The organism is Stutzerimonas chloritidismutans (assembly GCF_038562055.1).
Lineage (GTDB): Bacteria > Pseudomonadota > Gammaproteobacteria > Pseudomonadales > Pseudomonadaceae > Stutzerimonas > Stutzerimonas chloritidismutans_A.
Genome location: NZ_JBCFXD010000022.1, coordinates 1 through 46,793 on the forward strand (window position 1 = coordinate 1; position 46,793 = coordinate 46,793).

Annotated in this window: 39 protein-coding genes; 14 read left to right on the top strand and 25 right to left on the bottom strand. The window is 60.5% G+C overall.

Features of this window, described 5'->3' with window-relative positions; genetic code table 11:
• The 3 genes from AAGW23_RS20795 to AAGW23_RS20805 all read left to right on the top strand — a co-directional run.
• Positions 1–708, top strand: a 708-nt coding sequence (locus AAGW23_RS20795; RefSeq protein WP_342408166.1) for an FAD-dependent oxidoreductase, incomplete at its 5' end; no start/stop codon positions are given.
• Between the two features lie 228 nt (positions 709–936).
• Entirely contained in the window at positions 937–2,064 is a 1,128-nt protein-coding gene (locus AAGW23_RS20800; RefSeq protein WP_342408167.1) for a DUF3182 family protein, read from the top strand.
• A complete protein-coding gene (locus AAGW23_RS20805; protein WP_342408168.1) occupies positions 2,048–2,821 on the top strand; it encodes an alpha/beta hydrolase family protein in 774 nt (257 codons plus the stop codon). Before AAGW23_RS20800 ends, AAGW23_RS20805 begins: the two co-directional genes overlap by 17 nt.
• Here AAGW23_RS20805 and AAGW23_RS20810 read toward each other — a convergent pair.
• Genes AAGW23_RS20810 through AAGW23_RS20830 form a run of 5 tightly spaced genes read right to left on the bottom strand, consistent with a single transcriptional unit; the run spans position 2,818 to position 8,382 of the window.
• Positions 2,818–3,843 carry an ion transporter gene (locus AAGW23_RS20810; RefSeq protein WP_342408201.1) on the bottom strand — a complete coding sequence of 342 codons (1,026 nt, stop codon included), beginning with the start codon at positions 3,841–3,843 and terminating at the stop codon, positions 2,818–2,820. The two genes, AAGW23_RS20805 and AAGW23_RS20810, sit on opposite strands and share 4 nt — an antisense overlap.
• Positions 3,836–4,426: a cob(I)yrinic acid a,c-diamide adenosyltransferase gene (locus AAGW23_RS20815; RefSeq protein WP_342408169.1), complete on the bottom strand. Its 591-nt coding sequence runs from the start codon at positions 4,424–4,426 to the stop codon at positions 3,836–3,838. The genes AAGW23_RS20810 and AAGW23_RS20815 overlap by 8 nt, the downstream gene beginning before the upstream one ends.
• A 15-nt stretch (positions 4,427–4,441) precedes the next feature.
• Positions 4,442–6,457 (bottom strand): sensor histidine kinase, encoded by a 2,016-nt coding sequence (locus AAGW23_RS20820; RefSeq protein WP_342408170.1) that lies wholly within the window; start codon positions 6,455–6,457, stop codon positions 4,442–4,444.
• A 42-nt stretch (positions 6,458–6,499) separates the two neighbouring features.
• Positions 6,500–7,417, bottom strand: a complete 918-nt coding sequence (locus AAGW23_RS20825; RefSeq protein WP_342408171.1) for a putative 2-dehydropantoate 2-reductase — start codon at positions 7,415–7,417, stop codon at positions 6,500–6,502.
• On the bottom strand, positions 7,414–8,382 hold the full coding sequence (locus AAGW23_RS20830; protein ID WP_342408172.1) for a response regulator: 969 nt from the start codon (positions 8,380–8,382) through the stop codon (positions 7,414–7,416). The genes AAGW23_RS20825 and AAGW23_RS20830 overlap by 4 nt, the downstream gene beginning before the upstream one ends.
• A 142-nt stretch (positions 8,383–8,524) precedes the next feature.
• On the opposite strand from AAGW23_RS20830, the gene AAGW23_RS20835 reads away from it, so the two are divergent.
• Both AAGW23_RS20835 and AAGW23_RS20840 read left to right on the top strand, forming a co-directional pair.
• Positions 8,525–9,004, top strand: a complete 480-nt coding sequence (locus tag AAGW23_RS20835) for a YajQ family cyclic di-GMP-binding protein (protein ID WP_073302618.1) — start codon at positions 8,525–8,527, stop codon at positions 9,002–9,004.
• Between the two features lie 87 nt (positions 9,005–9,091).
• Positions 9,092–9,916, top strand: a complete 825-nt coding sequence (locus tag AAGW23_RS20840) for a mechanosensitive ion channel family protein (RefSeq protein WP_342408173.1) — start codon at positions 9,092–9,094, stop codon at positions 9,914–9,916.
• A gap of 50 nt (positions 9,917–9,966) precedes the next feature.
• On the opposite strand, the gene AAGW23_RS20845 is transcribed toward AAGW23_RS20840, so the two are convergent.
• Positions 9,967–11,667, bottom strand: coding sequence for an AmpG family muropeptide MFS transporter (locus AAGW23_RS20845; RefSeq protein ID WP_342408174.1), 1,701 nt, complete (start codon positions 11,665–11,667; stop codon positions 9,967–9,969).
• 36 nt (positions 11,668–11,703) lie between these two features.
• On the bottom strand, positions 11,704–12,075 hold the full coding sequence (locus AAGW23_RS20850) for an MGMT family protein (RefSeq protein WP_342408175.1): 372 nt from the start codon (positions 12,073–12,075) through the stop codon (positions 11,704–11,706).
• Positions 12,076–12,204: 129 nt separating this feature from the next.
• Here AAGW23_RS20850 and AAGW23_RS20855 point away from each other — a divergent pair, with 129 nt between their 5' ends.
• Complete coding sequence (locus AAGW23_RS20855) at positions 12,205–13,221, top strand: DUF481 domain-containing protein (RefSeq protein WP_342408176.1); 1,017 nt, start codon at positions 12,205–12,207, stop codon at positions 13,219–13,221.
• Positions 13,222–13,277: 56 nt separating this feature from the next.
• Here AAGW23_RS20855 and AAGW23_RS20860 read toward each other — a convergent pair whose 3' ends face one another.
• Positions 13,278–14,036 (bottom strand): SDR family oxidoreductase, encoded by a 759-nt coding sequence (locus AAGW23_RS20860; RefSeq protein ID WP_342408177.1) that lies wholly within the window; start codon positions 14,034–14,036, stop codon positions 13,278–13,280.
• A 100-nt stretch (positions 14,037–14,136) separates the two neighbouring features.
• Between AAGW23_RS20860 and AAGW23_RS20865 the strand changes: the two genes are divergently transcribed.
• The 5 genes from AAGW23_RS20865 to AAGW23_RS20885 all read left to right on the top strand — a co-directional run bounded on the left by AAGW23_RS20865 (position 14,137) and on the right by AAGW23_RS20885 (position 18,113).
• Positions 14,137–14,841 (top strand): HugZ family protein, encoded by a 705-nt coding sequence (locus AAGW23_RS20865; protein WP_342408178.1) that lies wholly within the window; start codon positions 14,137–14,139, stop codon positions 14,839–14,841.
• Positions 14,842–14,967: 126 nt separating this feature from the next.
• Positions 14,968–15,432 (top strand): FxsA family protein, encoded by a 465-nt coding sequence (locus tag AAGW23_RS20870; protein WP_342408179.1) that lies wholly within the window; start codon positions 14,968–14,970, stop codon positions 15,430–15,432.
• A gap of 251 nt (positions 15,433–15,683) precedes the next feature.
• The gene (locus AAGW23_RS20875; RefSeq protein ID WP_019340746.1) at positions 15,684–15,977 is read left to right on the top strand and encodes a co-chaperone GroES; all 294 of its coding nucleotides are present in this window, start codon (positions 15,684–15,686) and stop codon (positions 15,975–15,977) included.
• Positions 15,978–16,034: 57 nt separating this feature from the next.
• Complete coding sequence (gene groL / locus AAGW23_RS20880; protein ID WP_342408180.1) at positions 16,035–17,684, top strand: chaperonin GroEL; 1,650 nt, start codon at positions 16,035–16,037, stop codon at positions 17,682–17,684.
• A 198-nt stretch (positions 17,685–17,882) separates the two neighbouring features.
• A complete protein-coding gene (locus AAGW23_RS20885; RefSeq protein WP_342408181.1) occupies positions 17,883–18,113 on the top strand; it encodes a hypothetical protein in 231 nt (76 codons plus the stop codon).
• Between the two features lie 27 nt (positions 18,114–18,140).
• On the opposite strand, the gene AAGW23_RS20890 is transcribed toward AAGW23_RS20885, so the two are convergent.
• The 7 genes from AAGW23_RS20890 to AAGW23_RS20920 form a co-directional block, all read right to left on the bottom strand.
• Complete coding sequence (locus AAGW23_RS20890) at positions 18,141–21,206, bottom strand: multidrug efflux RND transporter permease subunit (RefSeq protein ID WP_342408182.1); 3,066 nt, start codon at positions 21,204–21,206, stop codon at positions 18,141–18,143.
• 27 nt (positions 21,207–21,233) lie between these two features.
• Entirely contained in the window at positions 21,234–22,376 is a 1,143-nt protein-coding gene (locus AAGW23_RS20895; RefSeq protein WP_342408183.1) for an efflux RND transporter periplasmic adaptor subunit, read from the bottom strand.
• 296 nt (positions 22,377–22,672) lie between these two features.
• Complete coding sequence (locus AAGW23_RS20900) at positions 22,673–24,298, bottom strand: methyl-accepting chemotaxis protein (RefSeq protein ID WP_342408184.1); 1,626 nt, start codon at positions 24,296–24,298, stop codon at positions 22,673–22,675.
• A gap of 117 nt (positions 24,299–24,415) precedes the next feature.
• Entirely contained in the window at positions 24,416–25,510 is a 1,095-nt protein-coding gene (locus AAGW23_RS20905; protein WP_342408185.1) for a DUF1513 domain-containing protein, read from the bottom strand.
• Between the two features lie 2 nt (positions 25,511–25,512).
• Positions 25,513–26,586 (bottom strand): imelysin family protein, encoded by a 1,074-nt coding sequence (locus AAGW23_RS20910; protein WP_342408186.1) that lies wholly within the window; start codon positions 26,584–26,586, stop codon positions 25,513–25,515.
• A 42-nt stretch (positions 26,587–26,628) separates the two neighbouring features.
• Positions 26,629–28,044, bottom strand: coding sequence for a di-heme oxidoredictase family protein (locus AAGW23_RS20915; RefSeq protein WP_342408187.1), 1,416 nt, complete (start codon positions 28,042–28,044; stop codon positions 26,629–26,631).
• A 168-nt stretch (positions 28,045–28,212) separates the two neighbouring features.
• Positions 28,213–29,556, bottom strand: coding sequence for an imelysin family protein (locus AAGW23_RS20920; protein ID WP_342408188.1), 1,344 nt, complete (start codon positions 29,554–29,556; stop codon positions 28,213–28,215).
• A 189-nt stretch (positions 29,557–29,745) separates the two neighbouring features.
• Between AAGW23_RS20920 and AAGW23_RS20925 the strand changes: the two genes are divergently transcribed.
• Positions 29,746–30,318: a LemA family protein gene (locus AAGW23_RS20925; protein WP_342408189.1), complete on the top strand. Its 573-nt coding sequence runs from the start codon at positions 29,746–29,748 to the stop codon at positions 30,316–30,318.
• Entirely contained in the window at positions 30,315–31,202 is an 888-nt protein-coding gene (locus AAGW23_RS20930; RefSeq protein WP_425540846.1) for a GIDE domain-containing protein, read from the top strand. The genes AAGW23_RS20925 and AAGW23_RS20930 overlap by 4 nt, the downstream gene beginning before the upstream one ends.
• Before the next feature lie 36 nt (positions 31,203–31,238).
• Here AAGW23_RS20930 and AAGW23_RS20935 read toward each other — a convergent pair whose 3' ends face one another.
• From AAGW23_RS20935 to AAGW23_RS20950, 4 genes are all read right to left on the bottom strand, one after another.
• A complete protein-coding gene (locus AAGW23_RS20935) occupies positions 31,239–32,624 on the bottom strand; it encodes a diguanylate cyclase domain-containing protein (protein ID WP_342408191.1) in 1,386 nt (461 codons plus the stop codon).
• A 130-nt stretch (positions 32,625–32,754) separates the two neighbouring features.
• On the bottom strand, positions 32,755–33,438 hold the full coding sequence (locus AAGW23_RS20940) for a hypothetical protein (RefSeq protein WP_342408192.1): 684 nt from the start codon (positions 33,436–33,438) through the stop codon (positions 32,755–32,757).
• 62 nt (positions 33,439–33,500) lie between these two features.
• A complete protein-coding gene (locus AAGW23_RS20945; protein WP_342408193.1) occupies positions 33,501–35,561 on the bottom strand; it encodes a putative bifunctional diguanylate cyclase/phosphodiesterase in 2,061 nt (686 codons plus the stop codon).
• 200 nt (positions 35,562–35,761) lie between these two features.
• Complete coding sequence (locus AAGW23_RS20950; protein WP_342408194.1) at positions 35,762–36,385, bottom strand: TetR/AcrR family transcriptional regulator; 624 nt, start codon at positions 36,383–36,385, stop codon at positions 35,762–35,764.
• Between the two features lie 342 nt (positions 36,386–36,727).
• Between AAGW23_RS20950 and AAGW23_RS20955 the strand changes: the two genes are divergently transcribed.
• Complete coding sequence (locus tag AAGW23_RS20955; RefSeq protein WP_342408195.1) at positions 36,728–38,659, top strand: methyl-accepting chemotaxis protein; 1,932 nt, start codon at positions 36,728–36,730, stop codon at positions 38,657–38,659.
• Positions 38,660–38,878: 219 nt separating this feature from the next.
• Here the strand turns inward: AAGW23_RS20955 and AAGW23_RS20960 are convergent, their stop codons facing one another.
• The 6 genes from AAGW23_RS20960 to AAGW23_RS20985 all read right to left on the bottom strand — a co-directional run bounded on the left by AAGW23_RS20960 (position 38,879) and on the right by AAGW23_RS20985 (position 46,677).
• Complete coding sequence (locus AAGW23_RS20960; RefSeq protein ID WP_342408196.1) at positions 38,879–39,700, bottom strand: outer membrane protein OmpK; 822 nt, start codon at positions 39,698–39,700, stop codon at positions 38,879–38,881.
• A gap of 76 nt (positions 39,701–39,776) precedes the next feature.
• Positions 39,777–41,276: a nucleobase:cation symporter-2 family protein gene (locus AAGW23_RS20965; protein WP_102837965.1), complete on the bottom strand. Its 1,500-nt coding sequence runs from the start codon at positions 41,274–41,276 to the stop codon at positions 39,777–39,779.
• Between the two features lie 214 nt (positions 41,277–41,490).
• The gene (locus AAGW23_RS20970; protein ID WP_342408197.1) at positions 41,491–43,041 is read right to left on the bottom strand and encodes a cation:proton antiporter family protein; all 1,551 of its coding nucleotides are present in this window, start codon (positions 43,039–43,041) and stop codon (positions 41,491–41,493) included.
• Between the two features lie 157 nt (positions 43,042–43,198).
• Positions 43,199–44,548, bottom strand: coding sequence for a nucleobase:cation symporter-2 family protein (locus AAGW23_RS20975; RefSeq protein WP_342408198.1), 1,350 nt, complete (start codon positions 44,546–44,548; stop codon positions 43,199–43,201).
• 213 nt (positions 44,549–44,761) lie between these two features.
• The gene (locus tag AAGW23_RS20980; protein ID WP_342408199.1) at positions 44,762–46,015 is read right to left on the bottom strand and encodes a urate hydroxylase PuuD; all 1,254 of its coding nucleotides are present in this window, start codon (positions 46,013–46,015) and stop codon (positions 44,762–44,764) included.
• Between the two features lie 137 nt (positions 46,016–46,152).
• Positions 46,153–46,677, bottom strand: a complete 525-nt coding sequence (locus AAGW23_RS20985) for an ureidoglycolate lyase (RefSeq protein ID WP_342408200.1) — start codon at positions 46,675–46,677, stop codon at positions 46,153–46,155.
• Between the last annotated feature and the right edge of the window lie 116 nt (positions 46,678–46,793).

Below are 46,793 nucleotides of genomic sequence, written 5' to 3' on the forward strand. Positions count from 1 at the left end.
CAGCGTGCTGCGCAGTTGATCCCCGCTTCCAGCGAAGGTGGTCTGCACGAGATCAAACTCGAGAATGGTGGCTCGCTGAAAGCCAAGACGCTGATCCTGGCGACCGGTGCTCGCTGGCGCGAAATGAACGTACCCGGCGAGCAGGAATACCGGGGACGTGGCGTTGCCTACTGCCCGCACTGTGACGGCCCGCTGTTCAAGGGCAAGCGTGTGGCGGTGATCGGTGGCGGCAACTCTGGTGTGGAAGCGGCCATCGACCTCGCGGGCATCGTGTCTCAGGTCACGCTGCTGGAGTTCGACAGCCAGCTGCGTGCCGATGCCGTGCTGCAGAAGAAGCTGCACAGCCTGCCCAACGTCACCGTGGTCACCAGTGCGCTGACCAGCGAAGTGATCGGCAATGGCCAGAAGGTGACTGGCCTGACCTACAAGGATCGTAACTCCAGCGAGTTTCATGAGCTGGAGCTGGAAGGTATCTTCGTGCAGATCGGCCTGCTGCCCAACTCCGATTGGCTGAAGGGTACGGTAGAACTGACCTCCCGCGGCGAGATCATCGTTGATGCGCGTGGCGAGACATCGCTGCCAGGCATCTTCGCGGCAGGTGACGTCACCACGGTGCCGTACAAGCAGATCGTCATTGCCGTTGGCGAGGGCGCCAAGGCCTCGCTGAGTGCCTTCGACCACCTGATTCGCAGCTCAGTCGAAGACTGAGCGTCGGGGTAGAAAATAAAGGGGAGCAAGCTTAGGTTTGCTCCCCTTTTTCGTTCTGACTGTGGACGTTCGACATGCGTCTGCGACCGATTCGAAGGATAGATAGCCGATATCCAGGGTCTACCTCATTACACCGGATCCGCTTTGGCTCGGGTGAAAACGAGCGAAACGGGCGGCTTTTGACCGCTCGCCGTGCATGTACCAGTAGTCCATGGAGCGAGCCCTCAAATGATCAATGCGGATGCGCCGCAAATGCCCCGCGGGGCAGTAGTGACTCTGGCCAACAGAGCCAGAGAACCCAAACATGAACAGGCCGTGCACGAGCATCTCGCCAAGCGTCTTGCGGCACTTAAAGGCCTGACGTTTCTCGGTGAGTACGACCCGGCCATTGATTATCCGCACCTACTGTACTTCGTGCCCTCGGGCACCATCATTGGTACAGATGCAGCTCGTGAGCTGGGCCTTGATGATGAGGAAGATCTGTTCGGTGGCGTAGTGCCTCAGGGGTTCATAGAAACCAAGGCCATCACGCATCCGCTTGTGCGGCCCGACGCGGATGCGCCGAGGGGCTGGTCCCGTGACTTCGCGGCTCGTGTCAGTGGCAGCGTGCTGCCTGGCTATAGCGTCTTTTCACTCGACGATGCTCGCGAAGCAGGACGACGGCTGCTGCACGAAGGTTCTTTGAGGCTCAAGCCGGTGCGTGCCACTGGCGGGCGAGGGCAGGAACGAATCAATACCGAGCATCAGTTGGATGATGCTTTGGAACATGTTGATGCAAACGAGATGGCCCAGTATGGGCTGGTTCTCGAGGCCAATCTTGAGCATGTAACGACCTTCAGCGTTGGGCAGATTCGAGTAGCGGGCAGAACACTCAGCTACTACGGCACTCAGCGGCTGACACCTGACAATTCTGGCGAGACGGTTTACGGCGGATCGGATCTGGTCGTCTCGGGCGGAGATTTTGAGGCGTTGCTGAAGCTCGATTTGCCGGAAAAGGCTCGGCTGGCCGTAATGCAAGCGCAGGTCTATGACGATGCCGCGTCGGCGTGCTTCCGCGGTTTCTTTGCGTCCCGTCGTAATTACGATATTGCCCAGGGAGTGGATGGCCGTGGTCGTGCCTGTTCCGGTGTGCTGGAGCAGTCCTGGCGAATCGGAGGCGCAAGTGGTGCTGAAATCGCTGCACTTGAAACATTCATCCAGGACGAGCGCGGAGCAGTACGGGCATCAACCGTGGAAGTCTATGGTGAGTCGCAAGCCGTTCCGCCTGGAGCGACCGTACTGTTTCGCGACGAAGACGCTGACGTAGGTTTCATTACCAAATACGTAGTGGTGGAGGATTATGGCAACTCAGAGTGAATGCGTAGACATCCTGGTTGATGACGAACACATCGCGGGTACGTTCCTCTCACCGCCCACCAAGTTGCCCGGGGTGCTGTTCGTGCATGGTTGGGGAGGCAGCCAGGAGCGCGACCTGGCGCGTGCCCGCGGCATCGCGGGCCTGGGCTGTATCTGCTTGTCCTTCGACCTGCGGGGGCATGCCTTGACGCTGGCGCAACAGCAGACCGTTACCCGTGAGCAGAATCTGAATGACTTGTTGGCCGCCTACGATCTGCTGGCGCAGCATCCTCATATCGATCCGTCCGCCATCGCTGTGGTAGGGACCAGCTATGGCGGCTACCTGGCGGCGTTGCTGACAGCTATGCGGCCGGTGAAGTGGCTGGCCATGAGGGTTCCGGCGCTGTACGGCGACGATGACTGGATGGTGCCCAAGCGTCAGTTGAATCGCGATCTGCTCAATCAGCTGCGCGGCAGACGTGTCGTGCCTGAAGAAAATCGCGCACTGGCGGCGTGCGCCGAATTTCGCGGCGACGTGCTCATCGTCGAATCCGAGCACGATCATCTGGTCCCGCACAGCACCATCATGAGCTATCGCGCTGCCTTCCATCAGACGCACTCGCTGACGCACCGGATCATTCTCGGCGCTGATCATGCGCTGACAAGCGACTGCTGCCAGAAGGCCTACACCGACATCCTTGTCAATTGGGCGACCGAGATGGTGGTCGGGGCTCGACTCGATCAGCAGGAAGGTCTTGCCGCCGCCAACCGGAACTAGCCTGGCGGCGAAGGTGGCTGAATGGGGCCGACGAACCGGCTCCAGCGGCGATCCAGCACCTGCTGTTTGAGCACCTCGATGACGTCCACAAGCAGCTCTTCTAGTGCCAGGTCGGTGTTTTCGTCCTGGTAAACCCAAGCCTCGAAAAACTCGTCCGCTAGGTTTCGCGCAAGTCGTCGAAATTGCGGGCTCTGGAGTCCTTCGGCAGCGCCTTGAAGGAGTTGCGCGGCAATGTCGGCGAGCGCTTCGTCCAGGGTGTCGGCGACCCGTCCGCCCATGGGCAGGCGACGCAACCGGATCACCTCGGGGTTGTTCAGCAGCGCCTGGTGGATCAGTCCGCCCACATAACCCTCGATGGCGCCGCGATTATCCCGGTAACCGCTCTCCAGCATGCTGTGCATGCGGCGTGAAAGGTCATTGAGCAGTCGCTCTTTGCGCGGCCTGACCACCTCCTGCAGCAGGCGCCGTGACAGGTCGTCACTGGCACCGATTTCCTGTTGCATGCGGCTGAACAGGCGAACCATGACGCGATCGGACAGTTCCTCGAGCAACAGCAGGTAGTAGCGATTGAGCAGGCCAAACACCGCCCAGCGACGCATGTCGATCAGACCCAGCCGTTGCAGGCGGATCAGCAGACTGCCAACGCGTAGCACCCGCAACCAACGGAAGCCGCTCAACGGAATGCAGCCGAGCACGTCATACCAGTGAGCGAAGGGGTAGTAATACCAGCGGGCGTAGCGGCGCTCGAACAACGCAACGGTCCAGCCCAACAGCACGTCGAAGATGAAGATCGCGACGAAGGCGAGGTCGATGTGCTGGAAGTTCTGGTGAATCAGCGTGTCGTAGCGTTGATGCAGGACAGGAGCCCATTCGGCCAGTGCGTCGTTGATCGGCAGCACGATGAACAGGCTATCGAACAGGATCAATCCAAGGTTGATGCACACCAGCAGGACGATCAGGACTTCCCACGCCGCATGCATCCCGTCGATGACGCGCTCGCGCCGCCGCGTTTGCTCAGGCATCGGCATGGGCAGGCGCGTCGGCAGCATGCCAGAGGATTTCCGGGCAACCCTGACGCCGAGCAATCAGCCTGGCGACCACGAAAAAGAGATCCGAGAGACGGTTCAAATAAGCCAGACCGACTGTGCGCAGCGGCTCAGTCGCGTTGAGCTGCTGGCAACGGCGCTCGCTGGTCCGTGCCATGCTCCGGCACAGATGGGCCAGGGCAATCAGGCGTGAGCCACCCGGCATGATGAAATCTTCCAGCGGGCCGAGCTCTTGATTCCAGTGGTCGATTGCAGCTTCCAGGCGCTCTACCTCGGGCTCCGCCAAGGCTTGGTACTCGGGCATCGCCAGCTCGCCACCCAGGTCGAAGAGGCGATGTTGGCATGGGCTTAAAACCTCGATCAGCTCGGCCAGTTGTGGCCAGCGGGCCTGGGCTTCGGCGAGCTCCGCCAACAGCAGGCCCAGTTGGCTATTGAGGGTGTCGATTTCGCCCATCGCCTCGATTCGCGGGTGATCCTTGGGCACTCGGCGGCCATCGGCCAGGCCGGTTTCTCCTGCATCACCGGTGCGGGTATAGATTTTCGAGAGTCGGTTGCCCATCTGGATTCCTTTGCTTCAGTTGTTGGTGGGGTCGCTAGGCGAGACCAGCGGCAGGCGCAGGGTAAAGCAGGTGCCCTGGTCCGGTCTGGATTGCACTTCCATCTGACCCTTGTGATTGTTGGTGACGATGAAGTACGAAACGGAAAGCCCCAGCCCGGTTCCCTGACCCACCTCTTTGGTGGTGAAAAACGGCTCGAAGATCCTCTTGCGGATGTGTTCTGGAATGCCGCTGCCGTTGTCTTCGACCTGGATTTCGGCCCAGGGGGGATTCAGGCGTGTGCGCAAAGTGATCTGCCCGCGGACTCTCTCGGGTTTCTGGTGAATGGCCTGTGCCGCGTTTTTCAGCAGATTCAGCAATACCTGCTCCAACTCGTTACCGATGCAGGGCACCCGGTCAATCTGCGGGTCGAAATCGCGGACAATTTTGATAGCTCGGAAATCAAAGCCTTCGATGAGCGCGAAGTCATTTCCGGCGATTTCCAATGCCTGGTCGATCAGCACCGCCAGCTGACATTCGGCCAGCTGGCGGTTGCTGAGCCGGGTGAAACTGAGCATATGGCTGACGATCTTGGCTGCACGCGAGCCCGCCTGCTGAATGCCGTCAAGCAGCTGGGGTATTTCGCGCCGTTGCAGATACCGGTTCACCGCCTCCAGCAATACACCGGTTTCGTCTGCAGCTTCTCTATTGCGCTCCAGGTCAGGGGAGAGGCGTCGGCGGATATTCTGCGCGTTGTGCAGGATGGCTCCGAGCGGGTTGTTGATCTCGTGCGCCATTCCGGCGGCGAGGCTGCCAACCGAGAGCATTTTTTCCGACTGCACCATGATCTCTTCCATATTGATCCGCTCGGTAATGTCGTCGATGCGAATCACCACGCCGCGCCCGCCACCCCCCATCAAGGGATACAGCGTCAAGGCGTAATGCCGAGGCTCGTCGTTGAATGCCCAGGTGACCCGTTCAATCTTTTCGACCTGATGATGTTCGGATGTCCGGCGGATCTGAGTGAGGAACGGGCGCAGCGGCTCGAAGGCAATGAACACCGGTTGGTTCAGGGCGTCGTCGATCGACGTTCCTGATAGCGCACTGGCCTGCTGGTTCCACTGAGTCACGTAGAGTTGCTCGTCCAGCGCAATGAGCACTGAAGGCATCGAGTCGATGATGCTGTTCAGGTAGTTCTGGAAGCCGGTGAGTTTCTTTTCGATCTTGCTGCGAACCTGTACTTCCAATTCCAGTTTGCGGTTGGAATGGCGGGTTTCCTCAGCCAGGCCCTGGGCATGGTCGAAGGCTTCCTGGGCTTCGTCGCGGGCGCGTTTGAGCTGCTGCTCGCGGGCCTCCATGCGCGACAGCATGGTGTTGAAGGCATCGGCCAGATGACCGATTTCGTCCCTGTTTTTCGGTGTTGCCCTCAGGGAATAGTCCTCGTCCCGCGTCACCTGGCGAGACAGGGCTTCCAGGTCGCGAATCGGGCGGGTGATCAGACGGCGGATCTGCCGGGCCACCAACGCCCATAGCAGCAGGCTGGCAAGGAGGATTGCGAGGCTGGCGGTGAAGGTGCCGGTATAGAACGCACCCGGCAATTCGCTGCTGGCGACCATCAATAAATGGCCAGGTGGCCCTGCTGCCTGTGGCAGTTCGATCAACAGATTGGCGCGCATCTCGGTCTTCTGCCAATCCGGCAGGTCGCCCACCTGTTGCGGCAAGTCCAGCGGATCGCCACGATACAGCTCAGCCAGGCGGCGGCCGGTGCGGTCATAGACAACAGCCGCCCGCAGCGGCGCATATTCGTTCAGCTTGCCTAGCAGCTCATCAGCTGCGGCTTTGGATTCCAGGGCCCGACTACTCAGTTCGGGTGTGGCGAACAGCGCTCCGAGCGTATGCATTGCCTGGGGCGCGACACTCTGGCGTGAAATCCAGTAGGCCGCGCTGATGAAAGTGAGGTTGGACACCAGCAACAAGGTAGCCAACAGCACGAGCAGGGCAATAAGCAGCTTGCGGCCGACCGGAAGATTTTCGAGGCGCTGGCGCAGGGTCATGGCAGGTACGGGCGAAGGGTGTTCCTGCAGGGTAGCGGTGGCTCAGTCGTCGGGCAATCCGTGACGGCGCAGGAGCACTTGGAGCCGATCAAGTAATTCGCACAGCTCGGGTGTCGCCAAACCATGCTGATGTGCGGCGCGACAAGCCTGGCCCAGCAGAAAGCTGACTTCAGTCCGGCGCCGGCTTTGCACGTCCTGATGCATCGATGAGAAGTTCTGCGCGGTCGCCTGGATGATGCGCAGCACTTCGGCTTCGAGCCCATCGGCTGCCTCTGTCTGGGCGCACGCCCGCAGCACTTCGCTGAGCTCCCAACAGAGCTCATGCAGCTTCTCTGAATGATTCAATAGCTCGCCGTTGCGGCAATCATTCAGCACGCTAAGGGGGTTGATGGCGCAATTGATCGCCAGCTTGCGCCAGAGCTTACCCATGATGTCTTCGGCCCAGCTGTATGGAATGTCTGCCAGGTTCAGTTCGGCAAGCCAGGGCGGCGGTTGGGTGTTGACAAGGTCACCTAGCCAGTTCTGTCCCCGACCGGCATGCACGATTCGAAAGCCGGCCTGACGGTAGGCCCCTTCGGTGCTGGAAATGAAGATGCAATGGCTCTCTGGCCACCGTTTCGCAATGGCTTGCTGGCTGCCCAAACCGTTTTGCAGGAGCAGGATCTCCGAATGCTTGGCAAGTCGCGGTGCTACCTCGACGACAGCGGCTTCCGCATCATAGGCTTTGCAGGCGACTAGCAGCCGTTTTATCGGAGTGGTGGCCTCAGGTAGTTCCGCGGGTATCGGATAGAAACGGCTCGTACCGTTCTCGACTAGCTCAAGGCCTCCCGCAGCATGGTACTCGGCAAGCCGTTGTGGATTGCGCAGAATCAAATGCAGCGGTACGCCAGCACGGAACAATCGCGTTGCCCATAGCCCGCCCAGACTGCCTGCGCCGAGCACATGCCAAACCCCTGTCATAACACGGGCTGCTTGTAGCGCTGGGGCACGATACGTCCCGTGGCGTATGCGTCAGGTAATAGCGTTTCAGCCTGCGCGGTCACCCGCTTGGGATCAACCGGCATCGCGGTTGCATCAAGGCTGAGCATCGCGATACCAGCTTTGATCGAGATGAAGCCTTCAGCGGTCTTGAACGCCTTGAGGTTGAGTCCTTCATGGAGTCGCTTGAAACTGCTTGGTGAGCAGCCGCGTAGGTCGTCGATCAAGGTCAGCACGCCGAAATGGCGATCGTCCAGGCGGGTGAGCACGTCGAGCGGACGTACTAGCTGCTGAAGGCGTCGAGCGACACCGCGTAGCAGTTCCTGATGAAAATGCTCACCGTAGCGTTCCCGCTGGCTTGGGATCTCCGGCAAGCCGATCAGCAGATAACACAGCGCACCGCCTCGGCTTTCGATCTGGCGCAGGCTGTCGCCAAGGCGCTGATGGAGGTAACGGCTGTTTCCAAGCCCGGTGATCGGGTCGATCAGGTTTCGCTTCTCCAGGCTGGCGATGTTTTCGGTCAACAGGCGATTTTCCCGCATCAGCCGCTGCAGTGAGCCGCACAGTCGATCAGCGGCATACACCCTGGGCACGAGCTGGTCGTTCATCACCGATTTGCCGATGAAATCATCCACGCCGTGATCGAAGGCCTTGCTTAGCACGTCTTGGCCATCGCGGCCGGTCAGGAGAATGATGTAGGTGTAATGATCGGACATCTCATCCTGCTGGCGGACCTGGGCGGTCAGCTCCAGACCATCCATTTCCGGCATCAGCCAGTCGGCGAGCAGAACGTTCGCGGGGCGTTGTTCGATCAGCTCCAGCGCCGCGCTGGCGCTGTTGGCGAAACGAATATCTTCGTACCCGGCCTTGGTCAGTGCGCGACCTATCATGACGCTGGAAAATTTGGCGTCGTCGACTACCAGGATGCTGAGTTGGGGGTTGGGCATTCAAGGACTCGGAGAAGGAGAGGGCTGGCACTGGGAATGGAGGGGCCAGAGCAGCGCGAACAGTTATAATGATGGCGCATTTGAACCGTCAAGCTAAGCGCGCTGGGTCACACCCCTGCGCCGTTTCCAAAGGAGGAAGCCCATGCCCTCGTTCGACGTGGTGTCCGAACTGGACAAACACGAGGTAACCAACGCGGTAGATAACGCTGTCAAGGAACTCGACCGCCGCTATGACCTGCGTGGCAAAGGCAGTTTCGAATTCAAGGAGCTGACCATCAATCTGACCGCCGACGCGGATTTCCAATTGGAGCAGATGCTGGAAATCCTCAAGTTGAGCCTGGTCAAACGCAAGATCGATATCCAGTGTCTGGAGCTGAAGGATCCCTACCCGTCCGGCAAGACCGTCAAGCAGGAAGTGGTGCTGCGCGAGGGTATCGACAAGGAGCTGGCAAAGAAGATCGTCGCGTACATCAAGGAAGCCAAGCTCAAGGTGCAGGCGGCTATTCAGGGCGAACAGGTGCGTGTGACCGGCAAGAAGCGCGACGACCTGCAGGAAGCAATCGCTCTGCTGCGCGCCAAGGACTTCGGAATGCCGCTGCAATTCAACAACTTCCGCGACTGATCAGCCCGCGCGCGTTTTCGTGCCACTTCCCGCATTAGCCGAGCGCCTCTAACCGGGACGCTCGGTGTCCCATGGAGACCCTTTTCAATGGATTTCAGTGTCGATTACCTGGTCGAGCTTTCCGAGGCCTGGTTGCCTGTTGTCATTCAATACGGCGCGCAAGTCACCCTGGCGCTTTTCACTTTTCTCCTCGGCTGGTGGCTGATCAACAAGCTCGTCGGCAAAGTGGGAGCGGTGTTGAAGCGTCGCCAGGTCGACGCTTCGCTGCATGGCTTCATCGAAAGCCTGGCAAGCATCATTCTGAAGGTACTGCTGCTGATCAGTGTCGCGTCGATGATCGGCGTCGAGACCACATCGTTCATCGCTGTGATCGGTGCAGCCGGTCTGGCGATCGGTCTGGCTTTGCAAGGCAGCCTGGGCAACTTCGCCGGAGGCGTGCTGATCCTGATCTTCCGCCCCATCCGGGTTGGCGAATGGATTGAGGCTCAGGGCGTGTCCGGCACTGTGCATTCGATCCAGATCTTCCACACCGTCCTCAAGTCTGCTGACAACAAAACCATCGTGGTGCCCAACGGCAGCCTCTCGAACGGCCATATCACCAACTATTCCCGCGAGCCGCGACGTCGCGCGGACATCAATATTGGTATCGATTACAGCGCCGATATCAAGCTGGCTCGCAAGATCTTGCTGGAAATCGCCGAGGACGAGCGTGTGCTGCGCGATCCTGAACCGGTGGTTCATGTGGTCGGGCTGGCCGACAGTTCGGTGAATCTGTCGCTGCGGGTATGGGTCGCCACCGGTGACTTCTGGCCAGTGACCTTCGGCTTCACGGAGTTGGTCAAGGAGCGCTTCGACGCCGCAGGGATCGGTATTCCGTTCCCGCAGCGCACGGTGCATCTGGTACAGCGCTGATCTGCGACGCGAGAAGCGAAAAGAAAAGCCGGCTGATGCCGGCTTTTTTATTAGCTGTGCTCGGTCGAGGAAATCGGTTCGGCGCTGCTGGGTTGCTGGCGACTACGCGTCCACTGCCAGACAATCAGGACCAGTGTCGGTATGCCAAGCAACGCAGTCACAAGGAAGAAGTTGCTGTAACCCAGATGCTCAACCATCACGCCGGAGTAGCCGCCCAACAGCCTGGGCAGCAACAGCATCAATGAGCTGAGTAGGGCGTACTGGGTAGCGGAAAATTTCAGATTGGTCAGGCTCGAAAGATAAGCAACGAATGCGGTCGAGGCCAGTCCGCCGCTGAAGTTGTCGCAGGAGATGGTGACGATCAGCATATTGAGGTTGGCGCCCATTTCCACCAGCAACATGAACATCAGGTTGGTCGCCGCCGATGCAGCGCCACCGATGAACAGGATGGGCAGGATGCTGAATCGCACGATCAGCAGGCCGCCAAAGGCAGCGCCTAGCAGTGTCATGATTAGACCGAAAAGCTTGCTGACGCTGGCGATCTGATCCTTGCTGAAGCCCTGGTCGATATAGAACACGTTGGCCATGACCCCCATTACCGTGTCCGACATCCGATAGGTGGCGATCAGCCCCAGCAACAACAGCGCCTGCCAGCGGTAGCGCAGGATGAAGTCGGTGATGGGCGTCAGCACTGGGCCCATCAGAATCCGGCCCGGTCCTGAGAGGCAGCCCCAACAGATCAGCAGATACATGGTGCCGCGTGGCCAGTAGCCGCCCCAGTAGGATTGGAACATGCCCGTGGTCGATACCATGAGGATGATCAGAACAATCACCGAAACGGCCTGATGGACGAAATCGAAGCGTGCCGGGCGCTGGCGTTGGCCGGCCTGCTGGAGCATCTGGCGCACCGGAACCATCAGCGACCGCCCCCAGGGTGACAGCGAACCGATGATGAACAGCAGGTACAGCGTTGCCCGTGGCCAAGCCTGGGCAATCAGTGCGTTGATCATGGCCGGAACGGAAATCAGCAGTACCAGTAGCAGGCCGACGGCTGCCATTTGATGATTGAAACTGAACCTGGACGGCTCGTGTGGCAGGGGCGAGGCGCCTTGGGGCTCGGGGATCAACAAGCTGGTCACGAGGCCTGGAAGGATCAGGAGGGCGAATGCGATATAGGTCGTGGCCCAGGCGGCCTGGTTGTATTCGACGTTGCTGGAGCCCAGCCATTCGGCCAGAAACAGTGCGCCGGCGCTGGCCAGCAGCATGGCGATGCGGTAGCCGGTCATGTAGCTCGCCGCCAGCGTGGCCTGCAACTTGTCCTCGGCGATTTCCAGCCGATAGGCATCGATGGCGATGTCTTGTGTGGCCGAGGCGAAAGCCACTGCCACGGCAAGTGCGATCAGCATCGTCAGGTTCTGCTGCGGGTTGCACATGGCCATGCCGATCAGGCCGATCGCAATCACTGCCTGCGACAGTACCAGCCATGAACGTCGCCGGCCCAGTACGCCAATCCAGGGCAGCCGCCACTGGTCTAGCATTGGCGACCAGACCCATTTGAAGGCATACGCGAGGCTGATCCAGCTAGCAAAACCGATGGTCTCGCGAGACACGCCAGCCTCGCGCAGCCATACAGAGAGCGTGGAAAAAACCAGGATCGCTGGAAGCCCGGCAGCGAAGCCAAGAATCAGCAGAGTCAACGAGGCCGGACTGGCGTAGGCGGCTAGCGCGGCGCGCCAGGTTTCACGGGACATAAAGGCAGATCAAGGGCTGAACATGAAGCGCGCACTCTACCCGCTGTGCTCCGCCGAATGCCAGCCGTGCCGACGTATGTCGACGCGGTCGTTGATCACCTGCACACCTTCGGCGCGAAGTCGGGCACGTTGCTCCTCACCGGAGACGGTGCCGGAGGCCAGGCTCAGGCGACCGCCTGCGGCCATCACCCTGTGCCAGGGCAGGCGCGTATCGTCCGGCAATTGCGACAGGACCCTACCGACCCAGCGCGCCGCGCGACCAAGCCCCGCTACGGCGGCAAGCTCTCCGTAGCTGGTGACCTTGCCTTCGGGGATCTGAGCCAGCGCCAGATACAATGCGGCGCGGCGAGTTTCGGCATCTCCAGTGCGGGGATCGCTGTGTGGTGCATCAGCCGGCTGGCTTGTCATGGAAGAGCTCCATTAGCGATGAGGTTGGCCACGGCTCGAGGCTCCGTTTGGCGGCCAACGCTTGTCGTCTTCGGTCGCATAAGGATAATGCCTGCCTTTCTCATTTACCCCACAGACACCCACTTACCTATGTTCTCCCGACCGCTTTCAAGAACCTTGCTTTGCGTAACCCTTTCTACGTGCTCGCTGCCGACATTTGCCGATACCGTGTGGCTGAAAAACGGTGATCGCCTGACCGGCAAGATCAGTGTGCTCGATGGCGGCAAGCTGCTCATCGAAACCGAGTACGGCGGTTCCATTCCGGTTAAATGGAGCCAGGTTGCGACACTGGAAAGCAACCAGCAGCTGCTGGTCAAGGAAGACGCTGCGTCTGGTGAGGTTGCGAAATCACTACAGGCGGCCAGTGATGGCATGGTCACGCTCAGCAACGGCGGCGCTCCGCGTACGGTCCCGTTGAAGTCGATCACACAGATTATCCATCCGAAGCCAATCATTCAGGACCTGACCTGGAAGGGCAACGTTGATATGGCGCTGGACTACAAGCGCGCCGAAACCGATACCGATGATTACGACATCTCCTTCAAGACCTCGGCGCGCCATGGCCTCTGGCGTCATAACGGTTCCGGCGGCTACAACCGTGAGTACCGCGACGGGGTGACGGCCACCGATAACTGGGAAGCCGAATATGCGCTGGACCGCTTCCTCGACGAGCACTGGTTCTGGCAAGGTCGCCTGGAATACAAGCGTGACAAGATCGAGGACGTACGGCGCCAGCGCACCATCGGTACCGGTCCGGGTTACCAGTTCTGGGACAACGAGCTGGGCGCCTTCTCGCTGGCTTCACTGGCCAACCGCAGCGACTACGAGTTCGCCAGTGGCAACACGGAAGAGTTCTATTCGTTGGCGATGAAGTGGAATTACAACCGTTATCTGGTGGGCAAGACCTTCGAAATTTTCAGCAACGGTGAGATTGGCAAGCCGCTGGAAAACGTCGCCGACTACCAGTTAGACGCTGAAATGGGGCTGCGTTACAAGGTGACCGACTGGGCATCGCTCAATATGAAGGCTGAGAAAGACATCGTCAGCGGAGCAGAGAGCGATCTTGACGAAACCCGTTACAGCATCGGATTCGGTGTGGGCTGGTAAGGCTTATATCGTTGTCGACCGGGCGCCTCAGCGCGCCCGGATTCGTTTCTGGTGTTCTACAGCCGCAAGCCTCCATCGAGCTCCAGAATGCGCCCGGTGTAGTAATCGTTCTCGAATAAGTAAGCCACCGAATGGGCGATCTCCTGGGGTTTGCCCAGACGCTTTAGCGGAATTCCAGCAGTCATCTTCTCCAGCGCTTCGGGTTTCATGCTCGCGACCATTTCGGTTTCGATGAAGCCGGGGGCAACACCGGCGACGCGGATGCCGTAGCGCGCCAGCTCCTTCGCCCACACCACGGTGTCTGCTGCGACGCCCGCCTTGGCGGCCGAGTAGTTCGCCTGGCCCATGTTGCCAGCACGGGATATTGAGGAGATGTTTACGATCGCGCCCTGGCGCTTCAGCTCGATCATTTTCGCCGCCACCTCGCGAGTGCAGAGGAACACGCCGGTGAGGTTGACGTCGATCACCGCCTGCCATTGCGCCAGGCTCATCTTCGACAGTTCGCCGTCCTTGAGTTTGATGGTCAGCCCGTCGCGGAGAATGCCGGCGTTGTTGACCAAGCCGTCCAGACCACCGAAATCGTCGCTGACCTGGCTTACCATGTGACTGACCTGCTCCTCGTTGGCGACGTTGCACAGGTAGGCTCGCGCTTCACCGCCAGCGCTCTTGCAGGCCGCTACCGCTTCGTCCAGTCGCTCCTGGTTGAGGTCGACCAGCGCCAGTCGGGCACCCTTGCTGGCGAGGTATTCGCCCATTGCGCGTCCGAGTCCTTGGCCACCGCCAGTAATGATGATGACCTTGTCTTTCAGCTGCATGCCCATCTCCTATCTATATCTGCCAACGTCGAGAAACGACGTCCGCTGACGAAACCGTTATGCTGATGCCCTGCCGAATCGCCCCTTTTGAGGAACTCCCGTGAGCGTTCAAGCCGCCAAGCATGCCCGACAACTCCTGCTCAAGGAATACCGCGGCGTGCTCTCGACTCACTCCAAGGCCATGCCCGGATTCCCCTTTGGCTCAGCGGTCCCTTACTGCCTGAGCGAGGAGGGCTGGCCGTTGATCCTGATCAGTCGGATCGCCCAGCACACAAAGAATCTACAGGCAGATCCGCGCTGCTCATTGCTGGTCGCCGAACGTGGTGCTGAGGATGTACAGGCAACCGGCCGACTCACCCTGCTGGCCGAAGCGGTGCCTCTCACGGACGACGCAGCGGTCGAGGCCGCAGCCGCGCGCTACTACCGTTATTTCCCTGAATCGCGCGACTACCACAGCGTTCATGACTTCGACTTTTGGGCGTTGCAGCCAGTACGCTGGCGCTATATCGGCGGCTTCGGCGCGATTCATTGGCTCGATCAGGTGGCATTGGCCAACCCGTTTGCACGTACAGGCGGGGGCGAGGTCGACATGCTTGAGCATATGAATCAGGACCACCGCTCGGCGATTGCTCACTACGTGCAGCAGGCAGGCCTGCCATCTGCTCCGGCAGCGCGCATGGTCGGTATCGACAGCGAAGGCTTTCACCTGAGCATCGGTCAGGCCATTTACTGGCTAGCGTTTCCGGAGACCTGTACCAGCCCAGGCGCCGTGCGCCAGGCGTTGGTGGCGATGGCGCGGCACTGATTAATGTCCGCATAAGCGCAGCGGAGAATAATCCGGTTACAGCCTGTTTGGCGGATGGGTTGAATTCACTGCAGCCCGCCGTCATCTACACAAAATCGGAAGCCGTACTTCCGCCAAGGATTATCGATGCGAATTTTCTTACTGCTGTTTCTCCTGTTCCCGCTGGCCGAGCTGGCGTTGCTGATTAAGGTCGGCAGCTCCATCGGTGTGCTGCCGACCATCCTGCTGCTGGTCATCAGCGGCATGGCCGGTATCCTGCTGATGCGCCTGGCCGGTTTTGCCACCGCGTGGCGTGCGCGCGAGCGCATGGCCCGCGGCGAATTGCCGGAACGGGAAATGCTCCAGGGCTTGATGATGGCTGTTGCTGGGGGCTTGTTGTTCTTGCCGGGCTTTCTCAGCGATCTCGTTGCACTGCTGGTGCTCTTTCCGCCGACTCGCAAACTCTTCCTCGGGTTTGTCGGACGTCGTGTAGAAGCTCAGGCCCAGCCGCGACGAGCCTTTGCCGATGACCTGCGTCAGCAGCAGGAAGATCAACGCGGACCGCAACGTCCCAATGTGATCGAAGGCGAGTGGGAGCGTCGCGACAAATAATCACCGCTCCTCTCGCGAAGGCATGTCTCGGCATGCCTTTTTTATTGTCGTCAAATGCAAAAAATCATCGCCGCCGCCCTTGAAATCATTTTCCGCGCCCGCATGTAGCGGTCACCGCAAGGTCGCTGTCGCGATTTGACAGTCCGTCTTCTGCGGCTCGCATTGCGGGCCGCAACCGGCACCGCCGGATTTGCCCAACCCGCCGATGAAATTCATCGGCATGGAAACCACTGTACTAGGAGAGATCGACAATGAAGCTTCGTCCTCTACATGACCGCGTCGTGATCCGTCGCAGCGAAGAAGAAACCAAGACTGCCGGTGGCATCGTGCTGCCGGGCTCCGCTGCTGAGAAGCCTAACCGGGGCGAGATCGTCGCTGTTGGCACTGGTCGCGTTCTGGACAACGGCGAAGTGCGTCAGCTGGCCGTCAAGGTTGGCGACCAGGTCGTATTCGGCCCTTACTCCGGCAGCAACACCGTCAAGGTCGACGGTGAAGACCTGCTGGTGATGAGCGAGAACGAAATCCTCGCCGTCGTAGAAGCCTGATCAGCGCTCGCTTATAGCGAACAGCGTTCCATCAACAGAATTTGAGGAAGAATCAAAATGGCTGCTAAAGAAGTTAAATTCGGCGATTCCGCCCGCAAGAAAATGCTGGCAGGCGTCAACGTCCTGGCTGACGCGGTAAAAGCGACCCTCGGCCCGAAAGGCCGCAACGTGGTTCTGGAAAAGAGCTTCGGCGCTCCGACCATCACCAAGGACGGCGTTTCCGTTGCCAAGGAAATCGAGCTGAAGGACCGTTTCGAAAACATGGGCGCGCAGCTGGTCAAGGACGTAGCGTCCAAGGCCAACGACGAAGCCGGTGACGGCACCACCACTGCAACCGTTCTGGCCCAGGCCATTGTCAACGAAGGCCTGAAGGCCGTTGTGGCTGGCATGAACCCGATGGACCTCAAGCGCGGCATCGACAAGGCGACCATCGCCGTTGTCGCCGAGCTGAAGAACCTGGCCAAGCCGTGCACCGACTTCAAGGCCATCGCCCAGGTCGGCACCATTTCCGCCAACTCCGACAGCTCCATCGGCGCGATCATTGCCGAAGCGATGGAAAAAGTCGGCAAGGAAGGCGTAATCACCGTTGAAGAAGGCTCGGGCCTGGAAAACGAACTGTCCGTCGTTGAAGGCATGCAGTTCGATCGTGGCTACCTGTCTCCATACTTCATCAACAAGCCGGACACGATGGTGGCCGAGCTCGACAGCCCGCTGCTGCTGCTGGTTGACAAGAAGATCTCCAACATCCGTGAGCTGCTGCCGGTTCTCGAAGCCGTTGCAAAGGCCGGCCGTCCGCTGCTGATCGTGGCTGAAGACGTCGAAGGCGAAGCGCTGGCTACCCTGGTCGTCAACAACATGCGTGGCATCGTCAAGGTAGCGGCCGTCAAGGCGCCTGGTTTCGGCGACCGCCGCAAGGCCATGCTGCAGGACATCGCCATCCTGACCGGTGGTACCGTGATTTCCGAAGAGGTCGGCCTGAGCCTGGAAACCGCTACCCTGGAGCACCTGGGTAACGCCAAGCGCGTCGTGCTGAACAAGGAAAACACCACCATCATCGACGGTGCTGGTCAGCAGGTCGATATCGAAGCCCGCGTTGCGCAGATCCGCAAGCAGGTTGAAGACACCACGTCCGATTACGACAAAGAGAAGCTGCAAGAGCGTCTGGCCAAGCTGGCTGGCGGTGTTGCCGTGATCAAGGTCGGTGCCGGCACCGAAGTCGAGATGAAAGAGAAGAAGGCCCGCGTCGAAGACGCCCTGCACGCCACCCGTGCAGCCGTCGAAGAAGGCGTTGTACCTGGCGGCGGTGTTGCCCTGGTACGCGCTCTGCAGGCCATCTCCGAGCTCAAGGGCGAGAACGAAGACCAGAACGTCGGTATCGCGCTGCTGCGTCGTGCCGTTGAAGCACCGCTGCGTCAGATCGTTGCCAACGCCGGTGGCGAGCCGAGCGTCGTGGTCGACAAGGTCAAGCAAGGTGAAGGCAACTACGGCTTCAACGCCGCCTCCGACACCTACGGCGACATGATCGAGATGGGTATTCTCGATCCGGCCAAGGTAACCCGTTCCGCTCTGCAGGCTGCGGCCTCCATTGGCGGTCTGATGGTGACTACCGAAGCCATGGTTGCCGAGAGCATCGACGACAAGGCTGCTCCAGCCATGCCTGATATGGGTGGCATGGGCGGTATGGGTGGCATGGGCGGCATGATGTAAGCCAGCCTGTTCTGCTAAAAAAAGCCCCGCCTAGTGCGGGGTTTTTTTTTGCGGTTCGTGCTGTCGCGGGTCGAAAAGCCGAGGCGCGTATGAGCTCGATTCTCCGCTCAAATCGACCATCGGTCATATTTCTCGGCGCCGGGTCGATTGCTCGACTATGGTGATTTCTCGAATCGCCAAATAACAAAGGCTTGCGCAATGAAACTTGAAATCGCTCGAGGATTGTTTCTTGTCGGTTCACTGGGTGTTGCGTCGCTTTGTGCGGCGGCATGGAGTGAGCCGGACGCCAAGGTGATTGCGAGGAGTGATTTGAGCAGCCATTGCGCGGTGCCGCGTATTGCCCGCGTCTCTGTTCCAGACGCGCGTCCCGATCAGGACTTGCTGTTGTTCATGTACGGGCTTTCCCAAAGCTTGATAGGGCGCAGCTGAGCGACGTTCGCGCATTCCGTTCCCTGCTCAATAGCCTTCTGACGGCCGCGCGCCTGTGGCCGCTTCTGTCCCTTGGTCCGGGTTCGCCAGCACGGTATACACAGCCGGTAGCACGAACAGCGTGAACAATGTGCCCACGGTCATGCCTGTGGCGATTACTAGGCCGATATCGAAGCGACTGACCGCGCCGGCACCGCTGGCCAGGATCAGCGGAACCATGCCGAATACCGTCGCCGCGGTTGTCATCAAGACCGGCCTGAGCCGGATCGCAGCGGCTTCCTCGACTGCTTCCCGGCGGTTCAAACCCTTCTCCCGACGCAGCTGATTGGCGAACTCCACGATCATGATGCCGTGCTTGCTGATCAACCCGATCAGCGTCACCAGCCCCACCTGGGTATAGATATTCATGCTCGACAGCCCAAGGAACAGGGGAACCAGCGCACCGCAGACGGAAAGTGGCACCGTGACCAGGATCACCAGCGGATCGCGGAAACTCTCGAACTGTGCCGCTAGCACCAGAAAGATGACCGCCAACGCGAGCGCAAAGGTCGTGTACAGCGCGTTGCCTTCCTGAATGTACTGGCGCGAGGCGCCTGCGTAATCGAAGGTATAACCCTGCGGCGCCTCCTCCAGTGCAATGCTGCGCAGCGTCTCGATGGCTTCGCCCATGCTGACGATCGGGAAGCCTTGGATGGTCGCTGCGTTAAGCTGCTGGAACTGGGTCAACTGGGTCGGTCGGGCGCGGTCATGAACCGTGATAAGGGTCGACAGCGGCAGCATGTCGCCTTGCTCGTTTTTTACATAGTAGTTGTTCAGCCAGCCAGGGTTATCCCGATAGCTCTGTTCGACCTGAGCGATGACCTTGTAGCTGCGTCCTTCGATGGTGAAGCGGTTGATCTCGCTTTCGCCCAGCAAGGTGGCCAGGGTAAGGCCGAGGTCTTCCATGGTGACGCCCATTTGGGCGGCTTTTTCCCGGTCGATCTCGACGACGATCTCCGGTTTGTCGAACGCCAGGTCTACATCGAGAAACGCGAACTTACCGGAAGCCTGGGCCTTCTCTTTGATTCGCTCGGTGACCTGTAATAGCGACTCGTAGTCGTTAGCAGTGTTGATGACGAATTGGAATGGCAAGCCTTCGCCGGTTCCGGGCAGCGAGGGCAGGTTGAAGCCAAAGACTTGCAGCCCCGGGATCTGATCGATCTTGGCCTGCACCTCGGGCAGAACCTCCATCTGGGTGCGCTCCCGTTCATCCCAGGGCTTCATCAGGAAGCCGCCAATCCCACTCTGTACGCCATTGAAGCCATTGATCTGAAACCAGGAGTAGTACTCGGGGAACGATCTGAATATCTCGAGGAACTGATCGGTGTAGGCGTTCAGATAATCGAGGTTCGCCGTTTGCGGCGCGCTCGCCATCATGAAAATGATGCCCTGGTCCTCCTCTGGCGCCAGTTCGCTTTCGGTGAACTTGAGCAGCAGCGGAATCAGGCCGAGTACGATCAATGCGAATACCAGTAAAACCGGCCGTGTGTTCAGTGTGCCGTGCAGGGCTTGCTGATAACGCCTTTTCAACCGGTCGAAAAGCAGGTCCAACCGATGCGCCAGGCCCGTCGGATTCTCTGCGTGACGTAGCAGGCGCGAGCACATCATCGGCGACAGGGTCAGCGCGACCACGCCGGAAATCAGCACAGCACCGGCCAGGGTCAGGGCGAACTCTTGAAAAAGCGCGCCCGTCAGACCTTGCAGAAAGCCGATCGGCGCATAGACCGCGGCGAGGGTGACGGTCATGGTGACGACCGGCATCGCGATTTCTCTCGCGCCGTCGATCGCTGCCTGAAAGGGCGTTTTGCCGTCCTCGATATGCCGATGGATATTTTCCACCACGACGATGGCGTCATCCACGACCAGGCCGATCGCCAGCACCATCGCCAGCAGCGTCAGCAGGTTGATCGAATACCCCATGGTCTGCATGAAGAAAAGCACACCGATCATCGAGAGCGGGATGGTCACCACCGGGATCAATACCGAGCGCACTGAGCCGAGGAACAGGAAGACCACGACGATGACGATCACAACTGCTTCAGCGAGGGTTTTGACGACCTCATCGATGGAGGCTTGAATGAACCGCGTAGCGTCATAGGCGATGGTCACCTTGAGGCCGGGCGGCAATTGCGATTCGATCTGTGGCATCACCGCTCGTACTTCGCTGATGACATCCAGCGGGTTGGCGCTCGGCGTGCCCTTGACGCCGATATAGACCGAGGGAATCCCGTCGAACGAGCTGATCGCGTTGTAGCTTTCCGCGCCCATCTCGACGCGCGCCACATCACCGAGCAGCACACGACTGTCGCCAAGGGTCTTCAGCGGGATGGCGGCAAACGCCTCGGGGGTCTTCAGTTCAGTATCGGCGTTGATGCTGGTGACAACGTACTGCCCCTTCACCTCACCGGCGGCGGACAGGAAGTTGTACTTGCGCACGGCCTCGTTCACGTCGCCGGCCGAGAGTCCGTAGGCGGCGAGCTTGACCGGATCCAGCCAGAGGCGCATGGCGAACACCTGATTACCCAGAATTTCCGCCTCGGCCATGCCGGGCAGGGTGGCCAGCTTTGGCTGGATGACCCGCGACAGGTAATCGGTAATCTGCGGATTGCTCAGTTGTTCGCTATAGAAACTGATGTACATGAGCGCCGTGGAGTCGGCCGCCTGCTTGTTCAGTACAGGGTCTTCTGCGTTCTGGGGCAACTGGTTCTTGACCGAGTTGGCTTGACTGAGCAACTCGGTATAGAGGCGATCCGTGTCGGCACCTATACGTGCATAGACCGAAATGACGGAGACGTTCTGCTGGCTGACCGACGTCATGTAGTCCACGCCTTCGGCGCTGGCCAGGCTCTGCTGCAGGGGCTGGGTGATATAGCCCTGGATTGTTTCTGCGTTGGCGCCAGGGTAGGCGGTGGTCACCGTGATCAGTGCGCTTTCCATCTGCGGGTACTGGCGGATCACCAGGCTGTTGAAGGCCTGGAAGCCAAGCAACACCAGCAGCAAGCTGATCACGCTGGCCAGCACCGGGCGGCGAATGAATGGATCAGTAAAAGCCATGGGGTCTATGTCCCTTCAATAGGCGTCTCAGCGGGCCTTGGGCTTGAGCTCGAGGGTGCGCTTTTCGGCAATGGCGACGTGGGCGCCGCTGTCCAGCTTGAGCTGCCCCGCAATGACCACCTGCTCTCCCGCTTCGAGGCCCTCTAGAACTACTACGCGACCGTCGCGTCGCTCTCCGGTTTTGACGAAGCGGCGCTCAACAACCAGGTAGGGTTCGTCTCTCTCGGTCGCCGCGGTGCCTTCCTCGAGTTCGGGAGGCTGACCCTCCTTCACCACCAGTACCGAATTGCCATACAGGGTGTAGGTGATCGCGGTTTCCGGTACCACGATCCTGGATTGCTCGCTGGGCAGCAGCACCTGCAGATTGGCGAACATGCCGGGCAGCAGGCGCTCGCCAGGGTTGGCGAGCTCCGCGCGAACCTGCACATTGCGGGTGGTGACCTCAACCTTGGGGTTCAGGGCGACGATACGGCCCTCGAACTGTTCACCGGGGAAAGCGGCTACCTGCACCCGCACGGGTTGATCGATGGCGAGCAGAGGCACTTGCTGTTCAGCCAGGTAGAAATCGACAAACAGCGTCGACAGGTCCTGCAGCGTGGCAATCGGTGTTCCGGTAGCGACGAAGTCTCCGACATCTACCTGACGGATCCCGATGGTTCCGGAGAAGGGGGCGAGAATGCGCTTTTTCGCCAGGCTGGCCTTCAGCTGGGCGACGGTGGCGTCGGCTTTTTGCGACTGGGCGTTGAGCCGATCGAACTCGCTGCGAGAAATGGCCTTTCCCTCGATCAGGCTGCGTGCTCGTTGGAATTCCACCTTTGCCAGATGCAGGTCCGCTTCCGCGGCTGCCAGGCTCGCCTGCTCGATCTCGCTGTCGAGCAGAACGATGGGCTGACCCTTCTGCACTTTTTCACCCGAGCGGAACTGCACGTCGCTGATGGTGCCGGCGATCTCTACCGAAAGTTCGATGCCCTGCGAGGCGGTGAGCGTGCCAACCGCCGGAAGCCGGCTTTGCCATGGCTCCTGACTGGAGGCGACAACCTCCACGTTGATCGGCGGCTTCGGTGCCTTGAATTGCTGAATCTGTGTGTAGATCGAGTTGAACTTGAGGGCGGCAAGGATCAATACCACGACGATCACCGCGCCAAGCATCAGCAGCATGCGGCGCAACATTTTTTCCGTATTCCTTGGAGTAATGAGGCGGCTGACCACGGCTATGGAACGACGCAGCCGTATCGAATGCGCAAGCCACGACCAGCGCAGTTATGCACCAACCATGGCGTCGTGATGCAGCCCTGTAGGAGAGGGAGAATGGACGTTAGCTGCGAACCGAGTGCAAGTAAAGCGGGATATCAGGCGCTGCCTGAGGATCAGGAAGAGGGGCGTCAACAGCGCGCTTCGCGCGCCAGGCCGCTGTGTCGAATGCGCTTACGGCCCCGCGTGGGCAGGGCCTTGCATTTGATTTGAGGTCAGCCCGCCAGGCGGTGAGTGACTTCGCTGAGCTGAGCGGACAGCCCGTGCAGATTGTGACTGGCCTTCTCGGTGCGCTCTACATTGTCCTGATTGGTTGTGGCGATGGCGGTAATCTCGATCAGGTTGCGTGAGATGTCCTCTGCAACAGATGTCTGTTCTTCCGCGGCGGTCGCGATCTGGCGGTTCATGTCACGAATGGCTTCTACTTCCAGAGTGATGCGCTGGAGCATGCCGCCCGCTTCCGTGACCTGCTCGACGCCGACGTCGCTACGGGCCTGGCCGTTTTCAATGGCCCGTACCGCATCCACCGCCCCCGTCTGTACCGTGTCGATAATCTGATGGATTTCTGCCGTGGAATCCGCAGTACGTTTGGCCAGCGTGCGCACCTCGTCCGCTACCACGGCAAAGCCACGTCCGGCGTCGCCTGCACGGGCGGCTTCGATCGCAGCATTCAGTGCGAGCAGGTTGGTCTGGTCGGCAATGCCGCGGATCACCTCCAGCACCTTGCCAATACGGCCGCTGTCGGCCTCCAGTTGGCGGATCACGCTGGCGGTGTTACTGATCTCGCCGCGCATGTGGGTAATCGTTTCGATCGTCGAGCGCATCATGGCCTCGCCTTGTTGCGCCGATTGGTCGGCGGCGTCTGCTGCGTGCGCAGCGTCCGCTGCATGACGGGCGACTTCTTGCGCGGTGGCGGACATCTCGTGCATCGCCGTGGCCACCTGATCGGTTCGCGAGAACTGATCACGGGTACCCTGTCCCATCAACGCTGCAATGGCGTTGAGCTCGCCGCTGGCGGTGTCGAGGTCAGAGGTGCTGCGCTGCAGGCGCGTAAACGTATCAGCGAGGAAATCACGCAGCACATTGGCGGCTACCGCAAGGCGGCCCAGCTCGTCGGCGCGGCTGGTATCGACACGCTCTCTGAAATTGCCCTGGCTGAGATTCGCAACATGGTCTATCAGGTGGCGGATCGGGTTGATCAGGTTGCGGTTGACCAGCCAGGCACTGAGCAGGCCAATTAACACGCCAGCGGCAAGCATGATCAGCGAGCCGACGATAATGGTTCGGTCTGCGGCCTGGCTGATGGTCGCCGAATCGGCAAGCGCGGACTCGCGTAGCTGCACCACCAGGGCGCTGAGCTGCTCACTGGTGGCGCGGTCGATGCCTTTGACGGCCGCGTCACCGACAACCGGGTCACCGCCAGCCGCGATGAATGCGTCGCGGCCCACTCGGTAGGCCGTGCCGAGCTTCAGGTGTTCGTCACGCAAACTTGTAATTTGACCGGCCAGCGCAGGGTCGCCCTGGCTGGCCTGGATGAGCGTGCCCAACAACGCCTGCACTTCGCGCTCCTGCTCTTCGAAGCTCTGCCAGTATTTGGTCAGACTCTCCTGAGATTTACCGCGCAGCAATACGTTCTTCCACTCCTGGACCTGGACCTTGAATTCGAGGTTGGACTGGTCGATGAGGCGCGAAGCTTCGATCGGTCCCTTGAGAAGACGCTGGTAGGCCGTGATTTCATCGGAGAGAAACGAAAAACTGGCTAGCGCGATGGTAAGCATCAACAGCAAGCTGCCGCCTATCAGCGCGAGCAACTGTGCACGTAAGGACTTTTTCAGGAACATCTGAGCGTTCTCGTATCGAAGGGTGCGGCTTGCGTGACCCGCAAGTGAGGACGAGCAGTCAGGGAAACTGTTCGCTTAACCGCTTTTTCGGCCACGGTATTCGATACTTGAACGCTTTCAGACCAAGCGTAGATGATTGTCCCAGAGCCCAGCGGGTAGCTCCAGTGGAGTGCTGACGACTTCCTTTTTGGTGCAGTCGACGAGGCGGCATCGACCCTGGCCAGAGCTGACGACGAAGCCTTCTTTGACTGCCGCGACGCCGGCACAATCCGGCAGGTGGACTTCCTCGCGCAAGGCCGTTGTGTCCAGGTCCCAGATGAAGACCTTATTGCCGCGTGGAGCCGTCACGGCCAGCAGGCGAAGGGCATCGTTGATCGCCAGGCTGGCGGTGTACTGGTTCATCGTCTGGCGCTGTGCTTCGCCCAGGGGGAAGGCCTGGAAGGCCTGGCCGGGCCGTTTGATGGCCAGCAAAGGCACCTGATCCATCGGGTCACCTTCGTACTGCTGGCCCGACACCACCGTGCCGTCAGCCGCCACCGCCAGATGACGCACGCTGTTCATCTGTTCGGGCAGCTGCTCCTTGCTGAGCAGCGTGCCGTCACGGCGCAGCAGCACCAGGCTGGGTTCCATGGCATGGAGATTCATCATCTCTCGGCTGTCGGCCTCGGTGCGGATGCCGCCATTGGCGATCACCAGTGTCTCGCCATCCGGCATCCACAATAGCTGATGCGGGCCAATGCCGTGGGTCGAATGCTCACCACTGCGCACCAGCTGACGTCCCTCGACACGGTAGACACCGAGTACGCCGCGGCCGGCCTCGGCGGTGTCGTTCTCGGTGGTGTAGAACCAGTCGCCACTGGCGTGAAAGACGCCGTGCCCATAGAAGTGGCGGTCCGGCGGCGAAGCCAGTACTTGCAGCAGCGTTCCGTCACGGCTGTCGATCAGATAGCTTTCACGGCTCGGGCGGCGTCCGACGAACACGGCGAGCGGCAGGTGCGGGTGCGCATAGACATCGTGACAGCGCTCGGCGACGGGCGTGGCGAAAACCTGGCTGCCGTCGAGACGGTAACCAACCGCATAGTGGCGTCCATCGGCATCGTTACGTGCCGACAGTAGCAAGGGTTGTTCGGTGTGATGCGTCAACGTCCAGCCGCCGACGGCTGAAGCGGCCACCAGTGCGCTGCCCAGGCCCAGGAAAGCACGACGTTTCATGATCAGTCTCCATCATGGGCGTTGAAGCCGATCTGTACCCCAAGAGCGCGCGCCACTTCGGTCTGGTGCAGACGGTGCAAGGCGTCAATGTCCTGATAAAGCGCATCAAGACGTGTTCGGCCGGCTTCGTCAGCGATCAGTTCGCTGAACGGCAGCATGATGTCCACCAGATGCTGACGTGCGGTTTCGTAGGCAACGTCGATGCGCTTGGCCAGATCAGCCTGTTCGGCCGGGACCAGTGCCTTCAATCCGTTTCCATCGGTGCCAAGCCAGAGCCGCTGGGCGCCGGCGAGTGTGGCATCGATACTGGGAAGCGTAGCGTCGCTGCGCCAGGCTTCGGCTTGGAAGGGCTGAGGATAGCCCTTACTCTGGCGGCCGAGCGGTGCGCCAAGCTTTTTCTTCAGACCGTCCAGGGCGGTGACCTGAACGCGAAGCAAATCGGCGATCGCTTCGGTCGATTCGGCGTAGCGCTCGTTGGGGAACTCGCTCAGCTGGGCGGCCATGCCGTCCTTTGCCTTCCAGGCTTGCAGCATGTCGGCTGCGAGCTTTTGCTGATGCTCGCCGATTGCTATCAATAGCGGGCAATAACGCGCTTTGGTCGCACTTTCGCTGAGGTCGACGGCTTTGTCATAGAGCACGTATTCATAAGCAGACAGGCCCTGCAGGACGACGCTGCCATTCTCCAGATCGGCCTGAGTCAGCTGTGGCTTCTTTTTCAGCAGTGCAGTGACCTGCCTACCGACAAGATTTTTCTTGTCAGGCCAGAACTGTACTTGCCAGGCCCGGTTGCCTTCCCCCATCGGCCCGATCAGCAAGGGCTGCAATCCCGTCCAGGCAAACTGCGCCTGCAGGAACGCCTGGCGCGCATCGTTCAGTTCTTCATTGCCTGCACAGAACGCGATGCCGCTGGCCGCCATACGGCGGTTGGCTTCAGCCCAGTCGGTATAGGCCGGTAGCAGGACCTCGTCGGTCAGTGCCTGGGTTGTTTCCTGATACGGATCGGATGGCGTACAGGCGCCTAAAAGCAAACCCAGTGCGGTGGCCGTGACGGCGCGAAAAATCTGGTTGCGGTACATGTTGCTCCTCAGGGCAGGGCAAGGGTGCGTATGGTTGGGCATTCAAAGGGACCCGAGAAAGGCCAGCAGGGCGCTGCGCTCGTTACTGCCAAAGCCAAGCACCGCCTGCTTGGCGCGCTCCGCTTCGCCGCCGTGCCACAGTATGGCTTCGAGTGGGTTGCGGGCGCGACCGTCATGCAGCAGCTGGGTGTGGCCGCTGACAGCCTCGGTCATGCCGAGGCCCCAGAGCGGCGGAGTACGCCACTCACGCCCGCTGGCCTCGAACTCCGGCCGGTGATCGGCAAGCCCTTCGCCCATGTCATGCAGCAGCAGGTCGGTGTAGGGGCGGATCACCTGGTTCGCGAGTTCCGGTTCGGCGGCCTCGCCGGTGGTGAATTTCGGGATGTGACAGCTCTGGCACCCTGCGCGATAGAACAGCGTCTTGCCGGCCAGGACCTGTGGATCGTCCACGTTGCGTCGAGCCGGCACGCCCAAGTTGCGCGAATAGAACAGCACCAGAGACACGATATGGTCGCTGACTTCGGGCTCGCCGCCGTCGGGCATCGCCAGGCACTCGGTCTGCGCTTGCGTGCAGCTGCTGCCGGACAGCAGGCTGGTCGTCAGGCCCATGTCGTTGAAAAAAGCGTCAGCGTTCTGCTGGTTCAGGTTCGGCTGGCCGGCTTTCCAGCCGAAGCGGCCCAAGGAGGTTTCGCGTGTAACCTGATCGAATACTCGGTTCGGGCGCCCGGAGATGCCATCACCGTTGCTGTCGTCCGGATCAGCGTTGGCGAGTATCGCGGCTTCCGGAATCGCCTCAAGCAAGCCCAGGCCAATCATTGCCGGCGCCACACGGACCGAGAAGAGTGTGTCGGGATGCATTGGGCCGTAGCCTAGGTCGGTAATGTTCAGTTGCGGCGTGCGCAGTTCAACTTCGAAGCCGTCAGCGAAGCGTTCGGTATGGACACTGTAGCTAAGGCGAACTTTGCCCTCCGGTGCAACGCCGGGAATCGCCATGTCCTGCAGTTGGCCGCCATAGGTGGGTTCAGGCGCGATGCCACGTTGATGCACCACTTCGGCGTGCTCCTCGCCGGCCGGAATCGACAGGCGTACCAGCATTGACACGGCGTTGCCGCGCTCGTCTTCTGCTGGACGACCACGGCCGTCCTTGATGTGGCAGTTCTGGCAGCCGTTGGTGTTGATCAGTGGGCCAAGGCCGTCGCGTGCCGTCGTCGACGAGGGGGCGATAACCCAGGGGTTGCGAAAGAAACTGTTGCCTACGCTGAAGTCCAGCCGGCGCACCGGTGACAGGTTGGCAGAGGGCATCGAGAAGGCATTCTGGTCGGACTTGATGACCGTGGTGCTACCACCGGAAAGCGCCTCGCCTGGTTCTGCCTGTTCAAAGCGCGGCGGGTTTTCGTCGCAAGCGGTCAGGCCTAAGGCCAGCAGCGTTGCAACGACAGGGAAGTAAAACGGACGCATCGGTAGCCCTGAGCCTTTCAAAGGTCGGCAATCTTAGCAGGCTACGAGTGTTTGAATAAGAGCAATTTGCATTTAGCGGTGGCCGAATGGCTAATCGAGCAATGAAGCCCAATGGAGGGGGAGCGGTGCCAGAGGGAGCGGCATTGCGCCGCTCCCCAGGCCGGTGTATCAGAACTCGTGGTCAGCGGTATCCGGGTTCAAGTCGCTGATGCCCAGAGCGCCAGCTGCCTTCTCGATCGAGCCGGTCTGCTGGACCAGCGCGGCGATCGCAGCACGGACCTTTTCCTGGCCATCGCTGTTATCTGGACCAATCAACTGATCGAAGGCCTCGCCGTTTTCGGCGCTTTCGACCAGCACGCGCAGCTTGGCTTCGGTGGTTTCCAGGTCGGTCTTCAGTGTGCTGTTGACCTCAGGCGCAGTGCCTTCCACCAGCGATGCCAGGCTTGGGCCGGTCATCTTGGTGCCGTCGATGCGTTCGTACTCGCCCAAATAGACGTTACGGACGCCCTTGGCGTTGTAATAGTGCGAGTTGTGCGTGTTGTCGCTGAAACAGTCGTGTTCATCTTCCGGCGAGTTCGCTTCCAACGCGACCTTCATGCGCTCACCTGCCAGCTCGCCCAGCGACAGGCTACCCATGCCGAAGAACATCTTGCGCAGGCCATTTTCGGCCGACTCTTTTTCCAGGCTGGCGCGATAGTTGTCGGCAACGCCGGCCTTCCACTCGCCGACCATTTCTTCGAGGTCGCTGACCAGCAACTCTGTGGCGGCTTTCAGGTAGGCACGACGGCGGTCACAATTGCCGCCAGTACAGCCTTCACCTTCGATGAAGTCGCTCACCGGACGCTCACCAGCCCCCGCGTTAGTGCCGTTCAGATCCTGGCCCCAGAAGAGGAACTCAATGGCATGGTAACCGGTGGCGACATTGGCTTCGGAGCCGGCCAGTTCGTTCAGGCTGGCCAACTTCTCGCCGGTGATCTCGCTGACGTCGATCTTGTCTTCACCGATCTGCACCTCTTTGTTGGCGATGATGTTGGCCGTTGCGCCAGGGTTGCCGAGGGCGTGCTGATAGTCACCTTTGACATAGTCGATCATGCCTTCGTCCAGCGGCCAGGCGTTGAGCTGACCTTCCCAGTCGTCGACGACCGGGTTGCCGAAGCGGAATACTTCGCTCTGCATATACGGAACGCGGGCGGCGATCCAGGCCGCTTTGGCCGCTTGCAGTGTTTCTTCGGTCGGATTGGCCAGGAGAGCGTCAACGGCAGCCTGCAGCTTTAGAGCGGCAAGGTGCGCATCGCTGAACACAGCATGGGCGATATTGGCGTAGTGCTTGACCACGGCCTGCGCGGCTTCGCTGTTCACGGTCTCTTGGGCAGCCGGTGCCGGTTCGCTCTGGGTGGTGGCAGCTTGCGGGGCAGCGGCCTGTTCGGCCGGAGCTTTGTCTTCGCCGCAACCAGCGAGTGAAATGGCGACAGCCAGAAGGCTGGCGGTAGCCCAGACGGGAGTGCGTAGCATGGCGGGTTCCTTTGCTTGCAGGGTGGTGTGAATGAGCCGGCAGCAGGGCTGCGACAAACGGATGCAGAACATAATGCGAAAGATTTGCATTTTGTGCAAAGAAAATGCGTGCGACAGGTCGCGTATCGCCTCCGCCGGCGCAGCTAGAATGCCCCCTCTGAAGTCTGGTCATCTTATGGAGTCGCCCTGATGAGCCTGAGTGCCGCCGTTGCATGTGTCCTGCTGTTTCTCGCCGCGGCTTATGCCGTGGTTCTCTACAACGGCCTGGTGCGACTCAAGCACGGCGTAAGCAAGACCTGGTCGAACATCGATGTTTTGTTGCGCCAGCGTCACGATGAATTGCCCAAGCTGGTGGAAACCTGCAAGCAGTACATGCAGCACGAACGCAGCACCCTGGAGCAGGTGATCAGAGCTCGCACTGCAGTGTCCGATGCCCGCGAGCAGGGCGATGTCGGCGCACTTGGCCAGGCGGAAACCGGGCTTCGTGCAGGGCTGGGGCGTTTGTTCGCCTTGGCTGAGAGCTACCCGGAACTGCGCGCGAACGACAGCTTTCGACATCTGCAGCAACGCATCAGCGGGCTGGAAAGCGGCATCGCCGATCGCCGTGAGCTTTACAACGAATCGGTCAATCTGAATAACGTGCGCGTCGAGCAGTTTCCCGATGTGTTGCTGGCGCGTGCGTTCGGGTTTCGCGAGGCAGCCTTGCTGCAATTCAGTGAGGCGGAGAAAGCCGATCTCGACTTCAAACCGCTGTTCGGTTGAGCGGGGGCGGAATGCTGCTTAGCGCTGCAGGCGTGGCGATGTGTCTGGTTGGCGGCTGGCTGTGGATCACTCGCTGGTCAAAATTGCGTCACCTGCTGGATACACCGACTTCGCGGATCCGCTCGGCGGCGCAAGGCTACGTCGAGCTGGCCGGCGTGCTGCGAGGCCTCCCTGACACACCGCCGTTGATGGCGCCGTTGACGGCCACACCCTGTCTTTGGTGGCGCTACCGTATCGAGGAGTATCAATCCGGTGGCAAGCGCGGCAGCTGGCGGATACTCGAGCAGGGCAGCAGCGAGGAGCTGCTGCGGCTGTTCGATGCGACCGGAGACTGCCTGATCGATCCGCGAGGTGCCGAAGTGCTTCCCGCGCGGCGTGACCGTTGGACCGGTAACCAGCGCCGCCCTCGGGGCGCGCCGCCCGGTGGCGTACTGGCCTGGCTGACTGGTCATCGGCAGTACCGCTACACCGAAGAGCGGTTGCATGCCGATGAGCCGCTGTATGCGATCGGTGATTTTCGGACCTCCGGCGGAGGTCGGCAGGGCCTCGACCTAACGGCCGCCCAGGGCCGGGTTGTGCGGGAATGGAAAGAAGACTACGCAGGGCTGTTGCAGCGATTCGACAACAATCGAGACGGCAGGCTCGACCAGGCGGAGTGGGGCCGTGTGCGCCTCGCCGCCGACCTCGAAGCACACCGGCGCAACCGTCTGGCCAGCAGCCAACAAGCGCTGCACCAACTGGTGCGCCCTGGCGAGGGCTTGCCGTTCGTGTTGTCCAGTCATGGCGAAGAAGTGCTCGTCAGGCGCTATCGCTGGCAAGCGGCTGGCGGCGCAATGTTATGTTTGTTTGGTGCGGCGCTTCTGGCGGCTCGGGTAGCTGGTTGAGCCGCAGCGCCATCCAGTGAGTCGTCCGCTTTTCGCTTAGCGCTGATCTTTATCGAGCAAGGTATCGACGGTCAGAGGGCTGCTGTCGTGCTGCCGTGCGCATTCTGACTTTGCCTGGTACATCGCCTCATCGGCTCGTCTGAGCAGCGAGGCTTCGTCAGTTCCGTGCTCGGGAAAGTAGGCCACACCAATGCTCGGCTGAATCGCCAGCGCCAAGCCGGCGAGGTCTATCGGCGCCTGCATCGCGGCAAGAATGTGCGTGACCACCACCGCCGTATCGGCTGCTGTGGGGCTGCCTTCCAACAGCATGACGAACTCGTCGCCGCCCATCCGTGCAACCGTGTCGGTTTCGCGGATGTGTTGCGTCAGCCTTTGGGCGAAGGCTTGCAGCAGCAGGTCGCCGACGCTGTGACCATAGCCATCGTTGACCTGTTTGAATCCGTTGAGATCCAGATACAGTACCGCTAAGCGCTCGTCGTTTCGCCGCGCCCGCGCCAGGGCGGTTTTCAACCTGTCGAAGAGGAACGCGCGGTTGGGCAGGCCGGTAAGTTCATCGTACTGAGCCATCCGCTCGAGGCGAGCTTGCAGCTGTTTGCGTTCGATGGCGGTGGCGACCTGGTTGGCGATGAACTGCAGCAAGTCTATGTCCTGCTCGCAATAGGTCGCGGTTTCTGCCGTATCGTAGAGTAGCAGCGCTCCGATGCAGCCCTGACCAGTGGCGAGGGGCGCTGCCAACCAGCAGAAGCTGTTTGTGGCGGTCAATGCCTTGAGGTTGTCGCAGGCCCCCTCGCTATTCGCGGTGAGTAGTAACGCTCGCCCGGTCCGGGTGACTTCCGCACACAGTATCGCGGCCGGCTCGAGGGGAAGCTGTGCCGGATCGCCGCCGGTCCTGCAGTAAGGAAATGTCGGACGGCCCTGATCAGCGTCCTTCAAGGCTACAAAGCACCCCGGCGCGGGGATGAGTCGACCGGTGATCTGATGGACCTGTTCGAACAGCGAAGTCAGATCTGCGGTGTTGTGGGCCGCTTCGGATATTGCATAGACCGTCTCTTGCAGCGATTCAGATCGCTTGCGTCCGGTGACGTCGCGGGCCACGCCGATACGCAGCTGATCCCCCTCGGACCAGCGGGCAGACCACATGATATCCACCCGTGTTCCGTCCCTGCGGATGTAACGGTTTTCGAAGTGCAGGCTAGGCTGGCCTGACATCACCTGTTGTGCCGCCAGCAGGGTGCGCTCGCGGTCTTCAGGCGCTACCAGCTCCATCATCTGGCGACCGATCATTTCCTCCTGCGTATAGCCGAATATGCTTTCGCATGCCGCACTGACGTACACGAAATGGCCATTGGCATCGACTACGCAGACTGCGTCGAGCATGAGATCCAGAACAGTTTCCAGAGAAGGACGAGGTTCGGTTTTCATCGTACGTGCCATTTGAGACTGCGCGGTATAGGGACGTATCGGTGTGGTCAGAGTTGAGTGTAGTGGAGCCCCTCTGAAGCCGATAGCTGCTTGGGTGGCTAAAGGCCACGTTGCCCGCGGTTCTGGGCGCTCAGCTACGCTTTTCGGCAATCCAGATGGTGTGTCGAGTACCACGATTGCCGTGGGCGAAAACCTGGACCTCCTCGGCAACAAACCCTGATTTGGCGAGGCGTTGGGAGAACGCCTGATCGGCGCTGGCCGACCATACGGCAAGCAAACCCTTGGGGCGTAGCGCTCTGGCGCAGGCGTCGAGCCCGGTTGAGGAGTACAGCCAGCTGTTGCCCTTGCGGGTCAACCCTTCTGGACCGTTATCTACATCGAGCATGATGGCGTCATACCCCTTCGGCTCGCTCTTCAGAACCTCGGCGACATCCTTGCGCAGCACGCGGGTACGTGGGTCGTTGATCGGCATGCCGGATTTCTCGCCCAACGGGCCACGATTCCAGTCGATTACGCCGGGCACCAACTCGGCGACCTGCACTTCGGCATCCTCGCCCAGATGCCTGAGTGCCGAGGCGAGCGTGAAGCCCATGCCCAGGCCGCCGATCAGCACACGCGGTTGTGGCCGATGCGCGATCTTTCGGCAGGGTAGTTCTGCCAGTGCATCTTCGGACCCGTGCGTGCGTGTGTTCATCAACTGGTTTCCGTTGCCGCCCTGAATCTTGATGACGAAATCGTCACCGTACTCGAACAGGCACAGGGCACCGCCGCCATCCGGAATCTCGGCGGTGTCAATCAGTACAAAACGCTTCATCGGTGACGCTCTTGGGTTGAAATTGGAGGGGCGGGGTTGAAGCGCAATAGGGCAAACAGCACTTACAGGTGTTCGGAGTTGAGGCGGCGCTCGAACCGCAGCGACTGGCTGAGCAAAGCGGTCAGTTCAGCTGCTGGAATGGGTTTGCTGTAGTAGTAGCCTTGGCCTTCGTTGCAGCCTTCGTCGATCAGGTAACGTTCTTGCTCGGCTGTTTCCACACCTTCGGCGATTACCAACATGCCCAGGCTCTTGCCCAGCTGGATGATGGCTCGAACGATTGTCGTGTCGCCCTCGACGGCCGCCATGTCGCGAACGAAGCTCTTGTCGATCTTGATCTTGTCGAGCGGCAGGCTTTTTAGATAGCTCAGCGATGAATAGCCGGTGCCGAAGTCGTCAATGGCAATCAACGCACCTGAGCGACGTAGGCAGTGCAGGTTATGAGTGGCAGCGGCGATGTCTTCCATCAAACCCGTTTCAGTCACCTCGAGCTCCAGCGTCTCGGGTGGCAACTTGTGACTGCTGAGCAGGTTGCTGATCATCTCCGGCAGTCCGGCGTGGTGCAGTTGTACGGTGGAAAGGTTGACAGCCATGCGCAGGTCCCGAAAGCCTTGTTGATGCCATTCGCTCAGCTGTCGGCAGGCCTGGTCGAGCACCCACTCGCCTATGGCGATGATGCTGCCGTTCTGTTCCGCGAGGGGAATGAAGGTGTCGGGCGGAACCATCTTGCCGCTCGGGTGAGACCAGCGCAGCAGGGCTTCGACCCCGGTGATGCGTTTGAGACGGTAATCGATCTGTGGTTGGTAGACCAGGTGAAACTCGCCCCGGGGAAGGGCTTCTGCCAGGTCATTCTGCAGCTCCCGGCGGGTCCTCATTTCGCTGTCGATGCTGGCTACATAAAACTGATAGCGATTGCGTGAGCGGCTTTTGGCCAGCGTCATGGTCTGTTCGGCTTTCTGCAGCAGCTTTTCAGTGCTGTCACCGTCTTCGGGGTACAGGGTGATACCGATGGTGGCGCGCAAACGTATGTGTTGCTCGTCGAGGGTGACGGGACGCTCCAGGTCGTCGAGCACCTTCTGCGCCAGTTCGGCGGCTTCGTAAGGTTGTTCAAAGCCTACCAGCACCAGGACGAATTGATCACCGCCCAGCCGGGCCAGCGCACCAACGCGCCCGCTCTGACTGCGTAAACGATCGGCCAGCGCCACCAGCAGCCGATCACCGTTTTGGTAGCTGAACTGTTCGTTCATGCCCTTGAAATCGTCGAGTCCGAGGCAGAGCACCGCCACGCGGCGCTGCAACCTGGCGGCCTCGCTCAGGATATTGTCCAGTTGCTGCTGCAGCTGTTGACGGTTAGGCAGGTTGGTGAGCGAGTCATATCGGGTCATGCGCTGCAGGTTGCTTTCGGCTTCATGACGCAACTGCATGTTGTGCTGAATGGAAGCGAGCAGGCCATTGGCCGTTTCGACCCAGAGGCCCAGCTCATTGCGCTCATGCCCCTTGGGCATCGGCAGCGAATGCTCGCCGGGGCGGCCCGGGTTGATGCGAGACATGTGCTCGATGAGCTTGGTCAGCGGTCGCGTTAGCAACCATTCATAGATCAGGTACAACAGGAAACCTAGTACTAGCGCGCGAAGGATGCCGACGACGAAGAGCACCACCGAGCTCCTGAGGAAGGCCTCTCCATAAGGGGCGGTATCAAGCGTGATGCGCAGGTCGCCGTAGTACTCGTTGTATGGCGGACGGCCGATCAATGGTATCGAGAATTCCTGATCACGCCCGAGTATCGGGTCGGTCAACCAGCGCGAAGAGCGCGACATTAGCGGGCGGGACTTGGCAGCCAGCGGCGCTTCGCCGGGAAGACCAATCGAGGCTTTGCGAATCGACTCGTGTTGGAACAGGCCTTCCATGACCTGTGCGCCCATTTCCCGGTCAAGGCTATAGATCGCCTGAGTGGACGGGTCGCGAGTCATGCGCAGGATTCGCTGCGCTTCGGCATCGATCAGCTGGCGGGTCGTGTAGGCATCGAAGATGATCTGTGCGCAGCTGAGGACCAGGCCAACGGCAAGCGCGGACAGCAGCACGATGCGGAGCAGTGTTCTGGACAGACTGTTGCGCAATGCGGTCAATAGAATTTCCTTCTTCCGAGCCGGTGGCCAGCGCAAGTATTAATTGTCGTGAGGGATGCGTCAAAGACGCGGGCTGCCGACGCGAGGCAAACGTATCAGATTGGCGAGTGTCCTGCTCTTCCCTCGATCAAATCCTGATTGAACCGGAAAGTGACCCCGCGAGGCTATGCCTCAGGTCCCATTTCGCTTTGACTGCAGCGTTAGGCAACCGGATTCGCTTCCTTCACCTCGCAGCCTTTGATGACCATCCTTGTGATCGTTGCGGCCGCGGCTTCATAGTCGGCATCATCGAGCGCTGTCTTGCCTGTTACGGTAGAGATCTGCCAATCGAAATCGGCGTAGGTCTGGGTCGCTGCCCAGATGCTGAACATCAGATGATGGGGGTCAACGGCCGCCATCAATCCCTGGTCAATCCAGCCCTGAATGCAGGCCACATTGTGGCTGGCCTGGGCATTGAGCTGCGCGGCACGCTCGGCCGGTAGATGGGGTGCGCCATGCATGATCTCGCTGGCAAACACCTTGGACGCGCAAGCGTGCTCCCTGGAAATGCGAATCTTGGTGCGGATATAGGCGCGCAACACGTCTGCTGGTTCGCCGGGCTGATTGAACGGAGCAGATGCCTGCAGCAAAGGCTCGACGATGCTGTCCAGCACTTCGCGATAGAGGTTTTCCTTGCTCTTGAAGTAGTAGTAGACGTTGGGCTTGGGCAGTCCGGCGCGGTCGGCAATGTCGCTGGTCTTGCTGGCGGCGAAGCCTTTCTCGGCGAATTCTTCGCTGGCAGCACGAAGGATCAGTTCTTTGTTGCGCTCGCGGATACTGGACATAGGGCCTGTTCGATTCATGACCACCCAGCCTGGTGGCCTGCCGCCGCATCCTAGCACCGGCTTCCGAACGGCCTCAAGGCAAGAGGCAGGCTTGATACGAGGAAAGCCGGGGAGCTGAGTTTAGCGCTTGTCTGTGTCGTTTGAGGTCGGGGCTGCACACGTCACAACCCCAGCACGCCCGTTCGCAGCGCTTAATTCGATGGCTAACGCACAGTCCGCCAGACGGTCATCAAGCCTTTGTGGGTTTGACCGATAGGATATTGGCGTCAAACATAATTTATGTATACACATTGATATAAAGGTTGTGTACGTTTACTAAAAAACAACCGAGGTCACACACACATGCCTTTCATGCAACGCAGTATTCAATGGCAATTGATCGTCAGCATGGGGGCGGCTTTGCTTGCCAGTATCCTGATTGTCATTCTGGTCTATTCGTCGGCGGTCAACCGCCTGGCCGAGCGCTACCTGGTGGGGCAGGCGCTGCCTGCCAACATTTCCTCAATCCGCAATGACATCGAGCGCACGCTGGCGGCGCCGATCACCGCCACGGCCGGGATTGCCAGCAATACGCTGGTTCAGGATTGGCTGGAATACGGTGAAAGCACCGACCAGGCGCAGGCGATGGGCCGATACCTGGAGGGCGTCAAGGCCCAGCAGAATGCGCTGACGACTTCCATCGCCGTGCTCGATAGCGGCAATTACTATTCGGAAGCAGGGCTCTCACGCACCCTCAATCGCAATGCTCCTGGCGACGGCTGGTTTTACAGCCTGATCGACAGCGGCACCAAACGGCGCTTCGAGATCGACATCGACAAGGCCTCTCGCCAGCCCACCCTGTTCATCAACCAGCGCATCGCGGCGGGCGGTAGGACCCTGGGGGTGGCTGGGCTGGGCTTCAGCTTGAAGAGCATGTCCGAACTAATCAGCAACTTTCGCTTCGGCGAGCGCGGTGAGGTGTATCTGATCAGCGGCGACGGTCGCGTCAAGGTGCATCCGAAAACCGAAAACAACGATCAGATCGAGCTTGCCGCGCTGACTGGTAGCGAAGCCGCGCAGAAGCTCCTCGGCGGCGCAGCCGACGCGGTGCGCTTCGAGCGTGATGGCGAGGCGTTTCTGGCAGTCGCTCAGCCACTGGAAAGTCTGGGCTGGGTGTTGGTCAGTGAAGTGCCGGAAGCGGAAATCTTTGCCGAGGCACGCCGAACCTTGTGGACCATCAGCCTGATCGGCGCCTGTATCGCACTGTTCTTCCTCGGGCTGGTGGTGTTGCTGGCGCGCGGGCTGGTGAAGCCTATCCGTCAGGTAACCAATGCGCTCGTCGAGATCGGTGGCGGTGGTGGCGATCTTACCCGTCGTTTGGACGAAAGTCGGGCTGATGAGCTGGGCGATCTGGCCCGTGGCTTTAACCGGTTCATCGGTAGCCTGCGCGGGTTGATCGGTGATGTTTTGAGCACCAGCGAGCAACTGCGCACTTCTGTGGGACAGGTTGCTCAGGTGGTGGACAACACCGCGACCCGTGCCGGCCGCCAGCATGAAATGACCGACATGGTTGCCACTGCCGTGCACGAGATGGGCCTGACCGTACAGGAGATCGCACGTAACGCCAGCAATGCCGCACAGGCCTCGCAAGGGGCGCGTAGCGAGGCGATCACCGCACGAAAAGTCGTCGGCGATTCGATTGCGCACATCGAAAAGATGTCGGGTGATATCGGTCACGCCGCTGAGTCGGTTACCGATCTGGCGCAACAGGTCGCATCCATCGACAAGGTGCTGGCGGTGATCCGCAGCATTTCCGAGCAGACCAACCTGCTAGCCTTGAATGCGGCCATCGAGGCTGCACGCGCCGGGGAGATGGGCCGTGGCTTCGCGGTGGTCGCCGATGAAGTCCGGACCCTGGCCAGCCGGACTCAGACGTCCACCGACGAGATCCAGCAGATGATTCAGGGTCTCAAGAACGGTGCTGAAAACGCGGTCAACTCAATGCATGCAGGGCAGGCTGCGACCGGCACCGGGGTGCAGGCCAGTCAGCGCACCGGCCAGTCGCTCAGCGCAATCACCGAGCAAGTCGAAGCGATCAGCGACATGAACACGCAGGTGGCCGCAGCGACCGAAGAGCAGAGCAGTGTGACCGAGGAGATCACCCGCAACGTGCAGGGCATCGCCGACCTGGCCCAGGCCACCGCCAGTGATGTGCAGGGCTGTCGAGAAGATTGTCATGAGCTGAGCCGCCTGGCAGACGATCTTAGCCGGCAGATGGGCAGCTTCAAGCTGTGACCTTTGCGGCGCGGCGCGCTTATTAGGCGGTGGCTCGCTGTAGCGCGGTAATGCTTCAGCGATCCGCTCGCCGATCATTGTAATGGCGGGCTAGCGATCGAACCGCGCGCGACTCAGCGCATCCTGGGACACGCCATAGCGACGCCGCTTTAAAGGCGTGACCAATAAAAAAGCAGCCTTTCGGCTGCTTTTTTGTTCCGCGTCCCTGCGCCAGCTGGCTTAGAAGTGCGCTTTGACCAGCAGGCTGGCGGTGTTCTGGTTGGTGCCCCCGACCAGATCGCTGACGAAACCACCGTCTTCTATGCCGTATTTGTCAGACCAGTAGTCGTACTCGATACCGACGTAAAGTTTGCCTGGTTCGCCGTCCAGCGCCTTGCCCAGGTCGTACTTGATCTGCGGGTTGATGTGCAGGTTCTTCGACATGAAATCACCGCTGCGCTCCGAGCCGGCGTCGTTGACCACCCAGTCGATGAAGCCGTCGAACAGGATGTCGGACTTGCCAACCGGAAAGGTCATCGCCCAGGTCGGGGTTACCTGCCACTGACCGGAGGCGCGGCGGGTGGTGCCGTCGGGTTTGCGGTAGTACACATTGATGGCCAGACGATCGAAACCCGGTACATCCAGATCAACCGCGGGGCCTAGCAGATAGGTCTGATTAGGCCGGCCGGCGCTGCTTTCGCCGCGCTCGTAGGTGGCTGCCAGCAATACGTCCTTGACCGGGCCGAAGCTCACGTCCTGACCGCTTAGTTTTCCGAGCGACAGGCGCGGGCTGAACTCCCCGTAGTAGGTATGTCCTTCCTCGCCTGACAGGCCGTTGTACCACTTGTTATCGACGAACAGGAACATGTCGCCCCAGCTCCAGCCGCTGGCATGCTCGAAGGTCACGGTTTGCTGGATCTCGCCGGCGTCGACCTTGAAATCCTTGCCATAGAGGTAGCTCAGGCTGTTGTTCTGCCAGTGAAGCATGCCGTCGGCAAAGGCCGGGGCGGACAGCAGGCAGCCGGCCAGCGCCAGCGACAATGAAGTGCGCTTGAAGGTCATGTTGATACCCTTTGGTTTTGTTGTTGTGATGAATGCGGGTGCAGCGCCCGGCTCTTGGGGCCGGGCGCTGGAGCTGTCAGCCCGTAGGCGTCAGCTGGGCCGATGGGTCGGTGGTGGTGGCTTTCGGATGGACCTTGGAGTAATCGGGGATATTCACGGCCAGGGTGTTGGTGCCAACCGTGTCCTCGATCAGGTTGTCCGGATCGTAGTCATCCATCTCTTCCGGCTCGCGTGGCAGGAAGAAGTTGAGCAGGATCGCGCTGAACGCACCGATGGTGATCGGTGAGCCGAAGATGTTCTTCAGCACGTCGGGCAGGTTGGTCAGCACATCCGGTACGGCGGCTACGCCCAGGCCCAGGCCCAGCGAGATTGCCACGATCAGCATGTTGCGACGGTTGAGGCCGGCTTCGGCGAGGATCTTGATCCCTGCAATCGCGACCGTGCCGAACATGATCAGCGTGGCGCCGCCGAGCACCGGCTTGGGCATCAGCTGCAACACGCCACCAACCACCGGGAACAGCGCCAGCAAGATCAGGATGCCGGCGATATACAGACCCACGTGGCGACTGGCGACGCCGGTCAGCTGGATCACGCCGTTGTTCTGGCTGAAGGTGGTCATCGGCAGGCTGTTGAAGGTCGCGGCCAGCAGCGAGCTGCAACCGTCGCCGAGAATGCCGCCCTTGATGCGCTTCATGTACAGCGGGCCCTTGACCGGCTCACGCGAGATCATCGAGTTGGCGGTCAAATCACCGGCTGTCTCCAGCGGGGTGATCAGAAAGATCACCGCGATGGGAATGAACGCCATCCAGTCGAAGGCAAAGCCGAACTTGAACGGCTGCGGCACGCTGACTGCCGGCAAGGCGGCCAGGCTGGAAAAATCCACCATGCCCATCATCCAGGCGGCCGCATAGCCCACCACCAGCGCCACGATTACCGCCGACAGGCGCAGCAAGGGGAGCCCAAAGCGGTTGAGGACGATGATGGTGCCGAGGACCAGCCCGGCCAGCGCAAGGTTGGGCAGGGCACCGGGATTTTCCGCGCCGTAGCCGCCGGCGATGTCGGTCATCGAGACCTTGATCAGCGACAGGCCCATCAGGCTGATGATGGTGCCGGTGACCACGGGCGTGATGATTCGGCGCAGTTTATCGATATAGCGGCTGACGGCGATTTCGACGAAGGCCGCGCAGAAGCCGACGCCGAACAGCGTGGCGAGAATGTCTTCCGGGCTGCCACCGCGATTTTTCACGATAAAGCCGGCCGCCAGAATCACGCTGAGAAAACCGAAGCTGGTGCCCTGCAGGCAGAGCATGCCGGCGCCGATCGGGCCGATTCGCTTGGCCTGGATAAAGGTGCCGAGGCCTGAGACGAACAGCGCCATGCTCACGAGGTAAGGGACATAGTCGCCCAGGCCCAGCACGCTGCCGATAATCAGGGTCGGTGTGATGACGCCAACGAAGCTGGCGAGTACGTGCTGTATCGCGGCAAATGTAGCGGGGATCGGACCCGGGCGATCTTCAAGCTGATAGATCAGGTCCTGGTTGGGAGCGTCACCGCTCCTGGATTCGGTTGCGGTCATGAGTCAAGCCTGCCATTCGTTATTGTTCGGTCATGGGCTTCCGAGGCTGCACGGACCTCGTAGACTGACCGGCGAAAAGCTGTTCGTTCGGTCAGGTTGGGCTCGACTATAACAACCTGTGAACAGCTGTTGAAACAATTAATTTAACGATTGTGCACAATTTTGCTGGCGGAGCAGTGATTGTCCGCTGAATGAGCCTGATGGTTGAAGTCAGTCAGCGGTTGGGCTGCAGCTCCCGCGAGACGTTCTCGGCCAGACCCGCCCCGGCTTCGCTCATGGTCAGGTAGGTGCGATCTGCCCCGGCTTCCTCGATCTGCTGGGCGATATCTTCATAAAGCGCGTGAGAGACGATCAACCCGTCGAAACCTTTGCCACGCAGTTTACGGGTGGAGATGATCTTCGCTTCTGCATCGTTCATCGCCAGGATCACCGCCTCGACCTTGTTCATCTCCAGGCTTTCCCAGAACATCTGGTCTTCGGCGTCAGCGAACAGTACGTGGCGGCCTTTCTCGCTGCTCTTTTCTACGGTTACCGGGTCGGAATCGAGACTGATCAATCGCCAGCCCTGATTCTGCAAATGGTCGTAGGCGGCGCGGCCGGTGCGGCCCATACCCATGATCAGGATCTGCGCATCGCCCAGCGACACCGGCTGTTCGTCTGGGTGGCGTGTGTTGCGCTCCAGAGGGATCAGGCGTCTGGCAAAGCGGTCGTAGAGCGGGTGTGAAATCCGGTTGAGCTGAGCAGAGACAACAAACGACAGGGCCACGGTGATGGCCAGTGGGGTAAGCCATTGCGGCAGCACCACGCTGGCGACAATCAGGCCGAACTCACTGTAGTTGGTCAGGCTTGCAGCGCTGAGAAAGGCACTGCGCGCGCGCAGGCGGAACAGCAGGAACAGGAAAAAGAACAGCGCGCCCTTGAGCGGCAATAGCAATGCCACTGCGCCGGCAAAGAGCATGGCGTTCATGTCCGGCAAGCCACCGATGCCGATCTGCAGAAAGAAGCCGACCAGGAAGACTTCCTTGATCGCCCAGAGTGAGTTGGAGAGCTCGGTGGCGCGCTTGTGTTTGGCCAGCATCGCCCCGAAGGCCAGTGCGCCCAGCTCGGAGCTGAGGCCCAAATATTCAAAGCCGAGACCGCCTGCGACCAGCGCCAGCATCAGCCCCAGCAATACCATCAGTTCCTCGTGGCCACTGTGGTCGAGCAGGCGGAACAGCAGCGGGCGCAGCAGCGGAAGGCCGAACACCAGCAGCGCCCAGGCTGACGGCACCTTGCCGCTGGCGATACTCATCACCACCAGGGCGATCAGGTCCTGAATGATCAGGACGCCGATGGCGACTCGGCCATGAAAGGCTTTGAGCTCGCGTTTGCCTTCCAACACCTTGGCGGCCAGTACGGTGCTGGAGAACGACAGGGCGATTGCCAGCAGGAGACTGTCGCGCCAGCTGGTGTCGAGAAACAGCAGAATCGCCGGCAGCACCACCAGGCTGGATATGCCGAAATGCAACAAGCTGCCGCCGATGACTTCGCGGCGGACCAGATTGCTCAGTTTGAGCTTGAGTCCGACGGTGAACAGCAGCAGCAGCACGCCCAGGTGCGCGAGGTGCTCGAGAATCACACTGTCGGTCGGGCCTACCCCGAAATGCTCGCCAAAAGCGGCGAGGGCGAAGCCGGCGGCCAGATAACCGATCAGGGGAGGTAGCCCGATCGAGCGTGTCGCAAGGCCAAGGATGAATGCGAAGGCGATCCAGGTTGCTTCGATCATGGTCAGACCTTCTCGTTCGGGCGGGCGGGGATAGGGCGGCGGGGCATTTTAACGGTGGTGCGGTGCTTGTCGAGTGTCGGGCGGCTGGAGAATAAAGCAAGGCAGAAATAACAAGGCCCGCACATGGCGGGCCCGGGGTTGACACGGAGCGGGGTTGTCAGTGATGTGCAGCGCCCGTGAGCGCCTGGCGTTCGGCACCACCGAGCACGTTGAACAGCAGGTTGAGGGTCACCGCGCTGAGTGTCGCCACCGCAATGCCGCTGTGGGTGATCGGCTCCATCCAGTGCGGCAGGTGTGCGAAGAACTCAGGACGAACCACTGGCACCATCCCGAGGCCGATGCTCACCGCCACCAGCAGTTGGTTGCGACGGTCACCGATGTCTGCTTCCTGAAGGATCTTGATGCCCGTGGCCGCCACCATGCCGAACATGGCGATGCCGGCACCACCCAGCACCGCCGCTGGAATTGAGGCGACCATGAACGCCGCTTTGGGCAACAGGCTCAAGCTGATCAGAAACAGCCCTGCAATCGCCGTGACGTAGCGGCTGCGCACGCCTGTCATCTGAACCAGGCCGATGTTCTGAGCGAACGAAGAGTGGGTGAAGGTGTTCATGAAGCCGGCCAGAAAGGTCGCCCCGGCGTCACACAGCAGGCCGCGGCGAAGTTGCTTCGGGTCGACGTCCTGCCCGGTGATCTTGCCCAGCGCAAGAAACATACCGGCGGACTCGACAAAGATGATCACCACCACCAGGCACATCGACAGGATCGGTGCGAGCAGGAACTGCGGCGCCCCGAAGTGGTTTGGCGTGACGACCTGGAAGGCCGGCGCAGCACTGATACCGGACAAGTCCACCATGCCCAGGCTACCGGCCAGCACGTAGCCCAGCGCCATGCCAATCAGCACCGAGACGTTGACCCAGAAGCCCCGCATGAACTGGTTGATCAACAGGATCACCGCCAGCACAGCGGCTGCCACGCCAAGGTAGGGCAGGGCGCCGAACTGGCCGGTGCCGCTGCCGCCGCCCGCCCAGTTCACCGCCACCGGGAACAGCGAAAGCCCGATGGCAGTGATCACGGTGCCGGTTACCAGCGGCGGAAACAGCCGAACGATCTTGCACACGAACGGCGCGATCAACAGCCCGAAGAAGCCGGCTGCGATGGTCGCGCCGAAGATGCCGGTCATACCCACGCCGGGCATACCGGCCATCACTACCATGCTGCTGACCGCCGCGAAGCTGGCGCCCATCATCACCGGCATGCGGATGCCCACCGGTCCGATGCCCATCGACTGCACGACCGTGGCGATGCCCGCTACCAGCAGGTCGGCGTTGATCAGGAAGGCGATCTCCTCACGAGACAGCCCTGCTGCCTGGCCTACGATCAGCGGGACGGCAACTGCGCCGCCATACATCAGCAGCACGTGCTGGAAACTCACCAGCAGCATCTGCAGCAAGGGCAGCCGCTTCTCCGTGGCGGGTGCGGTCTCCCGCTCGGTTACATCGTTCATGCAAAAACACCTCGGACGCTTTTGTTATTGGATGGTCGCGGTGGCCCCGCCGAACGAGCGGCGGCCGGGTATAGGGTGCTCGGGTTTCGGCTGTCGCCGGAACGTTGGGCTTGATCTCGGGTTGAGCTGAGGCCTCGCCTGGCGCAGCGCGGCTTGAGCGTTGAAGAGGTGAAAAAAAAAGCCGCGCTCGAAAGCGCGGCTGGTGAGCGGCGATCAGTCGATCGGCGCGCCCTTGTCGATCCAGGCTCCGAGCAGGTCGCGCTCTTCCTGGGTCATGTTGGTCATGTTGCCCAGCGGCATGATTTGACTAGCCACGGCTTGCGCATGAATCTTCGCAGCCTGCAGACGGATTTGCTCAGGCGTATCGAACATCACGCCTGCGGGCGCTGCGCTGAACAGCGGGCTGCTCGGCTGCGCGGCGTGGCAAACGGTGCAGCGCTCGTTGATCACCCGATGAACAGCGGCAAACTCGCTGTTGCCGGCTTGCGCGGCCGGCGCTTCGGCAGCGGCCCGTTGGGCTTCGATGCTCTGCTCGCGAGGGCTGGTTGGCACCGCATTGGGTACGCCACCCTGGCGGTTCGGCGCAGTGACAAACGCCAGACAGATCATGCCGACTGCAGCAGCAGGCAGTGTCCAGGCGAAGCGATTGCTGTCATGACGGGTGTTGAAGTAGTGACGCACCAGTACCGCCAGTACCGATATACCGGCCAGGATAAGCCAGTTGTACTGGCTGCCGTAGGTGCTCGGGAAGTGGTTGCTGATCATGATGAACAGCACCGGCAAGGTGAAGTAGTTGTTGTGGCGCGAGCGCAGCAGGCCCTTGGCGGGCAGCAGCGGGTCTGGTGTACGGTTCTGCTCGATGGCGGCGACCAGCGCACGTTGTGCCGGCATGATGATGCGGAACACGTTACCGACCATGATGGTACCGATCAGCGCGCCGGTGTGGATGTACGCCGCACGTCCGCTGAACACTTGCGAATAGGCCCACGCAGCGAAGATCACCAGGACGAACAGGATCAGACCGAGCAGTGCGGGCTTCTTGCCAAGCGGCGAGTCACAGAGCAGGTCATAGACGAACCAGCCGACAATCAGCGACCCGAAACCGATGGCAATAGCCATCGCTGGCGCCAGATCACTGCCAGGCGCGATCAGGTAGAGCGAGGGGTTGAGGTAGTAGACCACCATCAGCAGGGTCACGCCCGACAGCCAGGTGGTGTAGGCCTCCCACTTGAACCAGTGCAGGTTCTCCGGCATCTGTGGCGGTGCCAGCTTGTATTTTTCCAGGTGGTAGATACCGCCGCCGTGAATCGCCCAGAGATCGCCGGACAGGCCGTCGCGGGGGTTGGCGCGGTTAAGGTTGTTTTCCAGCCAGACGAAGTAGAACGACGCACCGATCCAGGCGATGCCGACGATCATGTGTATCCAGCGAACAGTAAGGTTCAGCCATTCGGTCAGATGTGCTTCCACGATAATTACCTCTTGCACGGTTGGCACGCCAACCGTTGTTTCTTCTTATTCGACTCGTCGCAAGTGTTCCGCTTGTTCTGAAGCACGCATGTCTGGTGTCGGCTAGTCCACAGCCGCGCCGGTCATGCTTGCGCTGATCAATCGGTTGCCTGGCCGGAGTCCCGGTGGGGGTCGAGGAGAAGCTGGTCGTCCTCGGTGAAAAAATGCTCGTCGCAGTTGTTGCCAGAACCGCTGCGATCGACCACCAGGAATTCATCCCGCTTTTCGATCGTCAGCACCGGGTGGTGCCAGACGCCGCGGTGGTAATTGACGCCCTGCCTGCCGTTGCTGCGGAAGGCGCGGACGTTACCCGGTACAGGTGCATCGCCAAGTGGCGCGACCACGACCAGAAAGGGGTTGCCGAGCAGCGGAATGAAAGCCTGGCTGCCCTGCGGGTGTCTTTCGAGCATGCGAATGACCAGCGGCATTTCCAGCGCGTCGGCGGCGAAAATGCTGATGATGGCCTGGTCGTCCGGCTGCGCGGTCTCGACCGTCGCCAGCTTGTGATAGCGGCGGGTGGAACCGTTGTTGATCATGAAGTAGTCGCTGCCTTCGGTTTCGATGACATCACCGAAGGGGGCAAAGGCTTCCTTGGTCAGCGGTTCGATCTTGAGTGTGCGCATAGGGACTGCTCTGTTTGGTGTTTATGTAGGAGCGAGCTAGCGAGCAAGCTCGCTCCTTGTATCTCGACTGCTGCCTCATTGTGGGCAATAGTCCCCGACTGATCATCGGGGGAAGG

Coding starts and splice junctions, on each gene's coding strand:
- AAGW23_RS20860 (WP_342408177.1), bottom strand. CDS start 14,036: ATGCAGCTGAAAGACAAGGTCATCATCATTACTGGCGGTGGCCAAGGA.
- AAGW23_RS20875 (WP_019340746.1), top strand. CDS start 15,684: ATGAAGCTTCGTCCTCTACATGACCGCGTCGTGATCCGTCGCAGCGAA.
- AAGW23_RS20920 (WP_342408188.1), bottom strand. CDS start 29,556: ATGCTACGCACTCCCGTCTGGGCTACCGCCAGCCTTCTGGCTGTCGCC.
- AAGW23_RS20925 (WP_342408189.1), top strand. CDS start 29,746: ATGAGCCTGAGTGCCGCCGTTGCATGTGTCCTGCTGTTTCTCGCCGCG.
- AAGW23_RS20970 (WP_342408197.1), bottom strand. CDS start 43,041: ATGATCGAAGCAACCTGGATCGCCTTCGCATTCATCCTTGGCCTTGCG.
- AAGW23_RS20960 (WP_342408196.1), bottom strand. CDS start 39,700: ATGACCTTCAAGCGCACTTCATTGTCGCTGGCGCTGGCCGGCTGCCTG.
- AAGW23_RS20870 (WP_342408179.1), top strand. CDS start 14,968: ATGCGAATTTTCTTACTGCTGTTTCTCCTGTTCCCGCTGGCCGAGCTG.
- AAGW23_RS20830 (WP_342408172.1), bottom strand. CDS start 8,382: ATGCCCAACCCCCAACTCAGCATCCTGGTAGTCGACGACGCCAAATTT.
- AAGW23_RS20815 (WP_342408169.1), bottom strand. CDS start 4,426: ATGGGCAACCGACTCTCGAAAATCTATACCCGCACCGGTGATGCAGGA.
- AAGW23_RS20840 (WP_342408173.1), top strand. CDS start 9,092: ATGGATTTCAGTGTCGATTACCTGGTCGAGCTTTCCGAGGCCTGGTTG.
- AAGW23_RS20820 (WP_342408170.1), bottom strand. CDS start 6,457: ATGACCCTGCGCCAGCGCCTCGAAAATCTTCCGGTCGGCCGCAAGCTG.
- AAGW23_RS20805 (WP_342408168.1), top strand. CDS start 2,048: ATGGCAACTCAGAGTGAATGCGTAGACATCCTGGTTGATGACGAACAC.
- AAGW23_RS20905 (WP_342408185.1), bottom strand. CDS start 25,510: ATGAAACGTCGTGCTTTCCTGGGCCTGGGCAGCGCACTGGTGGCCGCT.
- AAGW23_RS20890 (WP_342408182.1), bottom strand. CDS start 21,206: ATGGCTTTTACTGATCCATTCATTCGCCGCCCGGTGCTGGCCAGCGTG.
- AAGW23_RS20910 (WP_342408186.1), bottom strand. CDS start 26,586: ATGTACCGCAACCAGATTTTTCGCGCCGTCACGGCCACCGCACTGGGT.
- AAGW23_RS20810 (WP_342408201.1), bottom strand. CDS start 3,843: ATGCCTGAGCAAACGCGGCGGCGCGAGCGCGTCATCGACGGGATGCAT.
- groL (WP_342408180.1), top strand. CDS start 16,035: ATGGCTGCTAAAGAAGTTAAATTCGGCGATTCCGCCCGCAAGAAAATG.
- AAGW23_RS20850 (WP_342408175.1), bottom strand. CDS start 12,075: ATGACAAGCCAGCCGGCTGATGCACCACACAGCGATCCCCGCACTGGA.
- AAGW23_RS20825 (WP_342408171.1), bottom strand. CDS start 7,417: ATGACAGGGGTTTGGCATGTGCTCGGCGCAGGCAGTCTGGGCGGGCTA.
- AAGW23_RS20855 (WP_342408176.1), top strand. CDS start 12,205: ATGTTCTCCCGACCGCTTTCAAGAACCTTGCTTTGCGTAACCCTTTCT.
- AAGW23_RS20935 (WP_342408191.1), bottom strand. CDS start 32,624: ATGAAAACCGAACCTCGTCCTTCTCTGGAAACTGTTCTGGATCTCATG.
- AAGW23_RS20950 (WP_342408194.1), bottom strand. CDS start 36,385: ATGTCCAGTATCCGCGAGCGCAACAAAGAACTGATCCTTCGTGCTGCC.
- AAGW23_RS20965 (WP_102837965.1), bottom strand. CDS start 41,276: ATGACCGCAACCGAATCCAGGAGCGGTGACGCTCCCAACCAGGACCTG.
- AAGW23_RS20915 (WP_342408187.1), bottom strand. CDS start 28,044: ATGCGTCCGTTTTACTTCCCTGTCGTTGCAACGCTGCTGGCCTTAGGC.
- AAGW23_RS20900 (WP_342408184.1), bottom strand. CDS start 24,298: ATGTTCCTGAAAAAGTCCTTACGTGCACAGTTGCTCGCGCTGATAGGC.
- AAGW23_RS20885 (WP_342408181.1), top strand. CDS start 17,883: ATGAAACTTGAAATCGCTCGAGGATTGTTTCTTGTCGGTTCACTGGGT.
- AAGW23_RS20975 (WP_342408198.1), bottom strand. CDS start 44,548: ATGAACGATGTAACCGAGCGGGAGACCGCACCCGCCACGGAGAAGCGG.
- AAGW23_RS20895 (WP_342408183.1), bottom strand. CDS start 22,376: ATGTTGCGCCGCATGCTGCTGATGCTTGGCGCGGTGATCGTCGTGGTA.
- AAGW23_RS20845 (WP_342408174.1), bottom strand. CDS start 11,667: ATGTCCCGTGAAACCTGGCGCGCCGCGCTAGCCGCCTACGCCAGTCCG.
- AAGW23_RS20955 (WP_342408195.1), top strand. CDS start 36,728: ATGCCTTTCATGCAACGCAGTATTCAATGGCAATTGATCGTCAGCATG.
- AAGW23_RS20835 (WP_073302618.1), top strand. CDS start 8,525: ATGCCCTCGTTCGACGTGGTGTCCGAACTGGACAAACACGAGGTAACC.
- AAGW23_RS20940 (WP_342408192.1), bottom strand. CDS start 33,438: ATGAAGCGTTTTGTACTGATTGACACCGCCGAGATTCCGGATGGCGGC.
- AAGW23_RS20800 (WP_342408167.1), top strand. CDS start 937: ATGATCAATGCGGATGCGCCGCAAATGCCCCGCGGGGCAGTAGTGACT.
- AAGW23_RS20985 (WP_342408200.1), bottom strand. CDS start 46,677: ATGCGCACACTCAAGATCGAACCGCTGACCAAGGAAGCCTTTGCCCCC.